This is a genomic window from Bacillus sp. ISL-7 (assembly GCF_018613065.1).
The window spans coordinates 1-57,671 of sequence record NZ_JAGGQW010000014.1; the positions used below are offsets into that span (position 1 = coordinate 1).

At 41.2% G+C, this 57,671-nt stretch carries 56 protein-coding genes, 1 rRNA gene, 1 pseudogene and 1 riboswitch; of the genes and pseudogenes, 50 read left to right on the forward strand and 8 right to left on the reverse strand.

Annotated features, from left to right (window positions below; genetic code table 11):
* Positions 1-32: 32 nt before the first annotated feature.
* The 15 genes from rrf to purD all read left to right on the forward strand — a co-directional run bounded on the left by rrf (position 33) and on the right by purD (position 14,549).
* Positions 33-149: ribosomal RNA gene (gene rrf, locus J7E66_RS03370) — 5S ribosomal RNA — on the forward strand.
* Between the two features lie 284 nt (positions 150-433).
* Positions 434-1,294: a mechanosensitive ion channel family protein gene (locus J7E66_RS03375; protein WP_214998033.1), complete on the forward strand. Its 861-nt coding sequence runs from the start codon at positions 434-436 to the stop codon at positions 1,292-1,294.
* A gap of 21 nt (positions 1,295-1,315) precedes the next feature.
* The gene (locus J7E66_RS03380; protein WP_374103824.1) at positions 1,316-1,519 is read left to right on the forward strand and encodes an NETI motif-containing protein; all 204 of its coding nucleotides are present in this window, start codon (positions 1,316-1,318) and stop codon (positions 1,517-1,519) included.
* Between the two features lie 88 nt (positions 1,520-1,607).
* Positions 1,608-1,709: riboswitch (purine riboswitch) on the forward strand.
* Between the two features lie 113 nt (positions 1,710-1,822).
* Positions 1,823-2,311: a 5-(carboxyamino)imidazole ribonucleotide mutase gene (purE, locus tag J7E66_RS03385; protein ID WP_088085138.1), complete on the forward strand. Its 489-nt coding sequence runs from the start codon at positions 1,823-1,825 to the stop codon at positions 2,309-2,311.
* Positions 2,304-3,452, forward strand: a complete 1,149-nt coding sequence (purK, locus tag J7E66_RS03390; protein WP_214998101.1) for a 5-(carboxyamino)imidazole ribonucleotide synthase — start codon at positions 2,304-2,306, stop codon at positions 3,450-3,452. The genes purE and purK overlap by 8 nt, the downstream gene beginning before the upstream one ends.
* A 3-nt stretch (positions 3,453-3,455) precedes the next feature.
* Complete coding sequence (gene purB / locus J7E66_RS03395) at positions 3,456-4,754, forward strand: adenylosuccinate lyase (protein WP_088085139.1); 1,299 nt, start codon at positions 3,456-3,458, stop codon at positions 4,752-4,754.
* Between the two features lie 102 nt (positions 4,755-4,856).
* Positions 4,857-5,570 (forward strand): phosphoribosylaminoimidazolesuccinocarboxamide synthase, encoded by a 714-nt coding sequence (gene purC / locus J7E66_RS03400; protein WP_098934681.1) that lies wholly within the window; start codon positions 4,857-4,859, stop codon positions 5,568-5,570.
* A complete protein-coding gene (purS, locus tag J7E66_RS03405; RefSeq protein ID WP_214998034.1) occupies positions 5,563-5,817 on the forward strand; it encodes a phosphoribosylformylglycinamidine synthase subunit PurS in 255 nt (84 codons plus the stop codon). The genes purC and purS overlap by 8 nt, the downstream gene beginning before the upstream one ends.
* Positions 5,814-6,497: a phosphoribosylformylglycinamidine synthase subunit PurQ gene (purQ, locus tag J7E66_RS03410; RefSeq protein WP_214998035.1), complete on the forward strand. Its 684-nt coding sequence runs from the start codon at positions 5,814-5,816 to the stop codon at positions 6,495-6,497. The genes purS and purQ overlap by 4 nt, the downstream gene beginning before the upstream one ends.
* Positions 6,481-8,706, forward strand: coding sequence for a phosphoribosylformylglycinamidine synthase subunit PurL (purL, locus tag J7E66_RS03415; RefSeq protein ID WP_214998036.1), 2,226 nt, complete (start codon positions 6,481-6,483; stop codon positions 8,704-8,706). Before purQ ends, purL begins: the two co-directional genes overlap by 17 nt.
* Complete coding sequence (gene purF, locus J7E66_RS03420; protein ID WP_168241646.1) at positions 8,682-10,094, forward strand: amidophosphoribosyltransferase; 1,413 nt, start codon at positions 8,682-8,684, stop codon at positions 10,092-10,094. The genes purL and purF overlap by 25 nt, the downstream gene beginning before the upstream one ends.
* 15 nt (positions 10,095-10,109) lie before the next feature.
* Entirely contained in the window at positions 10,110-11,144 is a 1,035-nt protein-coding gene (gene purM, locus J7E66_RS03425; protein WP_214998037.1) for a phosphoribosylformylglycinamidine cyclo-ligase, read from the forward strand.
* Entirely contained in the window at positions 11,141-11,743 is a 603-nt protein-coding gene (gene purN / locus J7E66_RS03430) for a phosphoribosylglycinamide formyltransferase (protein WP_214998038.1), read from the forward strand. The genes purM and purN overlap by 4 nt, the downstream gene beginning before the upstream one ends.
* The gene (purH, locus tag J7E66_RS03435; RefSeq protein WP_214998039.1) at positions 11,718-13,256 is read left to right on the forward strand and encodes a bifunctional phosphoribosylaminoimidazolecarboxamide formyltransferase/IMP cyclohydrolase; all 1,539 of its coding nucleotides are present in this window, start codon (positions 11,718-11,720) and stop codon (positions 13,254-13,256) included. The genes purN and purH overlap by 26 nt, the downstream gene beginning before the upstream one ends.
* 18 nt (positions 13,257-13,274) lie before the next feature.
* The gene (gene purD, locus J7E66_RS03440; protein ID WP_214998040.1) at positions 13,275-14,549 is read left to right on the forward strand and encodes a phosphoribosylamine--glycine ligase; all 1,275 of its coding nucleotides are present in this window, start codon (positions 13,275-13,277) and stop codon (positions 14,547-14,549) included.
* Here the strand turns inward: purD and J7E66_RS32750 are convergent.
* The gene (locus tag J7E66_RS32750; protein WP_348982634.1) at positions 14,546-14,659 is read right to left on the reverse strand and encodes an EYxxD motif small membrane protein; all 114 of its coding nucleotides are present in this window, start codon (positions 14,657-14,659) and stop codon (positions 14,546-14,548) included. The two genes, purD and J7E66_RS32750, sit on opposite strands and share 4 nt — an antisense overlap.
* A 238-nt stretch (positions 14,660-14,897) precedes the next feature.
* Positions 14,898-15,200, reverse strand: a complete 303-nt coding sequence (locus tag J7E66_RS03445; protein ID WP_214998041.1) for a YgaP family membrane protein — start codon at positions 15,198-15,200, stop codon at positions 14,898-14,900.
* A gap of 170 nt (positions 15,201-15,370) precedes the next feature.
* Between J7E66_RS03445 and J7E66_RS03450 the strand changes: the two genes are divergently transcribed.
* From J7E66_RS03450 to J7E66_RS03530, 17 genes and pseudogenes are all read left to right on the forward strand, one after another.
* A complete protein-coding gene (locus J7E66_RS03450) occupies positions 15,371-17,116 on the forward strand; it encodes an adenine deaminase C-terminal domain-containing protein (RefSeq protein ID WP_214998042.1) in 1,746 nt (581 codons plus the stop codon).
* A 75-nt stretch (positions 17,117-17,191) separates the two neighbouring features.
* Positions 17,192-18,241: a DUF3048 domain-containing protein gene (locus J7E66_RS03455; RefSeq protein WP_214998102.1), complete on the forward strand. Its 1,050-nt coding sequence runs from the start codon at positions 17,192-17,194 to the stop codon at positions 18,239-18,241.
* Between the two features lie 26 nt (positions 18,242-18,267).
* Positions 18,268-18,582, forward strand: coding sequence for a YerC/YecD family TrpR-related protein (locus J7E66_RS03460; RefSeq protein ID WP_214998043.1), 315 nt, complete (start codon positions 18,268-18,270; stop codon positions 18,580-18,582).
* A gap of 150 nt (positions 18,583-18,732) precedes the next feature.
* A complete protein-coding gene (pcrB, locus tag J7E66_RS03465) occupies positions 18,733-19,428 on the forward strand; it encodes a heptaprenylglyceryl phosphate synthase (RefSeq protein WP_214998044.1) in 696 nt (231 codons plus the stop codon).
* A 57-nt stretch (positions 19,429-19,485) separates the two neighbouring features.
* Complete coding sequence (pcrA, locus tag J7E66_RS03470) at positions 19,486-21,753, forward strand: DNA helicase PcrA (RefSeq protein ID WP_214998045.1); 2,268 nt, start codon at positions 19,486-19,488, stop codon at positions 21,751-21,753.
* A gap of 76 nt (positions 21,754-21,829) precedes the next feature.
* Positions 21,830-23,839 carry an NAD-dependent DNA ligase LigA gene (ligA, locus tag J7E66_RS03475; RefSeq protein ID WP_214998046.1) on the forward strand — a complete coding sequence of 670 codons (2,010 nt, stop codon included), beginning with the start codon at positions 21,830-21,832 and terminating at the stop codon, positions 23,837-23,839.
* A 13-nt stretch (positions 23,840-23,852) separates the two neighbouring features.
* Positions 23,853-25,025 (forward strand): CamS family sex pheromone protein, encoded by a 1,173-nt coding sequence (locus J7E66_RS03480; protein WP_214998047.1) that lies wholly within the window; start codon positions 23,853-23,855, stop codon positions 25,023-25,025.
* A gap of 120 nt (positions 25,026-25,145) precedes the next feature.
* Positions 25,146-26,693, forward strand: a complete 1,548-nt coding sequence (pruA, locus tag J7E66_RS03485; protein WP_214998048.1) for an L-glutamate gamma-semialdehyde dehydrogenase — start codon at positions 25,146-25,148, stop codon at positions 26,691-26,693.
* Positions 26,694-26,960: 267 nt separating this feature from the next.
* Positions 26,961-27,188 (forward strand): hypothetical protein, encoded by a 228-nt coding sequence (locus tag J7E66_RS03490; protein ID WP_214998049.1) that lies wholly within the window; start codon positions 26,961-26,963, stop codon positions 27,186-27,188.
* Between the two features lie 23 nt (positions 27,189-27,211).
* On the forward strand, positions 27,212-28,198 hold the full coding sequence (locus J7E66_RS03495; RefSeq protein ID WP_214998050.1) for a hypothetical protein: 987 nt from the start codon (positions 27,212-27,214) through the stop codon (positions 28,196-28,198).
* 298 nt (positions 28,199-28,496) lie between these two features.
* Positions 28,497-28,664: pseudogene (locus tag J7E66_RS03500) on the forward strand ((2Fe-2S)-binding protein); the annotation flags it as partial.
* Positions 28,665-28,723: 59 nt separating this feature from the next.
* Entirely contained in the window at positions 28,724-28,921 is a 198-nt protein-coding gene (locus J7E66_RS03505) for a nitrite reductase (NAD(P)H) small subunit (protein WP_308162453.1), read from the forward strand.
* Positions 28,922-28,948: 27 nt separating this feature from the next.
* The gene (gene cobA, locus J7E66_RS03510) at positions 28,949-30,397 is read left to right on the forward strand and encodes a uroporphyrinogen-III C-methyltransferase (RefSeq protein WP_214998051.1); all 1,449 of its coding nucleotides are present in this window, start codon (positions 28,949-28,951) and stop codon (positions 30,395-30,397) included.
* A 3-nt stretch (positions 30,398-30,400) separates the two neighbouring features.
* Entirely contained in the window at positions 30,401-31,033 is a 633-nt protein-coding gene (locus J7E66_RS03515) for an NAD(P)-binding protein (RefSeq protein ID WP_214998052.1), read from the forward strand.
* Positions 31,034-31,221: 188 nt separating this feature from the next.
* Positions 31,222-32,814, forward strand: coding sequence for a malate synthase A (gene aceB, locus J7E66_RS03520; protein WP_214998053.1), 1,593 nt, complete (start codon positions 31,222-31,224; stop codon positions 32,812-32,814).
* Between the two features lie 46 nt (positions 32,815-32,860).
* Positions 32,861-34,144, forward strand: coding sequence for an isocitrate lyase (aceA, locus tag J7E66_RS03525; RefSeq protein WP_214998054.1), 1,284 nt, complete (start codon positions 32,861-32,863; stop codon positions 34,142-34,144).
* A 309-nt stretch (positions 34,145-34,453) separates the two neighbouring features.
* Complete coding sequence (locus J7E66_RS03530) at positions 34,454-34,888, forward strand: YueI family protein (RefSeq protein WP_214998055.1); 435 nt, start codon at positions 34,454-34,456, stop codon at positions 34,886-34,888.
* 199 nt (positions 34,889-35,087) lie between these two features.
* Here the strand turns inward: J7E66_RS03530 and J7E66_RS03535 are convergent, their stop codons facing one another.
* Positions 35,088-35,540 carry an OsmC family protein gene (locus tag J7E66_RS03535; protein WP_214998056.1) on the reverse strand — a complete coding sequence of 151 codons (453 nt, stop codon included), beginning with the start codon at positions 35,538-35,540 and terminating at the stop codon, positions 35,088-35,090.
* 88 nt (positions 35,541-35,628) lie between these two features.
* On the opposite strand from J7E66_RS03535, the gene J7E66_RS03540 reads away from it, so the two are divergent.
* Positions 35,629-36,123: a VanZ family protein gene (locus J7E66_RS03540; protein WP_214998057.1), complete on the forward strand. Its 495-nt coding sequence runs from the start codon at positions 35,629-35,631 to the stop codon at positions 36,121-36,123.
* Positions 36,124-36,236: 113 nt separating this feature from the next.
* Here J7E66_RS03540 and J7E66_RS03545 read toward each other — a convergent pair whose 3' ends face one another.
* Positions 36,237-36,818 (reverse strand): lysozyme family protein, encoded by a 582-nt coding sequence (locus J7E66_RS03545; protein WP_251032738.1) that lies wholly within the window; start codon positions 36,816-36,818, stop codon positions 36,237-36,239.
* A gap of 237 nt (positions 36,819-37,055) precedes the next feature.
* Between J7E66_RS03545 and gatC the strand changes: the two genes are divergently transcribed.
* The 3 genes from gatC to gatB are packed head-to-tail and all read left to right on the forward strand — an operon-like array spanning position 37,056 to position 40,256.
* Positions 37,056-37,355 carry an Asp-tRNA(Asn)/Glu-tRNA(Gln) amidotransferase subunit GatC gene (gene gatC, locus J7E66_RS03550; RefSeq protein WP_088085175.1) on the forward strand — a complete coding sequence of 100 codons (300 nt, stop codon included), beginning with the start codon at positions 37,056-37,058 and terminating at the stop codon, positions 37,353-37,355.
* Positions 37,356-37,358: 3 nt separating this feature from the next.
* Positions 37,359-38,816 (forward strand): Asp-tRNA(Asn)/Glu-tRNA(Gln) amidotransferase subunit GatA, encoded by a 1,458-nt coding sequence (gene gatA / locus J7E66_RS03555; RefSeq protein ID WP_214998058.1) that lies wholly within the window; start codon positions 37,359-37,361, stop codon positions 38,814-38,816.
* Between the two features lie 12 nt (positions 38,817-38,828).
* Positions 38,829-40,256: an Asp-tRNA(Asn)/Glu-tRNA(Gln) amidotransferase subunit GatB gene (gene gatB / locus J7E66_RS03560; protein ID WP_214998059.1), complete on the forward strand. Its 1,428-nt coding sequence runs from the start codon at positions 38,829-38,831 to the stop codon at positions 40,254-40,256.
* Between the two features lie 691 nt (positions 40,257-40,947).
* On the opposite strand, the gene J7E66_RS03565 is transcribed toward gatB, so the two are convergent.
* Positions 40,948-41,379 (reverse strand): VOC family protein, encoded by a 432-nt coding sequence (locus tag J7E66_RS03565; RefSeq protein ID WP_214998060.1) that lies wholly within the window; start codon positions 41,377-41,379, stop codon positions 40,948-40,950.
* A gap of 166 nt (positions 41,380-41,545) precedes the next feature.
* Here J7E66_RS03565 and J7E66_RS03570 point away from each other — a divergent pair, with 166 nt between their 5' ends.
* Entirely contained in the window at positions 41,546-42,085 is a 540-nt protein-coding gene (locus J7E66_RS03570; RefSeq protein ID WP_214998061.1) for a DUF1697 domain-containing protein, read from the forward strand.
* A 39-nt stretch (positions 42,086-42,124) separates the two neighbouring features.
* On the opposite strand, the gene putP is transcribed toward J7E66_RS03570, so the two are convergent.
* Positions 42,125-43,603, reverse strand: coding sequence for a sodium/proline symporter PutP (gene putP / locus J7E66_RS03575; RefSeq protein ID WP_214998062.1), 1,479 nt, complete (start codon positions 43,601-43,603; stop codon positions 42,125-42,127).
* Between the two features lie 226 nt (positions 43,604-43,829).
* On the opposite strand from putP, the gene J7E66_RS03580 reads away from it, so the two are divergent.
* Positions 43,830-44,384: a thioredoxin family protein gene (locus J7E66_RS03580; protein WP_214998063.1), complete on the forward strand. Its 555-nt coding sequence runs from the start codon at positions 43,830-43,832 to the stop codon at positions 44,382-44,384.
* 43 nt (positions 44,385-44,427) lie between these two features.
* Here the strand turns inward: J7E66_RS03580 and plsY are convergent, their stop codons facing one another.
* Entirely contained in the window at positions 44,428-45,048 is a 621-nt protein-coding gene (gene plsY / locus J7E66_RS03585; protein ID WP_214998064.1) for a glycerol-3-phosphate 1-O-acyltransferase PlsY, read from the reverse strand.
* A 120-nt stretch (positions 45,049-45,168) separates the two neighbouring features.
* Between plsY and J7E66_RS03590 the strand changes: the two genes are divergently transcribed.
* The 9 genes from J7E66_RS03590 to J7E66_RS03630 all read left to right on the forward strand — a co-directional run bounded on the left by J7E66_RS03590 (position 45,169) and on the right by J7E66_RS03630 (position 53,376).
* Positions 45,169-45,951 carry a class I SAM-dependent methyltransferase gene (locus tag J7E66_RS03590; protein ID WP_214998065.1) on the forward strand — a complete coding sequence of 261 codons (783 nt, stop codon included), beginning with the start codon at positions 45,169-45,171 and terminating at the stop codon, positions 45,949-45,951.
* An 86-nt stretch (positions 45,952-46,037) separates the two neighbouring features.
* Entirely contained in the window at positions 46,038-46,676 is a 639-nt protein-coding gene (locus tag J7E66_RS03595; protein WP_483861496.1) for a pentapeptide repeat-containing protein, read from the forward strand.
* Between the two features lie 220 nt (positions 46,677-46,896).
* Positions 46,897-47,412 carry a sigma-70 family RNA polymerase sigma factor gene (locus J7E66_RS03600; protein WP_251032739.1) on the forward strand — a complete coding sequence of 172 codons (516 nt, stop codon included), beginning with the start codon at positions 46,897-46,899 and terminating at the stop codon, positions 47,410-47,412.
* On the forward strand, positions 47,409-47,954 hold the full coding sequence (locus tag J7E66_RS03605; RefSeq protein ID WP_214998066.1) for an anti-sigma factor family protein: 546 nt from the start codon (positions 47,409-47,411) through the stop codon (positions 47,952-47,954). The genes J7E66_RS03600 and J7E66_RS03605 overlap by 4 nt, the downstream gene beginning before the upstream one ends.
* Complete coding sequence (locus J7E66_RS03610) at positions 47,951-49,030, forward strand: DUF6677 family protein (protein WP_214998067.1); 1,080 nt, start codon at positions 47,951-47,953, stop codon at positions 49,028-49,030. Before J7E66_RS03605 ends, J7E66_RS03610 begins: the two co-directional genes overlap by 4 nt.
* A gap of 84 nt (positions 49,031-49,114) precedes the next feature.
* Entirely contained in the window at positions 49,115-50,035 is a 921-nt protein-coding gene (locus J7E66_RS03615) for a hypothetical protein (protein ID WP_214998068.1), read from the forward strand.
* A gap of 218 nt (positions 50,036-50,253) precedes the next feature.
* Entirely contained in the window at positions 50,254-51,195 is a 942-nt protein-coding gene (locus J7E66_RS03620; protein ID WP_214998069.1) for a diacylglycerol kinase, read from the forward strand.
* A 108-nt stretch (positions 51,196-51,303) separates the two neighbouring features.
* A complete protein-coding gene (locus J7E66_RS03625) occupies positions 51,304-51,849 on the forward strand; it encodes a cysteine hydrolase family protein (RefSeq protein ID WP_214998070.1) in 546 nt (181 codons plus the stop codon).
* Between the two features lie 63 nt (positions 51,850-51,912).
* Positions 51,913-53,376, forward strand: coding sequence for a nicotinate phosphoribosyltransferase (locus J7E66_RS03630; protein WP_214998071.1), 1,464 nt, complete (start codon positions 51,913-51,915; stop codon positions 53,374-53,376).
* A gap of 219 nt (positions 53,377-53,595) precedes the next feature.
* On the opposite strand, the gene J7E66_RS03635 is transcribed toward J7E66_RS03630, so the two are convergent.
* Positions 53,596-53,913: a hypothetical protein gene (locus J7E66_RS03635; RefSeq protein WP_214998072.1), complete on the reverse strand. Its 318-nt coding sequence runs from the start codon at positions 53,911-53,913 to the stop codon at positions 53,596-53,598.
* Positions 53,914-54,103: 190 nt separating this feature from the next.
* Between J7E66_RS03635 and rlmD the strand changes: the two genes are divergently transcribed.
* The 3 genes from rlmD (at position 54,104) to J7E66_RS03650 (ending at position 57,486) form a co-directional block, all read left to right on the forward strand.
* Complete coding sequence (gene rlmD, locus J7E66_RS03640; RefSeq protein WP_214998073.1) at positions 54,104-55,483, forward strand: 23S rRNA (uracil(1939)-C(5))-methyltransferase RlmD; 1,380 nt, start codon at positions 54,104-54,106, stop codon at positions 55,481-55,483.
* A gap of 233 nt (positions 55,484-55,716) precedes the next feature.
* Entirely contained in the window at positions 55,717-56,679 is a 963-nt protein-coding gene (locus tag J7E66_RS03645; RefSeq protein ID WP_214998074.1) for a tRNA dihydrouridine synthase, read from the forward strand.
* Positions 56,680-57,156: 477 nt separating this feature from the next.
* Positions 57,157-57,486, forward strand: coding sequence for a hypothetical protein (locus J7E66_RS03650; protein WP_214998075.1), 330 nt, complete (start codon positions 57,157-57,159; stop codon positions 57,484-57,486).
* The last annotated feature ends 185 nt before the right edge of the window (positions 57,487-57,671 follow it).

Consider the following 57,671-nt stretch of genomic DNA (forward strand, 5'->3'; position numbering starts at 1 on the left):
TTTTGAGGGAATGATACCTCAAAAGAAAATAGTCTGGCAGCAATGGCGAGAAGGTCACACCCGTTCCCATACCGAACACGGAAGTTAAGCTTCTCAGCGCCGATGGTAGTTGGGACACGCGTCCCTGTGAGAGTAGGACGTTGCCAGGCACTATTTAAAGGACAACCTGAAAAGGTTGTCCTTTTTGTTATGGAGAGAAACTTGTTTGGTGTTAGATGTTTATTTTACCATGCAGGTTAACATGTAAAATGCCTATTGTTAAGGATCCGAAGGACAAAATCCCACAAGTAAACAAGAGAAATGTCTATCGGAAAGGTTCCTAAAGACAAAACTCCATAAGTGAGCAGGAAAAAAGTAAAATTATTTTTCCATCAATTGTTATTATCATCAAACATTGTAAACACTAAGTATGATTGGAAGACAAGTGGGTGATATGATGGATTGGATGGAATTCCTGCATCACAATAAACTGATAAGTATTCTAATAGCTGCTGTTATTGCAAGGGTCATTGTTTTTATCATAAATAAAACAGTTCATAATTTCTTTCTAAAAACCCATTTCATTGAGGAACGAAAAGAGCAAACGATTGAAAGCATGATCCGCTCTTTAACAAAATACACAGTTACGATTAGTTTCATCTTTTTTGCGATATCCCAATACGTAAGTAATTTTGGAAGAATTCTTGCTGGAGCAGGGGTTGTCGGGGTAATCGTTGGGTTTGGGGCGCAAAGCTTAATCAAAGATATTCTCTCAGGTATTTTCTTAATTTATGAAAAGCAGCTGCATAAAGGCGATTTTATCACAATCAATAATACCTTTAATGGAACGGTTGTGGATATAGGATTAAGGTTCTTAAAGATTAGAGAATGGAGTGGAAAGGTTTTAACGATAAGCAATGGAGAAGTAAAACAGATTCACAACTTTAATATCGATCAAATGAGGGTGATTGAAAGAGTAGTGGTAAGCTATCGGGAAAATCCTGAAAGGGTGTTTGAAATTCTTGAAATTGCGTGTGAAAAAATAAATGAAGTACACAAACCATGTTTAAAGTTAGACCATTCCAATTGTGCGATAGAGCCGTTCAAAGTATATGGAATGACTACGATAAATTCGGGTTATCGAGGGATAGAATACACAGTAACGGGTCTTGTGGATGATGCCTATTACTGGGATGCGGCAAAAGAAGCAAGAAGGATTATTGCTCAAACCCTGTTTGATTACGAAATAAAGTTGGCAGAAGACACTATGTTATTAAGAGAGGTAGAAAATGCCTTACTTAGAGAGAGACATTAAAGGTGGAAAGAGAGGTAATTAGTGTCAATGGGTAAAAAGAAAATGCAATTTGAGGTACATGAAAACGAAAGTATTGAGGAATGCTTGAATAGAATGAAAACGTTGGGATATACGCCTGTACGCCGAACGGAGAAGCCAATTTTTCATGAAATAAAAAAAGGCAGCGAAACTATTTATGAACCTGTAGCACGCCAAATCATCTTTGAAGGCATATTAACAGAGTAAAACACGAACATTATAGTTCGATTTGAAAATAACGTTCGATTTATGTGTTGACACCTTCCTGAGTTGATTGTACTATATAGGAGTGAATTAAACAATTTATCTTTACCCTCGTATATCCATGGGGATATGGCCCATAAGTTTCTACCCAATAACCGTAAATTATTGGACTATGAGGGAAAGTCAATATGTTCGGTAGATTAAGGGCTGGCCCCTTTCTATTGTTATGCCCGAACAAATGGCTTTCTCTTTCTTGAGAAGCTATTTGTTCGGGCTTTTTATTTAGGTAAAAAAGGAGGATTAGCGATGTCCATTCTTGTTGGAGTTATCATGGGGAGTAAATCGGATTGGGAATCAATGAAATATACTTGTGAGGTTCTCGACCAGTTAGAAATTGCTTATGAAAAAAAAGTGGTATCAGCCCATCGGACACCTGATTTGATGTTTACATATGCAAAGGAAGCCAGAGATAGAGGTTTAAAGGTGATTATTGCCGGAGCCGGAGGTGCGGCCCACCTTCCCGGAATGGTAGCTTCACAAACCATCTTGCCGGTCATCGGTGTTCCCGTACAAACACAGGCATTAAAGGGATTGGATTCTTTGCTGTCTATCGTCCAAATGCCGGGTGGTGTACCTGTAGCAACAGTAGCGATTGGCAAAGCGGGTGCAGTGAATGCCGGTTTACTAGCTGCACAAATTTTAGCAACGGGAGACGCTGAATTAGCTGGAAAATTAGAAGCAAGAAGAGAAGCAACTAAACAAGAGGTACTGGAAAGTAGTGATCAACTTGTCTAACAAAACGATTTTACCAGGAGCAACGATAGGAATTATCGGCGGCGGCCAACTTGGTCGTATGATGGCTCTAGCGGCAAAGGCTCAAGGCTTTCGAATTGCGGTATTAGAACCGACGGCAGATTCTCCGTGCGGACAAGTCGCAGATATTGAAGTCATTGGGGCTTATGATGATCGCAAAGCCATCGGTAAATTAGCAGAAGTTAGTGATGTCATCACATATGAATTTGAAAACATTGATGCAGATACATTAGACTGGTTATGTGATCAAGCTTATGTGCCGCAAGGGCCGCGGCTGTTAACGGTCACGCAGGACAGGATTAAGGAGAAAGCAGCCATCCAACAAGCTGGGGTGGATGTTGCACCATATGAAGTAGTTAACAGCATAGAGGATTTATTTTTAAAAATTAACACCATCGGTTACCCGGCTGTCCTGAAAACGGCAAGAGGCGGTTATGACGGAAAAGGCCAGCTGGTGATTAGGGAACCTCAGGATTTATCAAAAGCGGAACCCCTTCTAAAACATGGTGCCTGTGTAGTAGAAAAATGGATTCCCTTTGAAAAAGAGATATCTGTGGTTGTGACACGAAAGCTTGATGGTGAAACGACATTTTTTCCAGTCGCTGAAAACATTCATGAAGAAAATATTTTAGATACGACGATTGTTCCTGCACGAATTTCACAAGTTTTACAAAGAGAAGCTATTCAACTGGCAAAGAAGCTGGCCGATTCGTTACAATTGGTCGGGACGCTTGCTGTCGAAATGTTTTTGACTAGTGATGGAACCATTTATATTAATGAATTGGCGCCAAGGCCGCATAATTCTGGCCATTTCACAATTGAAGCTTGTGAAACGTCACAGTTCGAGCAGCATATCCGTGCGATCTGTAATTGGCCGCTAGGGAGAACGGGGCTATTAAAACCGGCTGTTATGGTTAACCTATTAGGAGAGCATCTTGAAAACCTATATGAGGAAATTCCGACTTTGAATGACTGGAAGATTCATTTATATGGAAAAAAAGAACCAAAAATCAAACGGAAAATGGGCCATGTGACGATTTTGCGAGAGAGTGTCGAAGCGGCTCTTGCGGAAATTAATGAAAGCAGCATCTGGAAAAAAACAAAAGAAAAGATCGGGGGATAAAACATGATTGATCGTTATACTAGACCGGAAATGGGAGCTATTTGGACAGAGGAAAACCGCTTTAATGCTTGGCTTGAGGTGGAAATCCTTGCATGTGAAGCATGGGCGGAACTTGGGGATATTCCAAAGGAAGATGTTAAGAAACTTCGTGAAAATGCCTCTTTTAATATTGACCGCATTAAGGAGATCGAAGAGGAAACACGGCACGATGTGGTTGCCTTTACCCGAGCTGTCTCTGAAACATTAGGGGAAGAGCGGAAATGGGTCCATTACGGCCTAACTTCAACAGATGTGGTTGATACGGCCCTTTCTTATTTATTAAAGCAGGCCAATGCGATTTTACAAAAAGACTTAGAAAACTTTGTTGAGATATTAAAAAATAAAGCCAAGGAACATAAATTAACGGTAATGATGGGACGGACGCACGGAGTTCATGCGGAGCCGACCACATTTGGTTTAAAGCTTGCCCTTTGGTATGAAGAAATGAAACGGAACTTGGAGCGCTTTAGACAAGCGGCCGAGGGTATCGAGTTCGGAAAGATTTCAGGTGCGGTGGGGACATACGCGAATATTAATCCGTTTGTAGAACAGTATGTTTGTGAAAAATTAGGGTTGCAACGGGCGCCGATTTCGACGCAAACCTTGCAGCGCGACCGCCATGCCCACTACATGTCGACGCTTGCTTTGATTGCAACTTCTATTGAGAAATTCGCTGTTGAGGTTCGCGGACTGCAAAAGAGTGAAACTCGTGAGGTAGAAGAGTTTTTTGCAAAGGGACAAAAGGGATCTTCAGCAATGCCACATAAACGAAATCCAATAGGTTCGGAAAATATGACCGGTTTAGCCCGCGTGATTCGTGGCTATATGATGACGGCTTACGAAAATGTACCGCTTTGGCATGAACGTGATATCTCTCACTCATCTGCGGAACGGATCATTTTGCCAGATGCCACGATTGCTTTGAATTATATGTTGAACCGCTTTGGAAACATTGTGAAGAACCTAACTGTTTATCCGGAGAATATGAAGCGCAACATGGATCGTACCCTCGGGTTAATTTATTCCCAACGTGTGTTGCTTGCGCTGATTGATAAGGGGTTATCTCGCGAAGAAGCCTATGACACAGTACAGCCAAAGGCGATGGAAGCATGGGAGAAACAAGTTCCTTTCCGCAGCTTAATTGAAGCAGAGGATAAAATTACTTCGCTGCTATCCAGTGCTGAAATTGCCGATTGTTTTGATTATAGCTATCATCTGCAACATGTAGATACAATTTTTGACCGCTTAGGGTTGAATGAGTAAAAGGACATGTGACTAAAACATAAAAAGGCGAGAGCTGGGGCACCCATGCCTCTCGCCTAGTATGAAGATTCCCAATATTGCAATATAGGAGGCGTTTCTACAATGAAAAAACCTTTATACGAAGGAAAAGCGAAACGAATTTATGCAACAGACGACGAACAGATTGTTTTGGTTGAGTATAAGGATTCAGCAACTGCTTATAACGGACAAAAGAAGGCTGACATCACAGGAAAAGGCCGTTTAAATAACGAGATTACTAGTTTGTTATTTTTAAAACTTAAAGAACAGGGAATTGAATCCCACTTTATCGAGCGTATATCTGAAATAGAACAATTGGTGAAAAAAGTAACCATCATTCCGCTTGAAGTAGTTGTCCGAAATATTGCGGCAGGAAGCCTTGCCAATAGATTGGGAATCGAAGAGGGCCGCGAGTTATCGACGCCGATTGTTGAGTTTTACCTGAAAAACGATGAACTTGGAGATCCGCTTGTAACATTAGATCACATCCTTGAACTGCAAGTTGCAACTGAAGAGGATGCAGCAATTTTACGAGAAAAAGCACTCCAAATTAATACAGTTTTATCAAGCTTCTTCAATGAACTTGGCATACGTCTCATCGATTTTAAACTAGAGTTTGGAAAAGACAAGGACGGTCAAATATTACTTGCCGATGAAATTTCCCCCGACACCTGCAGGCTATGGGATAAAGAAACCAATGAAAAGCTCGATAAGGATGTATTCCGTCGTGATTTAGGAAGTTTAACAGATGCTTACGAAAATATTTTAGCGAGATTGGGAGGACGTCAGCATGTATAAAGTAAAGGTATTTGTCACGTTAAGAGAAAGTGTATTAGACCCACAGGGGAAAGCAGTAACCAACTCTTTACATTCTCTAAACTATAAGGAAGTAGCCGATGTCCGAATCGGTAAATTTATGGAGTTAACGATTGAAAAATCAGATCGGGATATTAATGAAGTGATCAATGAAATCTGTACCAATCTTTTAGCTAATCCGGTCATTGAAGATTACCGTTACGAAGTAGAGGAGTGTGTTACTCTGTGAAATTTGCAGTCATCGTCTTCCCAGGATCAAATTGTGACGTTGATATGTTCCATGCCATTCAAGATGAACTTGGAGAGCAAGTTGAATATGTTTGGCATGATTCTGAAAGCTTAGAAGAATTTGATGGAATTTTACTTCCAGGCGGCTTTTCTTATGGTGACTATTTGCGCACTGGAGCTATTGCTAGATTTAGTAATGTTATGAAAGAAGTCATCAAAGCGGCAGAAGCAGGAAAGCCGGTTCTTGGAGTATGTAACGGATTTCAAATTCTGCTCGAAGCAGGGTTACTTCCAGGGGCTATGAGACGAAACGAAAGCCTCTCATTTATTTGTAAGCCTGTTGAGTTAAAAGTAGAAAACAATCAGACGATGTTTACGTCTGAATACAGCAAAGGGGAATCAATTGTTGTCCCTGTTGCGCACGGTGAAGGAAATTACTATTGTGACGAGGAAACACTTGCGAAGCTGAAAGAAAATAATCAAATTGTTTTTACCTATAATCAGAATCCGAACGGTAGTCTTGCTGATATCGCTGGAATTACCAATGAAAAAGGAAATGTTCTTGGGATGATGCCACACCCGGAAAGAGCAGTAGATGAACTATTAGGCGGCGCCGATGGACTGAAAATGTTCCAATCGATTGTAAAAGCTTGGAGGGAAGCACATGTTGTCAACGCTTGAACCAAATCCTAACCAGATCATAGCAGAAAAAATATATCAGCAAATGGGTTTGTCCGACGAAGAATTTGCAATGGTTGAAAACATTCTTGGACGTACACCGAATTATACCGAAACAGGTTTATTTTCCGTCATGTGGTCGGAACATTGCAGCTACAAAAATTCGAAGCCGATTCTTAGAAAGTTCCCGATTACAGGGGAACGAGTTTTACAAGGACCTGGTGAAGGTGCGGGTATCGTCGATATCGGCGATGAACAGGCTGTTGTTTTTAAAATAGAAAGTCATAATCACCCATCAGCTATTGAACCATATCAAGGAGCAGCAACCGGCGTAGGCGGTATTATTCGCGATGTTTTTTCGATGGGAGCAAGACCAATCGCTATGTTAAACTCGCTTCGCTTTGGTGAACTGGACTCCGCCCGGGTACGCTATTTATTTAAAGAGGTCGTTGCAGGGATTGCCGGCTATGGCAACTGTATTGGAATTCCAACAGTTGGCGGCGAAATCCAATTCGACCCTTGCTATGAAGGAAATCCGTTAGTCAATGCCATGTGTGTTGGACTAATTGACCATAAGGACATTAAAAAAGGGCAAGCACATGGTGAAGGCAATACTGTTATGTATGTTGGGGCTAAAACTGGCCGAGACGGAATTCATGGTGCAACCTTTGCTTCCGAGGAATTAACGGAACAATCCAATGAGGATCGTCCTGCAGTTCAAGTAGGCGATCCATTTATGGAAAAATTACTGCTTGAAGCTTGCTTAGAATTAATTCATTTTGATGCACTTGTTGGCATTCAGGACATGGGTGCAGCGGGACTTGTCAGCTCATCTGCGGAAATGGCCAGTAAAGCAGGCATGGGAATTGAAATGAATTTAGACTTGGTTCCACAGCGGGAAACAGGGATGTCTGCTTACGAAATGATGTTATCTGAATCCCAAGAACGGATGCTCATCGTTGTGAAAAAAGGTAGAGAACAAGAAATCGTCGAGCTTTTTGAAAAATACGGACTTGAGGCAGTTGGTATCGGGACAGTAACTAGCGATAAACAGCTTCGTCTCATTCATAACGGGGAAATCGTTGCGGACGTTCCGGCTGATGCGTTAGCGGAAGATGCACCGGTTTACCAAAAACCGTCAAAAGAACCAAGCTATTTTAAAGAGTTCCAAGCGATGGAGAACGAAATTCCACAGGTAGATGATGTGAAAGAAACGCTTTTACAAATTTTACGTCAGCCAACTGTTGCAAGTAAGGAATGGGTGTATGAGCAGTACGATTACATGGTGCGTACCAATACAGTCGTTTCCCCAGGATCAGATGCTGCCGTTGTTAGAATTCGTGGAACAAGGAAAGCATTAGCGATGACAACGGATTGTAATTCCCGCTATGTCTATTTAGATCCAGAAATGGGTGGGAAGATCGCCGTGGCAGAAGCAGCCCGCAATATTATTTGTTCTGGTGCGGAACCATTAGCGATTACAGACAACCTAAATTTCGGAAACCCGGAAAAACCAGAAGTGTTCTGGCAGATTGAAAAAGCTGCTGATGGCATGAGCGAAGCCTGCCGTGTTCTTGAGACACCGGTAATTGGTGGAAACGTCTCTTTATATAACGAAACAAGTGGAACAGCGATCTATCCAACACCAGTCGTCGGGATGGTTGGTTTAGTAACCGATATTGATCATATTACGACACAGCACTTTAAAAATAGCGGCAACCTTATTTATTTAGTCGGGGAGACAAAGGATGAATTCGGCGGCAGTGAACTGCAAAAGCTTCTGAACGGAAAGGTGTTCGGTAAAGCCCCTGAATTAAATATAACGATTGAAAAAGAAAGACAGAATCAGGTCCTAGCTGCGATTCGTGCAGGATTGGTTCAATCAGCTCATGACCTATCAGAAGGCGGTTTAGCCGTCGGGTTAGCTGAATGTCTTTTTGCGAATGAAAAGCTTGGAGCGGAAGTAGAAATAGCGGGGAACCTAGTTTCTGCCTTATTCAGTGAAACACAATCTCGTTTCCTTTTGTCGGTAAAAGAAGAAGATAAGCTTGAATTTGAAAGCTTAGTAGACGCAGTACAAATCGGTTTAGTGAATGATACAGCTAAATTGCAAATCACAATGGGTGAGTCAACTGTACTTGAAGCTTCAATTGAAGAATTAAAAGATGCCTGGAAAGGGGCGATCCCATGTTACCTGAAATCAAGGGATTAAATGAAGAGTGTGGAATTTTTGGGGTTTGGGGACATGTAGACGCAGCACAACTTACCTATTACGGACTTCACAGCCTGCAGCATCGCGGCCAGGAAGGAACAGGCATTGTTGTATCTGATGGAAGTAAGTTAAAAGGCGTAAAGGGAGAAGGGCTCGTGTCCGAAATCTTTACGGCTAGTGCCATGAAGGAACTAACAGGTACTGCAGCGATTGGACACGTTCGGTATGCAACAGCAGGCGGCGGCGGGTACGAAAATGTTCAGCCGCTCTTGTTTCATTCACAAATGGGAAGTCTTGCCCTTGCACATAATGGCAACCTAGTTAATGTGAACTCATTAAAACATCAGCTTGAGGCTCAAGGGAGCATTTTTCAAACAAGCTCTGATACCGAGGTATTAGCTCACTTAATGAAGAGAAGCGGCTATACTGATTCAAGGGACCGTGCCAAAAACGCGCTCTCGATGTTAAAAGGGGCGTATGCCTACCTTATCATGACAGAAAACGAATTAATGGTGGCTCTTGATCCGCACGGCTTAAGACCTCTTTCGCTTGGATGCCTTGGTGATGCCTATATTGTTGCATCAGAAACCTGTGCTTTTGATGTAGTAGGTGCGGAATATATTCGCGATATTCGCCCCGGGGAACTATTAATTATCAATGATGAGGGGATAACTTCTGAACAATTCGCTGTAAGTACAACGAAAGCTATTTGTACGATGGAATATATTTATTTTTCAAGACCGGACAGTAACATTCAAGGAATCAACGTTCATACCGCCCGTAAAAACCTCGGGAAAAGAATGGCAGTAGAAGCCCCGTTTGAGGCGGATGTCGTCACAGGTGTACCGGATTCTAGTATTTCAGCTGCGATTGGGTATGCGGAAGCAACGGGAATTCCCTATGAAATGGGATTAGTCAAAAACCGCTATGTCGGAAGGACGTTCATCCAGCCTTCTCAATCGTTACGAGAGCAAGGGGTAAAAATGAAGCTTTCTCCTGTACGTGGCGTAGTAGAAGGAAAGAGAGTCGTGATGGTGGACGATTCGATTGTTCGAGGAACAACAAGCAGGCGGATTGTCACGATGCTAAAAGACGCAGGAGCAACAGAGGTTCACGTGGTCATTACCTCTCCTCCGATTAAAAATCCGTGCTTCTATGGAATTGATACCTCGACAAAAGAAGAATTGATTGCCTCTGATAAATCGATCGAAGAAATGAGAGAACTGATTGGTGCGGACACGCTAACGTTTATTAGCGTGGAGGGAATGATCGAAGCGATTGGTAGAAAAGATGGGGACGGCACAAGCGGTTATTGCCTTGGCTGTTTTACCGGAAATTACCCAACCGAAATTTACCCTGACACACTCCAATATTATTACCAAAAGTAGAATGGGGCGAGCAGCGTGGCAAATGCGTATAAGCAAGCAGGAGTTAATATTGAAGCAGGCTATGAAGCAGTAGAGAGAATGAAAAAGCATGTTCAAAAAACAGCCCGGGCTGGCGTCCTTGGCGGTTTGGGTGGATTTGGCGGCATGTTTGATTTATCAGCACTCCAATTAAAAGAACCAGTTTTGGTGTCAGGCACCGATGGGGTGGGCACGAAACTGATGATTGCCTTTTGGATGGATAAGCATGATACGATTGGAATCGATGCAGTCGCGATGTGTGTTAATGATATTGTTGTACAGGGTGCAGAGCCCTTGTTCTTTTTAGATTACATTGCGTGTGGTAAAGCAGAGCCTGAAAAAATTGAGGCAATTGTCAAAGGAATTGCCGACGGTTGTGAGCAGGCTGGCTGTGCGCTAGTTGGCGGTGAAACAGCTGAAATGCCAGGATTGTATAGTGAAACGGAGTATGATTTAGCCGGATTTACGGTTGGTGCCTGTGAAAAATCGCAGCTCATCACGGGCGAAACGATTCAAGCGGGTGATGTGCTGATTGGCTTAGCATCGAGCGGTATTCACAGCAATGGTTATTCACTTGTAAGAAAAGTATTTAATGACTGGTCGTTACTTGATTTTGTTGATGAACTCGGGTGTACATTAGGTGAAGAGTTGCTCAAGCCTACAAAAATTTATGTGAAACCGATTTTGTCCGCGTTGAAAAAGTTCCAATTAAAAGGGATGGCTCATATAACAGGCGGCGGATTTATTGAAAATATTCCGCGCATGCTGCCAGCGGGTCTAGGTGCAGAGTTGTATGAAAAAAGCTGGGATATCCCACCTGTTTTTAAACTACTATCTTCTCATGGACAAATTGATTACCAAGAGATGTATAATATTTTTAACATGGGGATCGGCATGGTGATTGCTGTGGATCCGGAAAATGCAGCTGACCTGTTAGAACATTTTAACCAATCTGGAGAGACCGCTTATGAAATTGGTGTGGTAATTGGAAATGAAGGAATTAACATCAAGGCTCAAGGTGGCCGACTATGAAAAAGATAGCTGTGTTTGCATCAGGGAGCGGAAGTAATTTCCAAGCCATTATTGATGTAGTTCAAGCAGGCCATCTTGATGCAAATATTTCTCTTTTAGTTTGCGACAAACCGGGTGCCTTTGCGATTGAAAGAGCAAGAGCAGCAAAGATCCCGAGTTTTGTTTTTACCGCAAAGGACTATACTAGTAAGGAACATTATGAGGAAGAAATTTTAGCTCAATTAAAGATCTCAGGTGTAGAATTCATTGTCCTTGCCGGATACATGCGCTTGATTGGTTCGAAATTGTTAGCTGAGTATAAAGGAAGGATCATCAATATCCATCCTTCACTGCTTCCAGCTTTCCCTGGTAAAGATGCGATTGGGCAGGCATTGGCTGCTCAAGTGAAGTGGAGCGGTGTCACTATCCATTTCGTTGATGAGGGAATGGATACGGGCCCAATCATTATTCAAGAGCGGGTTCGACTCGACGAAAATGAGACAAGAGAAAGCCTGCAGCAGAAAATCCAGAAAAGCGAACATAAACTTTATCCATCCGTACTGCAAATGCTATTGACACAAGGAGATGTAATCAATGACACAAAAGCGCGCGCTAATTAGTGTTTCTGACAAAAATGGAATAACTGAATTTGCAAGGGATTTGGTCAGCCTAGGATATGAACTTATTTCCACAGGAGGCACGAAAAAGGCTCTTCAAGAGCAGGGTATACCTGTTCTTAGCGTTAGTGATGTAACTAATTTTCCTGAAATTTTAGAAGGTCGTGTGAAAACATTAAATCCATTGATCCATGGCGGCTTGCTTGCAAAACAGGATGATGTAAAGCATCAACAACAGTTAGACGAGCATGGAATACAAGCAATTCAACTGGTTTGCGTCAATCTTTATCCTTTCCAGCAAACAATCGAAAAGCCAGATGTTACAGTTGCCGATGCGATTGAAAATATTGATATCGGCGGTCCAACGATGCTTCGTGCTTCTGCCAAAAACCATCAATATGTCACTGTTGTGGTCGATCCAACTGACTACGAGACTGTAATTGCTGAATTAAAAGCAGATGGTGAAACGAAGTTTGAAACAAGAAGAAAGCTTGCAGCAAAGGTGTTCCGCCACACGGCAGCCTATGATGCCTTAATTGCGGAGTATATGACCCAGTTGGCTGAAGAAAAAAATCCAGAGACATTAACCGTAACATATGAATTAAAACAGTCTCTTCGTTATGGGGAAAATCCACACCAACAAGCAGCTTTTTATAAAAAGCCACTTGGTTCGACATTCTCGATTGCGAATGCCGTCCAGCTTCATGGAAAAGAGCTATCTTATAACAATATCAACGATGCGGATGCAGCCTTGCAGATTGTTAAAGAGTTTGCAGAACCAGCGGCTGTAGCCGTAAAGCATATGAACCCATGCGGTGTTGGAACAGGTGAAACAGGGTATGATGCGTTCACAAAAGCATTTGCGGCCGATCCTGTGTCCATTTTTGGCGGAATCATTGCTTTTAACCGTGAAGTAGATGCCCAAACAGCAAGCAAACTTCATGAAATTTTCTTAGAGATTATCATTGCGCCTTCCTTCTCAGAGGAAGCATTAGCGATTTTAACGGGGAAAAAGAATCTTCGCCTGTTAACCATTCCGTTTAATGATGTTAAAAAACCAGAGTTAAAAATGACAACGATTGAAGGCGGATTGTTAGTTCAGGAGCAAGACCGTTATACATTAGAAGATGCGAACGTCACGGTTGCCACGAAAAGACAACCGACAGATGCAGAATGGGAAGCATTAAAGCTGGGCTGGAAAGTTGTCAAGCATGTGAAATCAAATGCGATTGTGGTTACTAATGAGGATATGACCATTGGTATTGGTGCTGGACAGATGAACCGAGTAGGTGCAGCTGAAATTGCGTTGAAGCAAGCTGGTACAAAGGCTGAGGGAGCGGCTCTTGCATCAGACGCCTTTTTCCCAATGGACGATACCGTTGAAGCAGCGGCGAAAGCTGGAATTACGGCAATTATTCAGCCAGGTGGATCCATCCGTGATGAGGATTCGATTAAAAAGGCTGATGAATATGGAATTGCAATGGTGTTTACAGGAGTTAGACATTTTAAACATTAAACCGATGGAGGGCATTCGATGAACGTACTGATTATCGGCCGTGGTGGTAGAGAACATGCAATTTGCCGAAAAGTAAGTGAAAGCGCAGGATTAGAAAAAGTATTTGTTGCTCCTGGTAATCCCGGAATGGCAGATGTAGCGGAACTTGTCTCGATTGCAGAGTCGGAACATGAACAGCTCCTTCAGTTCGCTAAGGACAATGGAGTGGGCTTAACGATTATTGGACCTGAGGTACCCTTGCTAGAGGGACTTGCTGACAAATTTGAAGCTGCTGGTTTGGCCGTATTCGGTCCGCGCCAAGCAGCAGCCGAGATCGAAGGAAGCAAGTCATTCGCAAAGGAATTAATGAAGAAATATCAAATTCCTACGGCTGATTATGCTGTTTTCACTAAATATGAGGATGCCCGTAACTATATTGAGGAAAAAGGTGCGCCGATTGTCATTAAAGCGGACGGATTAGCAGCAGGAAAAGGTGTCACCGTAGCGCTCACGAAAGAAGAGGCCCTTGCTAGCGTGGAAGAAATGCTTGTTGATGCAAAATTCGGTGCTGCGTCATCCCGTGTAGTCATTGAAGAGTTTTTAGCGGGTGAGGAATTTTCGTTAATGGCATTGGTGAATGGTGAGGTCGTCGTACCGTTAGAAATCGCTCAAGATCATAAACGTGCCTATGATGGTGACCTTGGTCCAAATACAGGCGGAATGGGTGCTTACTCACCTGTTCCTCAAATCGGTGCGGAGACCGTTCAAACGGCTGTTGATACTGTCCTTATTCCGGCGGCAAAAGCAATGGTACAGGAAGGCAGAAGTTTTTGCGGCGTGTTATATGCGGGTTTGATAAAAACACCTGATGGTCCAAAGGTGATTGAATTTAATGCCCGTTTTGGTGATCCCGAGACACAAGTAGTGCTGCCTAGATTGAAATCGGATTTAGTTCAAGTCGTGTTGGAGCTCTTAAATGGAGGATGTCCTACTCTTGAATGGGATGAACAGGCTATGATCGGTGCTGTAGTGGCTGCGAAAGGGTACCCTGAGGCATATGAAAAGGGTGCAGTGTTAACAGGGTTAGCAGAGTTAAATGATCAAGAGGTTTTCACTTTTCATGCAGGAACAGTGAAAAATGATGCAGGTGAGTTTGTTACTGCTGGAGGCAGGGTGCTTCTTGTAGGAGCCAAAGCCGAAAGTATTGTAGAAGCGCAAGAAAAAGTGTATCGTGAACTGGAAAAGTTAACATGTGATGGTGTGTTTTATCGAAAAGATATCGGTGCAAAAGCGATCCAACCCGTTACGCGCTAACGGGCTCGCCTCTTTCCAGTTCGACGGATAAACACATAAAGAAGTGCGACAATGCTGCCGATAATGGCAATTAGAACAAACGACATATCCGTTAGATACTCCCAAAACATGAACAATCAACTCCAATCAAGAGCTGACCTCTTTAGGGTCAGCTCTTTTTTAGCAAAATAAAGGTGAAATTTAATTCTTTTTATAAAAATTTGGGCTATTTCTACGAAAAATTGAATTTTATCCACCAAAATATAAATCATTTATACGAAATATTAAATTTATCCACCAAAACTTGAATTATTTTTACGAAAAATTGAAAATATTAACAAATACTAACAGGAGTCCCCAAATTCAAATTTAAGTTGGATTATATGGAACCAATTGATCTTCATCCCCATTAAGTCCTTCCATTCCATCCATTGAATCCATCGCCCGATCGTGATCCTCGATCATGCACTGACATTTTTCAAATAAAGCAGTAAGCGGACAATAGCGGACAATTCCCTCTGCTACCTTCATGGCCCCACACAATGCGACAAACAAATAAGAATCTCTCCAAGGGTGTTTGACCAGTTTAGAGGTAGTCCAGGAAAGAATCGTTAAGCCAATCGTAATCCGAATTAATGCATTTAAGATACTAATATTTGGTTTAACATTCATTTTGTTCACTCCTTCACAAATTGTTTACAAATATTATCAATTCTTTAATGCGTTAAACAGTAAAATATGATAATATTGTATCTAAAGAATTTTTTGTAAGGGCTTTCTTTACTGTTAAATCAACTTATTATTGTATAGATAGTTTTTTTAAAAAAGGGGAGGGAAGACGTATGCTAGAGCAACGCTACCGCTGGAAAAATAAACACTTACGCATGCATGTATCCGTTTTGGATGGAAAAACGTCTCCAACCATTTTATTGAAAAACGCCTGGTATTTAAATCAGACGTTTCAAAAGTGGTTAAGAGCAAATATTTGGATTTGTGAAGATCGGATTGTTTATGTGGGTGAGAACTTGCCAACACATCTTGATAACTGTGAAATCATTGATTGCACCAATGAGATTCTTGTTCCGGGATACATTGAACCCCATGCCCATCCGTTTCAATTATATAATCCCCAAACACTGGCTGCGTATGCATCCCAGTTCGGGACAACGACATTAATTAATGACAATATGGCCCTTGTTTTACATTTGGAAAAAGGGGAAGCGTTTACATTATTAAAGGATCTTCGTTCTATTCCAACAACGATGTTTTGGTGGAGCCGTTTTGATTCACAAACAGAAATTCTGCATGAAGAAGAAATTTTTTCACATAGTAATGTTAAATCATGGCTTGAGCACGATGCAGTTCTTCAGGGCGGGGAATTGACAGGATGGCCCAAACTGCTTGATGGCGATGATATGATGCTCCATTGGATTCAAGAAGCAAAACGGATGCGCAAGCAAATTGAAGGCCACTTTCCAGGAGCTTCGGAAAAAACATTGGCAAAAATGATGCTGCTTGGTGCGGACTCTGACCATGAAGCGATGACAGGTGAAGAAGTATATAACCGATTAATGCAAGGGTATATGGTGTCTTTAAGGTATTCATCGATTCGACCTGATCTTCCGAACATATTGGATGATATGAAGCGACTAGGCATAGAGGCATATGATAGATTAATATTTAATACTGATGGCTCATCCTCAACCTTTTACGAGCAAGGAGTCACTGATGCAATGATTCGCATTGCCATTGAAAAAGGTGTTCCGGTTATTGATGCCTATAACATGGCAACAGTAAACATTGCCCGCTATTACAATATTGACCATCTCCATGGTAATATTGCCACTGGCAGGGTAGCCAATATAAACTTCTTATCCAGTATTGAAAATCCAACACCTGTTTCCGTTTTAGCGAAAGGAAAATGGGTCAAACGGGATGGACAGCGAGTGGCCGATGCCTACCCGCCAATTACTTGGAACGAATATGGACTAAAGCCGATGGAGTTGGATTGGGATTTGTCAGTAGATGATATGCAGTTTTCCATGCCGTTTGGGATCAAGATGGAAAATGCCGTCATCACCAAGCCATATTCCATTTCTATTGATGCTTCAGGAGATGAACTGCCATCACATCATGATGAATGCTTTTTTACATTGATTGACCGCAATGGGAAATGGCGAATTAATACGTTATTAAAGGGATTTGCGACTACATTATCAGCGTTGGCCAGTTCGTATTCAAATACCGGAGATATTATTTTAATAGGAAAAAATAAACAAGATATGCTCCACGCTTTTACTAGAATGAAAGAATTAGGCGGCGGCATTGTGATGGTTGAGGACAATCAGGTCGTGTGCGAGTTACCATTAACTTTAGGTGGAATCATGTCAAACCTTCCAATCGAAGAATTAATCAGTCATGAAAAAAGGCTGCTTACCGAGTTAAGAGAACGAGGCTATTCATTTTCAGATCCTATATACAGTCTTGCCTTCTTTTCTGCAACACATTTGCCTTACATTCGGATTACCCCACAGGGAATGTACGATGTAATGAATAAAACAGTACTCTTTCCGTCAATAATGCGTTAAACTGTAAGTGAGTAAAGTTTTAAAGCGTGAAAGTGTTTTTTTTTATTGAAAGTAAATAGGGGTGTGTTCATGAAAATGAAAAAATGGGTTGTTTTCGTGATGGCTTTCCTGTTACTACTTTCTGGGTGTAGTGATAAGGAAAAGGTTATGGAAACAGTAAAGAAGGAAAAACCTGTAACTCAAACAGAGAATAAACCAGAAGAGAAACAAGTTGACCCGTATTCTTATCCATTAACAGGGATTGGCTCTGAAACTAGCACAGATGGAAGAGCGGTAGCTGTAATGATTAATAATCACCCAAAAGCAAGACCCCAATCGGGCCTGAACAAGGCAGATATCGTCTATGAAATTCTAGCAGAGGGTGATATCACTCGCTTCCTGGCAGTATTTCAAAGTGAAAAGCCGACAAATATTGGTCCGGTAAGGAGTGCAAGGGACTATTATATATACTTGGCAAAAGGACTTAATGCTCTTTATATTGCCCATGGCTATAGCCCGGAAGCAAAGAAACTCCTAAATGGTAACTATATTGATAATTTAAATGGGATGGTCTATGATGGTACACTATTTAAACGCTCTAAAACCCGAAAAGCACCCCATAACTCCTATATTACGTATGAAAACATTTTAAAAGGTGCTAAGCAGAAGAAATACTCAATGGAAAAAAGTCCAGCACCATTTAAATTTTTCACAAAAGAAGAAAGTAAAAATATTACGGGTAAGGATGCTAAATCTGTAAAGATTACTTATTCTAAGAGTGGAATTTCCAATTCAGTCTTTAAATTTGACGATACGATCGGTAAATATATTCGTTTTTCAGGCAACGAGCAAACCATTGATTTAGATACAAAAGAGCCTGTTTTGTTGGATAATATTTTTATTATCGAAGCTGAGCATCAGTTTATCGATTCCTATGGGCGCCGAGATATCGATTTTAAGTCTGGCGGAAAAGCCTATTTGCTTCAAAAGGGTAAGGTCAACCAAGTGGAGTGGATGAATAAGAACGGTGAAATTGTTCCAGTCAAAAATGGTGAAGAGGTTCCACTCGTCCAAGGAAAAACATGGGTCAATGTTGTACCTACCAAACCTGGTCTTCAGAATATTGCCACGTTTGATGTAAACTAAATAGACATTTTAAAGGGGTAAACAATATGCAAATTAATAAATTACGGGGTAAGGAGCTTGATCAATTGTTTCAAGCCGTTCTTTCCTTAAATGATCTTGAAGAGTGCTATCGCTTTTTTGACGATTTATGCACAATTAATGAAATTCAATCATTAGCACAGCGTCTGGATGTAGCAAGAATGCTACGCGAAGGGAATACGTATCACAAAATTGAAACGGAAACCGGAGCGAGCACAGCCACCATTTCACGGGTGAAACGCTGCTTGAACTATGGAAACGATACGTATGAAATGGTCCTTGAACGAGTTAAGGGCGAAAAGACTGCAACTGAACAAGAATAAACAAACCGGAGAAATTGCTCTTCGGTTTTTCTTTTTCACCTTTAAAATTGGTTATGATTTCTATATTTAGATTTAGTGTTTTCTTTTTTTATCGAATCGGCTAGTGCTATAATGGTGAAATGGAATTAATGATATGGGAGGATCTTTTTGATGTATGATTTTCGCGAGTGGCGGCATGTGTTTAAACTCGACCCAAATAAAGAAATAGCGGAAGACCGTTTAGAAAAAATCTGTGAATCAGGAACCGATGCCATTATCGTAGGTGGGTCAGATGGGATTACATTAGAAAAAGTCCTCGATTTGATGGCAAGAATTCGTAGGTTTTCGGTCCCATGTGTCCTTGAAGTATCAACGATTGAGACGGTTACACCAGGATTCGACCTTTATTTTATTCCAACCATTTTAAATAGCAGCGATACCAAATGGATTACGGGACTTCACCACCAAGCGGTTAAGGAATTTGGTGAAATCATGGATTGGGAAGAAATTATCATGGAAGGCTATTGCATTTTAAACGAGGACTGCAAAGCTGCGAAACTGACAAATGCGAAAACAAACATAACCAATGAAGAGGTAATTGCTTACGCGGTAATGGCTGAAAAAATGTTTCAGCTACCGATTTTTTATGTAGAATATAGCGGTAAATATGGTGATGTTGAACTGGTTGCGAACGTAAAAAAGTCGCTTGAAAATACAATTCTTTTTTATGGCGGAGGAATAACAACCATTGAACATGCCTCAGAAATGGCCAAGCATGCAGATGTCATTGTGGTCGGAAACGCCATTTATGAAAATTTTGACCTTGCCTTGGAAACAGTAAAGATTGACCGATCATTGCTAAAGTAGAAAAATAGAGTTAAGATAAAAATAAGAACAAATGTTTGTAATGGTGGTGGATATTAAATGCAATATTTAACTGATAAGCTATTAAACGGACTGAATCCAGAGCAGCAAAGTGCCGTTAAGGCAACCGATGGACCGCTGTTACTAATGGCTGGTGCCGGAAGTGGTAAGACAAGAGTTCTGACACATCGAATTGGCTATTTGATTGTAGAAAAAAGAGTAAATCCTTATAATATTTTAGCGATTACGTTTACAAATAAAGCCGCACGAGAGATGAGAGATCGGATCGGAAAAATGATGGGCGGGGCTGCCGAAGAAATTTGGATTTCCACCTTTCACTCGATGTGTGTAAGGATTTTACGCAGAGATATTGACCGAATCGGCTTTAATCGTAATTTTACGATTCTTGATTCAACTGATCAGCTATCCGTGGTCAAAGGAATTCTTAAGGAAAAAAATATTGATCCGAAGAAATTTGATCCACGTGCTATATTAGGAGCCATCAGCTCAGCGAAAAATGAGTTAATCGAACCTGACGAATATAAGAAAACAGGTGGAGGCTATTTTGAAGACGTCGTAGGTAATGTCTACGAAGAATACCAGAAGCGATTACGAAAGAATCAAGCACTGGACTTTGATGATCTCATTATGCTGACGATTCAATTATTTAGACGGGTTCCTGATGTCCTCGAATATTATCAGCGCAAATTTCAATATATTCATGTCGATGAGTATCAGGATACGAACAAAGCACAGTATCTGTTAGTAAAGTTACTTGCAAGTCGTTTCAAGAATTTATGCGTGGTAGGGGATTCTGACCAATCCATTTATCGATGGCGCGGAGCGGATATCGCAAATATCCTTTCGTTTGAAAAAGACTATCCGAACGCAACCGTTATTTTACTAGAGCAAAACTATCGTTCAACAAAAAGGATTCTTCTAGCTGCCAATAAGGTCATCCAAAACAATCTAAACCGTAAAGCGAAGAACCTATGGACCGAAAACCCTGAAGGCAACAAACTTGTTTATTACCGTGCGGATAGTGAGCAGGGGGAAGCACAATTCGTTGCTGGAAAAATTAAAGAATTAACCCGTAATCATCAGAACAAATTAACCGACATTGCCATCCTTTATCGCACGAACGCTCAGTCCCGTGTCATGGAGGAAGTACTTCTAAAATCGAATATCGAATACTCAATCGTCGGCGGAACAAAGTTCTATGACAGGAAAGAAATTAAGGATATGTTAGCTTATTTACGCCTAATCTCCAATCCTGATGATGATATTAGCTTACGCCGTGTCATCAATGTTCCAAAGCGAGGAATTGGGTCAAGCTCCGTCGATAAAATCGCCGATTTTGCCGACATGCATGATTTATCCCTTTTCCAAGCTCTTGAGTCAGTGGAACTATTGGGCTTGAGTCCGAAAATCACCAAAGCAGCTAGAGAATTCCGCGATTTAATCGGAAATTATACCAATATGCAAGAGTTTCTGTCTGTTACAGAACTAGTTGAAGAAGTACTGGAAAAATCCGGGTACCGTGAAATGCTCAAAGCGGAAAAATCGCTGGAAGCCCAAAGCCGTCTTGAGAACCTTGAAGAATTATTATCTGTGACGAAAAGCTTTGAAGATTCAAGTGAAGATAGGAGTCTTGTTGCCTTTTTAACTGATTTGGCCCTGGTAGCTGATATTGATTCGCTTGATGACGATGGTGAAAAGGCAGATTCAATTACGCTCATGACCTTGCACTCAGCTAAAGGGCTGGAATTCCCGGTTGTCTTCTTGATTGGTATGGAAGAAGGTGTATTCCCTCATAGCCGATCTTTGATGGAAGAAGTAGAAATGGAAGAAGAGCGCCGTTTAGCCTATGTAGGAATTACTAGAGCGGAGCAAACACTGTTCCTGTCAAACGCCCAAATGAGAACATTGTTTGGGAGAACCAATATGAATCCACCTTCTCGCTTTATAAAAGAAATCCCTGAAGACCTGATCGAAGGGGTCGAACGAGCGGAGAAAAAAGTGAATTCACCATTTGGATCGACTGGAAAATCATTTGGCTCAGGACGCAGCACATCGTTCGGAACGCCGAAAACGTCATTTGGTACACCGGCTGCAGCCAGAAAACCAGTCATGCGCCCAGTTTCAGCTCCTTCTGGGGATGAGGCTGGCTGGAAGGTTGGCGATAAAGCCCAACATGGTAAATGGGGGATCGGAACCGTTGTAAGTGTAAAAGGCCAAGGGGAAGGAACGGAGTTAGATATTGCCTTTCCAAGTCCGGTTGGAATCAAACGCCTGTTAGCCAAATTTGCTCCGATTAATAAAGCGTAAATGATAGATTAACGAAAATTTTCATGAGTAGCTGGCCAGTTACTCATGAAAGTTTTCGGGTGAAAGGACTGGATTTATGGACCTTCAAAATGCAGAAAAGAGAATCACTGAAATAAGCAGCCTATTAAATCACTATGGCTATGAATACTATGTTTTAGACAAACCATCTGTACCAGATGCTGAATATGACAAATTAATGCATGAACTGTTGGAACTTGAGGAGAAATTTCCGCAATTAAAAACAGCAGATTCGCCGTCATTGAGGGTTGGCGGCACCGTGCTCGATCTGTTTGAAAAGGTAGTGCATCGTACACCGATGCTTAGTCTTGGCAATGCTTTTAACGAGCAAGATTTAAGGGATTTTGACCGTCGCATCCGTCAAGCTGTCGGGGACGATATTTCTTATGTATGCGAGTTGAAAATTGACGGCCTGGCTGTATCGTTACGATATGAGGATGGTCTATTTGCACAAGGCGCTACCCGTGGAGATGGGACCATTGGTGAAGATATTACCGCTAATATAAAAACCATCAAATCCGTCCCGCTCCGTCTCCGCGAAAATGTGTCCTTGGAGGTTCGCGGCGAAGCTTATATGCCCAAGCGCTCGTTTGAGGCCTTGAATCAAACAAGGGAAGAACGTGGCGAGGAGCTTTTTGCCAACCCTAGAAATGCAGCAGCAGGATCGCTAAGACAGCTTGATCCGAAAATTGCTGCTTCTAGAAGGCTGGATGTCTTTTTATATGGAATTGGAAATATCAGTGAAAGCAGTGGGATAGAGTCACATAGTGAAGGCCTTGATTACTTGGATCGACTCGGCTTTAAAACAAATCATGAGCGGAACAAGTGTGCATCGGTTGACGAAGTGATCGAATATGTCAATAGCTGGGTCGAAAAGCGCCCGCACCTTCCCTATGAGATTGATGGAATTGTCATTAAAGTAGATTCCTATGCCCACCAGGCAGCACTCGGAACGACAGCAAAAAGTCCGCGCTGGGCCATTGCTTACAAGTTCCCTGCAGAAGAAGTGGTCACAACTCTTTTAGATATTGAGTTAAGTGTTGGTAGAACAGGTGTGATTACCCCCACGGCCATTCTTGAGCCAGTCAAAGTAGCAGGAACAACTGTACAGCGTGCATCCTTGCATAATGAGGATTTAATCCGGGAAAAGGATATCAAGCTTGGTGACAAAGTCGTTATCAAAAAGGCAGGGGATATTATTCCAGAGGTGGTCAATGTTTTGGCTGACCAGCGGACAGGGGAAGAAGTGGAATTCCACATGCCGACTCATTGTCCCGAGTGTGAAAGTGAGCTCGTGCGTTTTGAAGGTGAAGTGGCTTTACGTTGTATTAACCCTAAATGTCCTGCACAGCTACGGGAAGGCTTAATTCATTTTGTTTCAAGGGTCGCGATGAACATCGAGGGTCTTGGGGAAAAGGTGATCAGCCAGCTTTTTGCTGAAAAATTAATTGCCGATGTTGCCGATATTTATAAGCTTACTCGTGAACAGCTTCTAGCCCTTGAAAGAATGGGTGAGAAATCAGCTACTAATCTTATTAAAGCCATTGAGATATCGAAAGATAATTCACTTGAAAAGCTTTTATTTGGACTAGGGATCCGTCATGTTGGTGCCAAAGCAGCAAAGACGTTAGCCCAACAATTTGGTACGATGGACAAACTCGCAGCGGCCACCAAGGAAGATTTAATCGCGGTTAATGAAATTGGTGATAAAATGGCGGATTCTATCGTCGCCTATTTTGAAAAAGAAGAGGCTGTGGAGTTAATCAACGAATTAGTTATTGCTGGTGTTAATATGGAATATAAGGGTTCCAGACCAGTTTCTGCAGAAAATTCCGATTCCATTTTTGCAGGAAAGACCGTTGTTCTTACAGGGAAGTTGGAACGTTTATCCAGGAATGAAGCAAAGGATAAAATCGAAGCGCTGGGCGGGAATGTGGCTGGAAGTGTCAGCAAAAAAACACACCTTGTCATTGCAGGTGTTGAGGCGGGTTCAAAACTAACCAAGGCACAAGAACTAGGAATTGAAGTGTGGGACGAGGAGAAACTCCTAGTTGAATTAAATAAATAAGAGGTGTATCGACGTGAGAAAGTTCTCATTGCTCGCTCTCTCCCTTGTCTTTTTGCTGAGTGCCTGTGCACCAAACTTTGAGAAGCAAAATGAGGTTGTGCAAACGAAGGAGAAAGTGAAAGGGAAGGCAATTATTCCAAAGTATAATATTTCGGACAGCTATTACCGGACAATTTTGCCATTTGAACCAGGGGAAGCACGCGGATTGGTTGTCAATAATATCAATACAAGATATGACTTAAACGAATTTGAAATGGGCTTAATGAGAATTGCCCAAAATTCTTTTGATACAGAAAAATATTTATTTCGTGAAGGACAGGAAATCAAAGAAGAGACAATAAGACTTTGGTTAAACCGTAAATACACGAAAGAGCAGTTCAAGGAAAAGAAAAAAGTAGATCCAACACTAAAAGATGCTGATAATATAGGGCTAAATCCTGTGGATACTGGAAGCAAGGGTGAACCGAGTTCGCCAATCTATTTAGCTCATATTTTAGAACACGACTACTTAATAAAAAATGAAAAAGGGAATGTAACACTCGGAGGTGTTACGATTGGCCTTGCCTTAAATTCAGTTTACTACTATAAACAGACATCAGACGGCGATACCCTTGAGGAAAAAGTCCCACATTCAGAAGTGATCAGTGAAGGGAAGAAAATAGCTGCAGAAGTGATAAAGCGTATGAGGAGCATAAAGTCTTTAAAGGACGTTCCAATTACGATTGCCTTGTTTGAGCAAGCAAGCAAGTCTTCCGTCGTTCCTGGTAACTTCATTACCTATTCCACTGTCGACAATGGCAGTACTACTTTAAATAGCTGGGAAAATGTAAATGAAAAGTACTTTCTTTTCCCTTCCGCAGATGCACAGGAAGAACATCGTGATGATGTCACTGCGTTTTTAAATTTTAAGCAGGATGTGGAGGAGTATTTTCCTAACTATAATGGTGTGATTGGCAGAGCCTTTTACATTGGAGACCAACTGCAGGATTTAAATATTAACATTCCAATTCAATTCTATGGAAAAACAGAAGGAATAGGTTTTACGCAGTATGTAACCGGCCTTGTCATGGAACATTTTCCTAAGTATTTGTCTGTCTCGGTAAGTGTTACATCTGTGGATGGTCCTGAAGCACTGATTGTCCGAAAGGCTAATGAAGAAGAACCTTTTGTCTATATTTATCAATAAGATCTGGCTAATGCTGGGTCTTTTTTTGTGGGACCCGACAATTATTGCGGCCTTTAAATGAAACATGTTAGAATGAACAGTGGAGTGTAAACGTTTTTAATACATAGGAGGGTTTAACAAATGGTACAACCTTACAAGCACGAACCATTTACAGATTTTACGATTGAAGAGAACCGTCAGGCCTATCTAAAGGCGTTAAAAACAGTTGAAGGTTACTTAGGTCAGGATTACGACTTAGTTATTGATGGAGAAAGAATTGCAACAGAAGATAAAATTGTTTCTTATAATCCTTCCAATAAGGAAGAAGTAATTGGCCGTGTTTCAAAAGCTAGCCAAGACCTAGCTGAAAAAGCAATGCAAGCAGCAGTCGAAGCATTTAAAACTTGGAAAAAGGTCAAACCTGAAGTCCGCGCGGATGTTTTATTTAAAGCTGCAGCCATTATTCGCCGCCGCAAGCATGAGTTTTCTGCTCTAATGACGAAAGAAGCAGGTAAGCCATGGAGAGAAGCGGATGCAGATACCGCTGAAGGAATTGATTTCCTTGAATACTATGCACGCCAAATGCTAGCACTTAAAGATGGTGTACCCGTTCAAAGCCGTCCAAATGAATTTAATCGTTATTCCTATATTCCCCTTGGTGTTGGTGTTATTATCTCGCCATGGAATTTCCCATTTGCGATCATGGCAGGAACTACAGTAGCAGCTATTGTTTCTGGTAACCCGGTTCTATTAAAACCCGCTTCAACTACTCCTGTGATTTCAGCGAAGTTTGTTGAAGTCATGGAAGAAGCAGGCCTGCCTAAAGGTGTTCTTAACTTCGTACCAGGAAGCGGTGCTGAAGTGGGCGACTATTTAGTGGACCATAAAGATACTCGCTTTATCAGCTTTACTGGTTCCCGTGATGTTGGACTTCGAATTTTCGAGCGTTCTTCGAAAGTGAACCCAGGACAAGTATGGATGAAACGTTTGATTGCTGAAATGGGCGGTAAAGATACCATTGTGGTTGATAGTGAAGCAGATCTAGAGCTTGCTGCTCAATCAATTGTTGCAGGTGCATTTGGCTTCTCAGGTCAAAAATGTTCTGCGTGTTCACGTGCAGTAATCGTAGAAAGTGTTTACGATCAAGTATTGAATCGTGTCGTTGAATTAACTAATGAGTTAACGGTTGGAGATCCAACTGAACAAGCTACGTTCATGGGTCCTGTTAACGACAATAATGCGTTCAAAAAAATCATGGAATACATTGAAATCGGCAAGCAAGAAGGCAAGTTAATGGCTGGCGGCGAAGGAGATAATTCTAAAGGTTATTTCATTAAACCAACGGTTATTGGGGATCTTGCTCCAAAAGCACGTATTATGCAGGAAGAAATTTTCGGCCCTGTTGTTGGTTTCACAAAGGCAAAGAACTTCGATGAGGCGCTTGAAATTGCGAACAACACAGAATACGGCTTAACTGGTGCAGTTATTACTACAAACCGTGCCCACATGGAACAAGCTCGTGAAGACTTCCATGTTGGAAACCTGTACTTTAACCGTTCATGTACTGGAGCCATCGTTGGTTATCAGCCATTTGGCGGCTTCAATATGTCCGGAACCGACTCCAAAGCAGGCGGTCCTGACTACTTGCTGCTTCATATGCAGGCAAAAACAACTTCAGAAATGTATTAATATAAAAGAAAAACCTCTTTCCACACGTGGAAAGAGGTTTTTTTGTAAAGAATAATAATGTAAGTCACTTTATTCGGGGGCGTAGACAAAAAAAGTTTTTTCAGGTTGAATTTTCCCCCTTACATAGAAAACTTACTTTCGATAAAATACATTACCTAATTCAACCAATGCAAGGATTTTATGTAATTTAAAAAGTTACCTATAGTAAAAATAATGATAATATAGAGAAAAGGCAGTAAGGAACTAAAAGTGTGGGGGATTGTAAAATTGATTCCATTATATCTATTTCACGTCACATCAGTCCAACATAGTGAAAATTTACTTTGGACATTTTTAATCTGTAATATTTTTGTTGTCACAGCAGGACTTACGTTTATGTATAAATTATTTCGACAGAAAAATGTTCGAGGGGCTGGAATTACGTTTGCGATTGCGTTAGCTGTGAATTATATTCTTATTGCCATCTTTGGGGATATATTTGATTTACTTGGATAAGCGCTAGAGAGGAGATGATATCGTTGAAATATTATCGTTTATGGGTACTTGCCTTTCTATTAAAATTTATTGGTTCTGCATGGGATGCTTCTTATCATTTTAAATATTTATTTGAGGAATACTCCATTCCCCATATTGTTAATACCATCGGTTTTGCTTTAGGCGCATATTTGTTAATTCAAGAGTGGCGACGTTTACATTATCTGGACCGATTTTCTAGAAACCTGATTACAATAGGCTACGTTATATTCCTAATTGGGATCCCACTAGATTTCACCTATCATATTGCGTATGGAATTGATTTAACCACATGGAGTCCAACCCATTTTATTTATTATATTGGTACAGCAATTATGATTTTTGGGGTCTGGCGCGGTTACCTTCAATATACGAGAGATATTCAACCGTCATGGTGGTCAATTCATACTTGGTTTGCCATGTATCTCCTTGAATGCTTGATGTTTCCGAATATGCAACAGGAAAATGGTGCCATTTCATATGATCAATACATTCATGGAAAATCGATTGCCTCAAAGCAAATCCTTGATCTAATCTCAGATCCTGCCTCACAGATTTTTGGCGGCATTCCGGAATGGGTCTATCCTATCTATTCAATCCTAATGGTCGCTCTCCTAACAATTCTAATCATCCGATATTGCCGCAGTTATTCCATACCTGTGATGGCGACGGCACTTTATATCCTGTTAAGGTTTGTAGGGAAAGCTATTTTTGCTGCAGTTGGTTATCCAACCTCTTATGTACCGATAACGCTTTTATTCATTCCTTTATGCTATTTATTGTTTAGAAAAAACTCCCGGTTAGCTGGTCTGGCAGGCAGTCTAGCATATTTTCTTGCCTTGTTTGCAATCCATAAAACAGGTATTCTCATCACTCCACCCTTGGTATTATGGGAACTTGCCCCTGTTGTAGTAATTGGTGTGCTTGTTCCGATGATTCATTCAATGGTAAAACTCTTTCAAATAAGGAAAACTGAAAAAAAGGTAGTTTAGAGTTAGGTAGCATGCATTTTTTGTGTGCTATTTTTTGTTGCCCAAATATACTATGACAATTATGTGAAAATGTTCACATATAGTGTTTGGATAGTGACGTACTTCACAAATTTTATCGACGCTAGCATTTACAATTTTATTATAAAGAAAACCTTACTTATCTTAATAATAACGATTTAACATATAAGGAGTGATTGATAAATGAAAAAACTAGTAATGATCGGAAATGGTATGGCAGGCCTCAGAACGGTAGAGGAAATCCTCAAAGTATCCACTGAACCATTTGAAATTACTATTTTTGGTGGCGGAAATTAAAGAAAAAGGCTTAACAAGTGTAAAAGAAGTTATGAATGTCCTGGAGTGGAATAATGAGGAAGGCTGTACCAAATGCCGTCGGGCCAACAACTACTATCTAGGTATGATTCATATGGATGAATACAAAGACTTTAAGAGTTCGATCTGGGTATACGATTAAAATCGATAATACAGAAATTGCCCTATTTAAATTAACAAGCGGAAAGGTTTATGCGACCTGAAAACCGCAGTCCCCATCCAAAAGGAGGCGTCCTTTCAGAAGGCCTTGTCAGTGGCGAGTATGTATATTGCCCCGTTTATGATTGGAAAATATCCTTAAAAGATGGTAAAGTACAGTCACCGGATGTAGGTCAAGTACGGACATTTAAGGTTGAATTAAAGGAAGATATCGTTTTTATTGTCAGATAAGAGCGAAATGGGAAGGATGGCTGCAGAATGAAAAATGGGAAAGTATTTTTAGTAGGAGCAGGACCCGGAGATGTTCGTTTAATCACCGTAAAAGGACTGGAGGCTATAAAGAAAGCCGAAGTGATTTTATATGACCGGCTTGCCAATCCCAAACTTTTAGAGTTTGCTCCAGCGGATTGTGAACTGATTTATTGCGGGAAATTACCGAACCGCCATATTTTACGCCAAGGGAATATCAACGAGCTTTTGGTTGAGAAGGCTCTTGAAGGCAAGCGGGTTGTCCGTTTAAAAGGCGGAGACCCAGGCGTGTTTGGCAGAGTTGGCGAAGAAGCGGCATCCCTGGCCGAATATCAAATTCCATTTGAAATCGTTCCTGGCATTTCATCGGGGATTGCAGCCCCCCTTTATGCAGGAATTCCTGTTACCCACCGAGAGTATGCAGAGTCATTTGCAGTCGTTACTGCCCATGACAAATCGCAAGAGGGCAAACCAGTACTTGATTGGGAAGGACTGGCTCGTGGTGTTGATACCATTGCCTTTTACATGGGAGTCGGCAATTTACCGTTTATTTGCGAAAATCTCCTTAACTATGGCAAACCAGCGTCGACCCCGGTTATTTTGATTCAATGGGGTACATTTGGCCGCCAAAAAACATTGCAAGGGACACTTGCTGATATTTCCGAGAAGGTCCTGGAGGCAAAGTTTAGCAACCCATCGATTATTTTAGTAGGGGATGTCATTTCTCTGCGTGAAAAAATCAGCTGGTTCGAGAAAATGCCGCTGTATGGACGGCAAATACTGCTTGCCCGGACGAGTGAGGGTCAAAGTGAATTAACAAAGGAATTAATGGATCAAGGAGCCGATGTGATTGAATTTCCAAAGTGGAAAAAGACGGCACTGCCTGTTGATCTGACAAAAGTAACTTCCTATGAAAAAATATTTTTTACCTCACCTGAAAGTGTAGATGAATTTTTCACAGCGGTGATGGAAAGTGGAATGGATATTCGAAAAATCCGTGCCGATTTCTTTGGCGCTTCAATGAAATCAATCAAAGTATTAAATAATCGTGGATTTATTGCTGCACATGCTGATGAATTGCATAAGACCGGAGCCTTGCTCATTGTTGGGGACGATAGCATCTTGAAAAAAGAGTATGATCAGGCAGACATCATGGTGACTAGCAGAAAAGAAATAGATCACCAGTTCATGCCTCTTTTTAAAAGAATGTTAGATGAGGCTGAAGTGAATACCATGGTATTCCCAAGCAGTGCGTCCGTTGAACCGTTTGTACAAGCGTTACGTGAATGTGACTTGAATACGGTTGAACTGTTGCAAGGGTTGCATGTGGTCAGCATGGGAAAACAAACAGCAGCTGCCGTTGGAAAAGCCGGCTTTACGTCGCATGGAATGCCTGCCAGCGCAACGAAAGAAGCCTTGGTTGAATATTTAGCGATCCGTCCTCTCGAGGAAGTGTAGAGGATGAATTCAGGCTATCCTGTAAACCTAAGGTTAGATGGTAAAACAGTTGTCATTGTTGGGGGCGGGAAAGTTGCCGAACGAAAGGTGACGGGACTGCTTGGTACGGGTGCAGAAATCGTAATCGTCAGCCCGGATGTAACGGATGAAATCCAAAGGCTTCATCGTGAGGGGAAAATTGTGTGGAAGCAAAAGTCTTTTTTTGCGAGCGACATAAAGGATGCATTCATGATTTTTGCTGCGACGAATATTCGAGAAATAAATCAGTTGATTAGAAGTTCAGCAGCACCCCATCAGCTTGTAACGATTGCAGACGATCCAGATCGCTCCAATTTCCACGTCCCAGCCCATTTTCAACGTGGCCTGTTGAGCATTGCCGTTTCAACAGGAGGTGCGAGTCCAACCCTCGCAAGCAAAATTCGGGAGCAGCTCGAGGAGCAGTTTGATGATTCTTACGAGGGCTACCTCGACTTTCTATCTTCAAAACGAAAGTGGATTCTGAAGGAAGTGGAAAATGCTTCTTTGAAGAGGAAACTATTAAAAACCATTGTAAGTTCGGAGTTCTTAACTAGTGATAATCGGGAAGATGATTTTATTAGATTATATGAAACGCTTCTTAACGAAACGGGCCAATAATGACTGCAAAAAAGGATGTCGATGACGTCCTTTTTTTTATGGACTTTTCCTTTTGAAAAATCAGAGGACAGGGAGTTTTTACCTATTTTTATAAAATTTTCTGAAAAGTAGTTCCATTTTTAAAATCAGTGTTATATAATACAAAGCGTAGATAGTTACTGTATTATAACAAAGAGGTGATGTAGTTCATGTCGACGCAAACGACAGGTATTGAAGTGGTTGGGGCAATAAAAGCCCAGTACGATGAGATTTTAACACCAGGGGCATTAAATTTTATTGAAGAGCTAGAACGAAAATTTGGCGAAAGAAGAATGGAACTGTTACAGTACAGGCAAAAACGGCAAGCTGAAATTAATGATGGGAAATTGCTAGACTTCCTTCCTGAGACAAAACATATTCGGAATGATAACTGGACCATTGCTCCGCTGCCGGATGACCTGCAAGATCGCAGGGTAGAAATTACAGGCCCGACCGATCGAAAAATGGTCATCAACGCTTTAAACTCTGGTGCAAAGGTTTTTATGGCTGATTGTGAAGACGCCACTTCACCGACATGGGAAAACATCATCGAAGGACAAATCAACTTAAGAGATGCAGTAAATCGGACGATTTCCTTTGAAAATCCTAACGGTAAAAAATATGAACTACATGAAAAAACAGCTGTTCTGTTTGTTAGACCACGCGGCCTGCATTTAGAAGAAAAACATATTTTACTAGATGGCAAGTCTATTTCAGGAAGTTTCTTCGACTTTGGGATGTACTTTTTCCATAATGTGAACCAGTTACTTGAGAGGGGAACAGGTCCATATTTTTACCTGCCGAAGCTGGAAAGTCACCTGGAGGCAAGGCTTTGGAATGATGTATTTGTATTTGCGCAAGAGAAGCTTGGGATTCCGAATGGAACCATTAAAGCGACTGTCTTACTAGAAACCATCATGGGCGCATTTGAAATGAATGAGATTTTATTTGAGCTAAAGGAACACTCTGCAGGATTGAATTGTGGAAGATGGGATTATATCTTCAGTTACTTAAAAAAGCTGCGTAACCACAAGGATGTCATTTTACCGGATCGATCACAGGTAACGATGACAGTACCATTCATGCGTTCGTATTCGTTACTAACGATTCAAACCTGTCACCGCCGGAAGGCACCGGCAATCGGAGGAATGGCAGCCCAAATTCCGATTCGTAATAATCCGGCTGCTAATGAGGAGGCTTTTGCAAAGGTCCGCGCTGATAAGGAGCGTGAAGCCCGTGATGGTCATGATGGAACATGGGTGGCACACCCAGGTCTTGTTCCGGTAGCCCTGGAAGTTTTCAACCGTGAAATGCCGATTGCAAACCAAATTCATACACTTAAGCAACAGAAAATCAGTGTGACTGCCCAAGATTTGCTTGAATCACCAGGTGGAACGATTACTGAAGAAGGCGTTCGTTTGAACATAAATGTTGGGATTCAATATGTGGCTTCCTGGCTAAGTGGAAGTGGCGCAGCCCCTATTCACAACTTAATGGAGGACGCTGCAACTGCAGAAATTTCACGCGCCCAGCTGTGGCAGTGGATTCGCCACCCTAAAGGGATGCTGAACGACGGACGGAAAGTCACTGTGGAGATGTATGAGCAATACAAGGTGGAGGAATTAGGAAAAATAAAACAGGAAATTGGGGCGCAGGCATTTGAAGGCGGCCGATTTGATGAAGCAGTTGAACTGTTTGACCGTTTGATTTTAAATGATGATTTTGCTGAATTTTTAACCCTGCCGGGATATGAGCTTATCTAGATTTTTTTATAAAAAATACTTAATAGATTAATAGGAGGAATATAAAATGACAAATTCAAGAGTAGCACAATTACAAGAAAGCTGGGAAATGGATAGCCGTTGGAAAGGGATTACAAGACCATACACTGCCGAGGATGTTATCAAGCTACGCGGATCCATTGATATTGAGCATACGTTGGCTCGAAAAGGGTCTGAAAAGCTTTGGAAGCTATTAAATGAGGAAGACTATGTAAATGCCCTTGGTGCATTAACAGGAAATCAAGCAGTCCAACAAGTAAAAGCAGGGTTAAAAGCGATCTACTTAAGCGGCTGGCAGGTAGCAGCTGATGCGAATCTGTCCGGACATATGTACCCTGACCAAAGCTTATACCCAGCAAATAGTGTACCAAGTGTTGTCAAAAGGATTAATCAAGCGCTTCAACGTGCAGACCAGATTACCCATTCAGAGGGCGACAACTCAATTGATTGGTTTACTCCAATTATCGCTGATGCCGAAGCCGGTTTTGGCGGCCAATTAAACTGTTTCGAACTAATGAAAGGCATGATTGAAGCTGGTGCTTCAGGTGTCCACTTTGAAGATCAGCTTTCTTCCGAGAAAAAGTGTGGCCATTTAGGGGGTAAAGTATTGCTGCCAACCCAAACGGCGGTTCGCAACTTGATTGCCGCTCGTTTAGCTGCTGACGTTATGGGTGTTCCTACGTTACTAGTTGCTCGTACCGATGCAAACGCGGCTGATTTAATTACAAGTGATATCGATATGAATGATGCACCTTTTATTACTGGTGAACGTACTGGAGAAGGATTCTATCGTGTTAAGGCGGGGATTGACCAGGCGATTGCTCGCGGTCTAGCATATGCACCCTATGCAGATCTTGTTTGGTGTGAAACCTCTGAACCGAATCTCGAGGAAGCAAGACAATTTGCAGAAGCGATCCATGAGCAATTCCCAGGCAAGTTGCTCGCATACAACTGTTCGCCATCTTTCAACTGGAAAAAGAAATTGGATCAAGAAACAATTGCGAAATTCCAAGTCGAACTTGGAAAAATGGGCTACAAGTTCCAATTCGTTACTCTTGCTGGCTTCCACGCCCTAAACCATGGCATGTTCGAACTTGCTCGCGGCTATAAAGTGCGCGGCATGGCAGCTTACTCCGAATTGCAGCAAGCGGAATTCGACAGCGAGCAATACGGCTACACAGCCACACGTCACCAGCGTGAGGTTGGTACAGGTTACTTTGACCAAGTATCTATGGTCATTACCGGTGGAACATCATCAACAACCGCATTAAAAGGTTCGACTGAGGCAGAACAATTTACAGGGAAAAACTAGGTATCAGCAGGGCGCGAATCCTTCTCTCCTATTGGAGGGAGGGATTTTTTGATGGTGGGTATATAACTGGCGGATAAGGTGGGATTACTGTCGGATAAGGTGGGATTACTGTCCTATGGGATGGGTTTACTGGCGGATAAGGTGAGTTTACTGTCGTTTGGAATGAGTTTACCCTCAGATAAGGCAAGATTACTCTCGAATAACTAATTCCTTCAGCCCACAAACTTACTTCTCCAGCACTTTTTGGAACGGAACGTTTTTTAGGGTATTATCATAGATAATAATAGCCTTTATATGGAGTTGATTGAGTTGAAAAAGACAACCGTTGACGAGGTCTTACAGCAAGGTATCTATGGACCACTTGAAACAAAACCAGATGAGCGGCGGAAATTCTTAGGAACTTTGAGAGAGCGGATTGTGTTGGCTCTTACGAAAAGCCAAGTAGGAGAATCAACAGTATATCCCCAAGTGGAGCAGCATATGAAGAAAAAGCCCCAGTCCCATCTTTTCTTAAATGGAAACATGAACTACGAGGTCCTTTCCAAATATGTAAAGCTGGCCACAAAATATAAGATTGAACATACTATTGTGACCAATAAAGAGCACGACACGGAAATCGGCTTGGTGTTAGCCATGGATCATGCAATTGATAAGGAAGATATCTATATAACCAAGAAGGTACCTGCCAAGCTGCAGGAAGTTAAAAAGAGCAAGGGCTTTTTTTCAAAAATCTTTAAAAAATAAGCAGATGTGATTTCAGAGAACATACGCCTTTAACACCGGAAATCATCAAGCCAGAGACCAAACCTGTCCATATGGGAGGTTCATAAGGACAAAAATCATCAAGCCAGAGCCCAAACTGTCCTTATGAGAAGATCATAAGGACAAATACCTCATGCAAAACCTTCAACTGTCTTTAAGACACTCTAAACTCCTCTGATTTTCACCCAACTGCCAATTCCACTATAGCTTGCAGTTCGATTTCAACATTTCCCTGAATGGCGCGACTGATCATGCAAGAAGTCTCCGCTTTTTTTGCGAGTCTCTTAGCCATCGCCACTTCTTTTTCGGTTGCACCTGGTTTCAAGACTATATGTGGTCGATGAATAATCTTTTTGTATGTAAAAACCCCTTTGGTGACATCCACAATTCCTTCAGACTCCATCATTAGAGTCTCCTTCTGCAAATGGCTACGTTCCATCATCGCTGCAAGTGTGATAATATAGCACGTCGCGGCAGCCCCAAGCAGCATCTCATCTGGATTAGTGCCGACACCCGGCCCATCCATTCCTGGTGGGATGGAGACCTTTGTTATTAAATTCCCTGTCTCAATCTCTCCAACATCATTCCGTAATCCCGGCCAGTTCGCCTTTAAATGAAAAATATGTTCAGTCATTCTAAATTCCTCCAATTTGAGTTTTGCTCCCACGTAATTTTGAAAATATGGTATTGTTATTTAGATATGTAAAAATGGAGCAGTGATAATGAAAATTATTTTTAAAATTACCCTTTGCCTAATTCTTTGTTTATATTTAGCGATTCTTTCAAAATTAATTTTGTTTAAATATATCCCGTTAACCGAGATTATTAATCATTTTAACTTTACCTATGATGAATACCACTGGCGGTCGAATAATTTCGTCCCCTTTAAAACCATTAAATTTTATCTGTTTTTAGCAGATATCAATCTAAGTATTCGAATTGAGAACTTAGCAGGGAATGTCATCGGTTTTATGCCGTTCGGATTTATCTTACCATTGCTGGCAAAAAAGTTTCAAAAAATCAGCGCTGTCACCTTTTCTACCTTTAGCTTAAGTCTAACGTTCGAACTGTTGCAGCTCGTATTTGAATTTGGCAGTTTTGATGTGGACGACTTAATTTTAAATACGGCTGGTGGAATTCTTGGTTATCTGCCTATTAAGTTCGTTTTTCTGATCACCCATTTGAAAAAGAAAAACATAAAAACAACGCAATTTTAGGGGGCAGTTTCAAAGTAAATAAAAACCACCGATGAATCTTCAAAAAGATCCACTGGTGGTTTTTTCAGTGCCGTTTACAGGAACGGTATCTGCTAACAATTGGATATTATTCGTTACCTTTGTGCTATAGGTAAAATCACCATAACAGTATGGATAGCGGAAATTATCTTTATTGCGCCACATGTATAAATGGTTGGCTTTTCTTTTACCCGCTGCAATGAGAATTCCTTCGCCAATGCTTCACTATGTTTTCCGCCGTGTTGCGCCACAAAGTCAATGTAACCAATTCCCATGTTGTAGGACTGGATAATAGTCTGAAAATCGACCTTTTTCTGATTCCCATAAGTAAGAACGCGCTGAAAATGTTTAACCCCAACCTGAATACTTTTTTTCGGATCTGTAATTGTATTTCTTGCCAAACCAGCCGATTCCGACGATTGCATAGGATCCCCGCCTTTGCCGCGGCTTTCCTGCTGCATTAAGGCTACTAGTACTGTCGTATGAGTTTCGAGATTATATTTTGCTAATTCATCATGTATTAAGGGACGATATTTTATTACATCAGCAAATGGATCAGATTTTTCAAGTTGAAGGGAACCTGGTTGTTGAAAATAATTTTGAAACATGGCCAATCCACAAAAAAGCATAAAAAGCATCAAAAAGAGTTTATATTTCTTCCGTCTTCGTTTTTTCATTCAGAAGCCCTCCCATCCATGACCATTATAAGGGAAGATGCCAAGAATGTCTGTGATGAACTTATCTGAAAAAATATTTGCATTATTAAGAGAAAAATAGAATTAAATTTCTAAAAGTTTGAACAAAAATTGATTTGCTTGCCAATACTGATAGTTGAATCATTGCGGTAATGCGGAAAAGTTTGGTATCATCATTAGTATTGATATGACAAGACAAATGGGATTGGGGGTTATGATATGTCACGAATTTCAAATGAGCAGGTTAAGCATGTAGCCAACTTGGCACGCTTGGCGATAACAGAGGAAGAAACAGAAAAGTTTACAAAGCAGCTGGATGCGATTATTACCTTTGCTGAGCAGTTAAATGAATTGGACACGGAAAATGTAGAACCTACATACCATGTGCTGGATATGAAAAATGTTTTACGTGAAGATAAATCCAAACAAGGATTAGCGCTTGAAGAGGTACTAAAAAATGCGCCGGAACATCAGGATGGACAGATTAAAGTACCATCGATTATGGGGAAGGAGGATTAAATCGTGAGTTTATTTGACTATAAAGTTGCAGATCTACATGAACTGCTACATAAAAAGGAACTAAATGTATCCGATCTTGTTGAAGAATCATACAAGAGAATCGGACAAGTCGAGGACAAAGTTCAGGCATTTTTAACATTAGATGAAGAGCGCGCCCGTCAATCAGCGAAAGCATTAGATGAGAAACTTAACACGAATGCGGCAAAAGGTTTGCTATTCGGGATGCCGATTGGCTTAAAAGATAACATGGTTACAAAAGGACTGCGGACAACCTGTGCGAGTAAAATTCTCGAAAACTTTGATCCAATTTATGATGCCACCGTCGTTCAGAAACTGCAGCAGGCAGAAACGGTAACGATTGGGAAGTTAAATATGGATGAATTTGCAATGGGGTCTTCAAACGAAAATTCCCATTATCAAACGACACGGAATCCATGGAATCTTGAGACGGTTCCAGGTGGTTCATCAGGCGGTTCAGCAGCATCTGTTGCAGCAGGTGAAGTCCTATTTTCCCTAGGTTCTGATACGGGTGGTTCAATCCGTCAGCCAGCTTCTTTTTGTGGTGTCGTCGGATTAAAGCCAACCTATGGTCGTGTTTCCCGCTTTGGCCTTGTAGCCTTTGCGTCATCACTTGATCAAATTGGACCGATTACAAGAACCGTTGAGGATAATGCCTACCTGCTTCAAGCGATATCCGGCCTGGATCCAATGGATTCAACCTCAGCAAATGTGGACGTACCCGACTTTGCTAGTGCCTTAACTGGTGATGTAAAGGGTCTTAGAATCGCAGTACCAAAAGAGTATCTTGGTGAAGGTGTCAGCGAATCCGTCCGACAATCTGTCTTAAATGCATTAAAGGTGCTCGAGGGTCTTGGTGCCGTTTGGGAAGAAGTTTCCCTGCCGCATTCGAAGTATGCACTTGCCGCTTACTATTTGCTTTCGTCATCAGAAGCCTCAGCGAACCTCGCCCGTTTCGACGGAGTCCGTTACGGCTATCGTACAAAGGATGCGGAAACGTTAATTGATTTATACAAAAAAACACGAGCAGAAGGTTTCGGTGATGAAGTAAAGCGACGGATCATGCTTGGAACGTTTGCACTAAGCTCAGGTTACTATGATGCTTATTACAAAAAGGCACAGCAGGTTCGGACATTAATCAAGCAAGACTATGAGAATGTTTTTGCCAAGTATGATGTGATTATCGGCCCGACCACACCAACGCCGGCTTTTAAAATTGGTGAAAAAATCGAGGACCCGTTAACGATGTATGCTAATGATATTTTAACGATTCCTTTGAACCTTGCCGGTTTACCAGGAATTTCGGTTCCGTGTGGCTTTGATGGCGGGCTGCCGCTAGGCTTACAAATCATCGGCAAGTATTTTGATGAAGCAACAATTTATCGGACAGCACATGCATTTGAACAGGCAACAGACTATCATAAACAGAAACCTGGATTATAGGGGGTGAAGACCGTGGAATTTGAAACAGTGATTGGACTTGAGGTCCATGTTGAGTTAAAAACAGATTCAAAAATTTTCTCGGCGAGCCCCAATCATTTTGGAGCTGAACCGAATACAAATACAAGTGTGATTGACCTGGGCTACCCAGGAGTTTTACCTGTCCTTAATAAAAAAGCGGTAGAATTTGGGATAAAAGCTGCCATGGCCATTAATTGCGAGGTTGCTACCCATACAAAGTTTGACCGCAAAAACTACTTTTACCCGGATAATCCCAAGGCCTATCAGATTTCCCAGTTTGACAAGCCAATTGGGGAACATGGCTGGATTGATATCGAGGTAAATGGCTATACGAAGCGGATTGGGATTACGAGAATTCATTTGGAAGAAGATGCAGGAAAGCTGAACCATGGCAAAGGGTATTCTTTATGCGATTATAATCGTCAGGGCACTCCGCTTGTTGAAATCGTTTCTGAACCGGATATTCGCACTCCTGATGAGGCATATGCCTATCTTGAAAAATTAAAATCAATTATCCAATATACAGGCGTTTCCGATTGTAAAATGGAAGAGGGCTCACTTCGTTGTGACGCAAATATTTCGATTCGTCCCGTTGGACAAGAAGAATTCGGAACGAAAACAGAATTGAAAAACCTGAACTCATTCAATTTTGTCCGCAAAGGGCTTGAATACGAAGAGAAGCGTCAACGCGAAGTGGTGTCTGCTGGTGGAACGATTGATCAAGAAACACGCCGCTTTGATGAAGCCACTGGGGCAACCTTGCTGATGAGGGTCAAAGAAGGCTCCGATGATTATCGTTACTTCCCAGAGCCGGATTTAATGGACTTGTACATTGATGAGGACTGGAAAGCAAGAGTTCGTGCCGAAATCCCTGAACTGCCAGACCAGCGTCAAAAGCGTTATGTAGAAGAGCTTGGCTTACCCGTTTACGACGCGAAGGTGTTAACTGTAACCAAAGAAATGGCTGATTTCTTCGAGGAGACAGTTAATGGCGGTGCGGATGCGAAGCTTGCCTCGAACTGGATCATGGGGGATGTCTCCGCCTACTTGAATGCTGAGCAAAAAGAGCTTCATCAAGTACCCTTAACACCGGAAGGTCTAGCAAGCATGATTAAGCTAATCGAAAACGGAACAATTTCTTCGAAAATCGCGAAAACCGTTTTTAAAGAGTTAATTGAAAATGGCGGCGATGCCGAGAAAATTGTGAAGGACAAGGGGCTTGTCCAAATTTCCGATGAGGGAACACTTCTTAAAATTATTTCTGAGGTGTTAGATGCGAATCCGCAATCGATTGAAGATTTTAAGAATGGGAAAAATAAAGCGGTGGGCTTCTTAGTTGGGCAGTTAATGAAAGCAACTAAGGGTCAGGCCAATCCGCAGATGGTCAATCAGTTATTGCAGCAAGAATTACAAAAACGTTAAACGATGCTGGCAGAGTCTATTCTGCCAGTTTTTTTATGGTTTGCGTGTTTCGACATTCTTTTCGCCATTTCCCGGGAAAAAGTCCTTTTCTTAAAAGGGTTTATCCCGCAACTAATCAAACGTTTGGTTAGTAAGGAATGATCAGGTATCGTGTCGAAGCATAAGAGTTTCCCTAAGGAAATCCAAATATCGACTTGTTTTTTATCTTATTAGAGGTAAATTATCGCTCGGGTCGACAAAGGATTTTCACAATAAGTGGCTGAAACCCTTTATTTATATGGCTTCCTATCTAACTAATCAAACGATTGGTTAGTTTTTTTGAAGTGTGTAAATTCAACAACCTTTTTTCAGGATTTAGGAGTAAAAGGTTGAAAGGGAGGGCTATGCAACCTATTTAATTAAACGTTTGATTAGTTTACTGTTGGTCGAAGGGTGTAAATTTATAGGGAAATAAGGTGAATGGAAGGCTTAGCTGTCCCAGTTATCGACAAACTACTTATATGATTCCCGAGAGAAACTTTGATTTACCGGGGCTGATACCCGTTTTAATCAAACGTTTGGTTAGTTCTATATTTGTGGGAAAATAGTCGAGGTATGGAAATGAACACAGGCTAGTATCCTTTTTTGAAAAATAGGTAAATTCAAAAAACAAAGAGAGTATCTAAAGCTTTCTTAGATACCCCCTTTGTATTTAAAAGTCTATCATCGCACCTCGGTCATCAAAAATGGCTGAGGGATTCCAAGCGACTTCCCAAAGGTTATTTTCGGGATCGGCAAAATAGGCTGTCCGTCCGCCCCAGAAGGCATCACTTGGTTCTCTCAGTATGTTTGCCCCTGCACTGCGAATGCTTTCAATCGTTGTGTCAACTTCTTCTGGCTGATCCACGTTAATAGCAAAGGTCACACCATGAAAGCCCCCAGGAGATTGTGTAAATTCAATGCCGGCATCCTTTGCTAACTCAGCAATCGGAAATAACGAAAGCAGGACCCCAGCCGTTTTAAAGACAGCGTATTGATCTGAGCTTAATTCTGTCTCCTCCCATCCCAGAGCTTGATAAAATTTCCTAAGGACCGGTAAATCGTAGGCACCGATCGTAAGCAAACTAACTCTTTGTGGAACCATAAATAAATCCCTCCATAAAAATTATTATGTGTACTCTTCTCCAAAAAATTAGTATTCTCCTCCTTAACTTGCGGATAGTAGATTTTAGGACTATTCGTAGTTTAATTCGGCAAATAAATGGTAAGATTTAAACAAAGTGATGTTAAAAATAAAGCGAGGTGCACGGATGACCATTTATATTGCGCTGTTACGAGGAATTAATGTTGGCAAGCATCACCGGATCAAAATGGCAGATTTAAAAAGTCTATTAGAAACAATGGGCCTAACCAAGGTGAAAACATATATTCAAAGTGGAAATGTTTTATTCGAAGCAAAAGACGAGGCGGAGCAACTTAGTCAACGATTAGAGGATGAAATAAGTAAGACATTTGGTTTTCCTGTCCCTGTTATTTTAAGAACAGCTGAGGAATACGAACAGATTATCCGTGATTGCCCCTATTCTATCGATTCGCTTAAGGAAGGCGAGAGTATCCAACTAGCCTTTTTGGCGGAGGAACCCTCCCAAGCGAAAACGGAAATTTTACGCAGCTTCGAAAGCGAGCCGGACGAATGTTTTATAAAAGGGAAAGAAGTCTACCTTTTTCTACGGCAGAGCATCCTAGATTCAAAACTAGCATCACAGCTCACGAAACTAGGTGTTCCAGCGACAGTACGTAACTGGAAGACTGTCATCAAACTATCGACGATTGTAGAAGCTTTGAAATAAAAAAGCGCTCGGATTGATTGGATCCGAGCGATAATCATGTTATTCGTTTTTTAATAAACGAACGCTTTCATTAAATTCCTTTTCAATCGCATCATTTTTCTTATAAGTGATCAAGCTGACAACCACCGCTACAATTAGATTGAAGACAAAGCCTGGAACAATTTCATAAAGCGTGTCACCAAGTCCAACATTCTTCCAAACGATAACGGTAACAGCGCCGACGATCATCCCGAAAAGGGCTCCCCAATTCGTAATCTTTTTCCAGAATAAACTTAGCAGGATAACAGGACCGAAAGAAGCGCCGAAGCCTGCCCATGCATAGGCAACAAGGTCTAAAATGGTGCTATTTTGCTTGAAAGCAAGTGCAGAAGCAATCACAGCAACAAGAAGAACCGCCATTCTTCCTAAGAAGACAAGTTGTTTATCTTTAGCGTTCTTGTTCATCACCATTTTGTATAAATCTTCAACAAGCGCACTAGAAGTTACAATTAATTGGGAAGAAATCGTACTCATAATCGCCGCAAGAATGGCAGCTAAAGCAAATCCTGCGAATAGAGGGTGGAATAAAATCTGGCTTAATTCAATAAATACCGCTTCCGGATTCTTTAATACATGCTCAGGATGATCATGAAAAAATGCAATCCCAATAAATCCTGTAAAAATTGTACCGATCAGTGAGATAATCATCCAGCCCATACCAATTCGACGAGCGCTTTTTGTTTCTTTGATCGTTTTAATTGCCATAAATCTTACAATAATATGCGGCTGTCCAAAGTAACCCAAGCCCCATGCCATTGCTGAAACAATTCCTAAAAAGGTTGTCCCTTTTAATAAGTCAAGTCTAGTAGGATCAATCGCTCGAATGGTTTCAAACGTTTCAGCGGGGCCACCCGTGTGAAAGATTCCGATTGCAGGAATAAGTGCTAGGGCAATCAGCATCATTAATCCTTGAATAAAGTCTGTATAACTTACAGCCAAGAACCCACCAAATAAGGTGTAGGCAACCACAACGCCGCCAACAATCAAGAGCCCAGTATGGTAACTCGTGCCAAACGAGCTCTCAAAAAAGACAGCCCCAGAAACCATTCCGGAAGAAACATAGAAAGTAAAGAATATAAGAATAACAATACCTGAAACAATACGGAGTAGTTTGGTGTTGTCTTTAAAACGGTTTTCAAGATAGCTAGGAATCGTGATGGAGTCATTAGCAACTTGAGTATAAGAACGCAAGCGAGGTGCAACTAGCAACCAGTTAAGATAGGCTCCAATCGTTAAACCGACCGCGATCCACGCATCTGCCAAACCGGTTACATAAATTCCCCCAGGTAAGCCCATTAAGAGCCAGCCGCTCATATCAGCAGCCCCTGCACTTAAAGCGGTTACAGCAGGTCCTAAAGATCTTCCCCCAAGCATGTAATCCGTAAGATTGCTAGTCTTTCGATAAGAATACCAACCGATAAAGAGCATAGCGGCAATATAGATTCCAATCGAGAGTAGTTGTAGTGATTCGTTAGACATATATTTCCTCCCCTGTTTTGTTATCGTAGAAAATACTTTTAATAATATTTCCTATATAAAAAATATTCTATCAACTTTAAAACTCTATTACTAGTGTAAAAATATGTTTTTATAAAGTAGGGAAAAATACTTGTAGTATAACATTGGTTAATCTGCTTAAGCAGTTCGATTGTAACGTGTACTTGAAACGACTATTATAGAAGCAAATGGAAAGGGTGCTGTGTAAATGGATTTAAATCAATGGTTTCAAAAAGGATTAACTGTCGATGGGTACATAAACGCGATGACCACCAATAAAGATGAAATGCTTACAATCTATAAGCAATTTACCTTAACGGACGAAGACAGAAATAAACTTGAGGCATTAAGACCGCAAAAATTACGAGCGATTGTCCTCTCAGAGGATTGGTGTGGAGATGCGATGCTGAATAACCCAATTTTGCTGCGAATAGCTGAGGCCGCCGGGATGGAAGTCCGTTTCGTGCTCCGCGATTCAAATCTGGAGTTAATGGACCAATATTTAACCAATGGTACGTCGAGAGCCATTCCAATTTTTATTTTTATCAATGAAGAAGGCAATGAAGTAGGCGTATGGGGACCAAGAGCACCTGAAATACAGGCATTTGTAATGGAAAAGCGTGCTGCCTTGCCAGATAAAGACGCTGAGGATTTCCAAGAGAAACAAATGGTAATGTTTAAGAGCTTTAAAGAAACCTATCAAACAGATGCGGCCATTTGGCAAACCGTAGCCAATAGTATCCTATTGACACTGTTAAAATAACAAAGAGGATCCCCTTGGCAAGGGGATCCTTTTCTCGTCCATATTAAATGCTGCTGTTCTTTGGAGGGATGCGGTCGTTCTGCAAACTTTTATCACTGATTTTTGGCTCAATTCCAAGAATGAAATTACGGATGTTCGACCGGTGCAAATAAATTAAGAAAAAGGTAAATAAAAAAGAGATAAGTTCTAACTCAAAATTAGGAGAAACAAAGGCATATACGAGCATACTTAGACCAACGGTGATGGAGCCGAAGAATACATACTTTGTTAAAAAAATAACCAAAAAGAAGGTAATATAGGCAATCACTAATAAAGGAAAATTGGCAATCAACAGTGCTCCTGCAGTTGTAGCAATCGCCTTTCCCCCTCTAAAGCCTGCAAAAATTGGAAAGCAATGCCCAACAACAGCAGCGAATCCAAAGTAAAGGGGTTCCGCCTCAAGATTGAAGTAAATTGGCATGTAGGCTGCCAAAGCGCCCTTCGCAAGATCAATAAGCAGGACGAAAATAGCTGACTTTTTACCAAGAACCCTCAATGTGTTGGTTGCACCAGGATTTTTGCTGCCATGATCCCGGATGTCTACACCAAAGACCAACCTGCCTACAATTAAGGCAGTGGGAACGCTTCCGATTAAGTAGGAAGCTAGAAGCAACAGCCAGAACATAAGTATCAATCCCTCATATATTATTTAAATAAATTCTCACATTATTTATAGATTCTATCACACTTCAGTGGTATTATTTTGTTGAATTCTCACTATTAGTAAGAAAAGGGAGCGCTCAACATGAGACAAATTGATTTTGGTCAAGTTGCTAATAGCTATGCAAGCGCAAGAGAAGATATTCCCGTAACCTTAATGGATAGCCTCTATCTCCGCAATATTTTTTTTGAAGGAAAAAAAGTCGCTGATATCGGCTCGGGAACTGGTGTGTTAACAAGAAAAGTGGCCTTACGAAAAGCGGATGTTATTGGCATTGAGCCATCAAAGGAAATGCTAGAACAGGCAAAGGCTTTCAATCTTACGAAGAATTTTACCATTCCGTATCAACTGGGCAGTGCAGAAGATACAGGTCTAAAAGATTCACAGTTTGATATTGTCACAGTAATAAGGGCATGGCATTGGTTTGATCGTCCTAAGGCAATCCAAGAAATGAAAAGAATATTAAAAGCAAAAGGGACGTTAATTGTTATTGATTCTGGTTTTCTATCAGGCACGCCTGCCGTTGAAAAAACCTTTGCAGTGCTAGCTAAATACGTTGAAGGCGGCTTATTGCCAGCAGGTTCGAAAGCAGAGTCCCAGATGCGGATGAACGGATTTCCCGTCGAGTGGTTTGCTGAATGGCAGACAAATGATTTCGAACTAAGAGATTTTTATAAGTTAAATTACAGGGTCAACTTTACAAAGCAGGAATGGATCGAGCGAATGGAGTCGATTTCATGGCTGGCAGGAATAGATGTAACAGTTCGAAAAGCGGCATTGGAGGAGTTAGCCAGTTCAATGCCAGATCAAGAATCCTTTGTCATTCCACATGAATGTAATGTTTGTATTTTAAGAATTGGAGAGTAGACCCTCTACTATTTACGTTATAATAACTTAAAAGATAAACTCATCACATGATGAAACAACATCGCCTTATGAAAAGGATGATCAATTTGAGTCAGAAGCTTAAAATTCAACAGCCAAAAATTCCATCAAGTTTAACACCATTAGACTTTAACGATAGAGAAGATTCTTACATTAACATGGCAATCATCAGCGACTGTTCGATATCACAAGAGGAAATTGAAAAGCTAAGTTTTGAAGAGGTTGTTTTTAGAAATGTAACCTTTCTCGATGGATCGTTTCGCTATATACAATTAACAGATGTTTTATTTGATCGGTGCGATCTATCCAATGTGGATTTTACCGATGGAATTATCCACCGTGTCGAGTTTCGCGATTCAAAACTTTTAGGGTTAAATCTTGCTGATGCTGCACTTCGTAATGTCTTGTTTGAGAGCTGTAATCTGAATATGGGCTCGTTTGGATATGCTGATTTGAAGGAAATGAGATTTGAAAATTGTTCCCTTCGCAATGCTGATTACTATGATGCCAAGTTTAAAAAAATTGAATTTAAAAATTGTGATCTTGATGATGCGAATTTTACGGGAACCACTCTTAAAGGAGTGGACCTCAGCACCTGTAAATTTAACCGCTTAAATCTCTCGCTTGATAGTGTTGCAGGGTGCACGGTTTCTGCAGACCAGGCGTTAGGATTTGCGAGGCTATTAGGATTGGAAATTAAAGAATAATCTACGATACATCTGCTAAAACCGTGCGGCCGCCTTCGCACGGTTTTTTCTTGTGAAATTTTTCTGCCATGAAAATTAGCATGGTATGATAAAAAAGATTCGAAAAAATATTTTTTAAATTAGTGTAGGGTTTTTTCAATAACCTGTCGTCTATTAAAGTGAGTAACAACAAAGAAAGGGGGAGAGTACAATTACCGATACAGCCTTAATAGAAAATGTGTTGGAAGGTAATGATCATGCCTTTCGCCTTTTGGTTGAGAAGTACCGCAATGATGTGTTCCGGACCATCTTTGCTGTTCTTCGCGACCAAAAGGAAGCAGAAGACGCAGCACAGGAAGTATTTATGAAAATCTATACTTCTCTCCCCCAATACCAAAATCAAGGTTTCAAAACGTGGATGACGCGAATAGCTGTTAATCATGCGATAGATATCAAAAGAAAACAAGTGAGACGAAGAGAGGAATTGGCGGAGGAACTCGAGCTGCAGTTAGTAGGGACACCGAAGGATAGTGTTGAAAAAGAGATAATGGAAATTGACCGAAGAAGGCTCGTCAGGAAGAAGCTTGATGAACTGCCCGAAAATTACCGTGATGTGATTTATGGATTTTACATAGCGGAAAAAAGCTATAAGCAAATGGCAGAAGAACAAAATGTACAGGTGAAAACGATTGAAACAAAGCTGTACCGGGCTCGCCATTGGATGAAAAAGAATTGGAAGGAGGACGATTTTTCATGAAGCATTACACTTATGATGAGTGGTTGCAATACGTTAATGACGAAATCAATGAGAATTCAAGGCAGGAATTAGAAGACCATTTATACTCGTGCGACCAATGTCTCAACCATTACTTAATGGCAATGGAAGCAAATGAATCATCGCTTCCAATTCTATCCGACATGAGCGAGTTTACCGATTTGGTCATGGCAGAGGTTTCGAAACAAAAAATCGTGGTGCCTGACACCGTTAGAAACCTTAACCCTATGTTAATGGTTCTTTCGGTGCCTGACACCAAAAATGACACCAAAAATGACGCCAAAACCAAAATGGAGAAAAAACCTTTTTATCAGCAAGCGGCATTCCATTATCTTCTGGCTGCAGCTGCGACGATTCTGTTGACCTTCACGGGTGCTTTTCAGTCGCTCGCTACGTATGCGAATTCGTTAGAAAGCCCGCAACCACAAGTTCAGAAAAAGAAGCATTCGGTCACAGAGGGTGTTATTAATAAAACTTTTGCATGGATGGATTCACTAGAAAAAAAGGAGGCAGTTAAGAAATGAAAAATCCGACAAAAGCATTGACCTTATCCTTATTTCCAGGCCTTGGTCATATATATTTCGGCAACATGTTTCGCGGAGTACTATATCTACTGACCGTAATGGGGTTGGCGTTCGTCACTGTTATTGGGTTAGTAACGAATAATGAGGAAGTTGGCATTGTTACTTTTATGTTAGGACTATTCATTTACCTAATCAGTTTTATCGACATGGGTGTGCAGGTTTCTAAACATAAAAAAGCGCAGAAGACAGCGAACCTAGATGAACCGCAGCCACAGGCTTCCCAAGATTCAGAACGCTTCTATACTATCGTTTTGTCATTTATTCCGGGCCTTGGGCACTTCCAAATTGGATTGATGAACAGGGGTTTAACACTTTTGGCAACGTTTTTGGGGCTTGGGGTCATGGTTACATTTGTAACTGCACTTTCCAACCGCGGCGAATTTATGGTCTTTATGGCAGCCCTGCCCATTATCTGGGTCTACGGATTCTTTGATGCGGTTCAACAGGTAAATAAAAAGCAGCGCGGTGAGGAGCTTGTCGACAGAACGATTTTTGAAGACTTTGAAATGCGCCGCGAGGACGGCAAAAAGAGTAAGTCGATTGCTACCTTTCTTTCGATCTTCCCAGGGGCTGGCCACCTCTACTTAGGCTTACAGCGCCGGGGCATCCAGTTAATGGCAGCGTTTCTTTTTTCTATCTATATTTTAGATATCTTACGGCTTGGAATCTTCTTGTTCTTAATCCCAATCATTTGGTTTTACAGCTTTTTCGATGCCATGCAAAAGGTTTCAAAGTACGGGGAAGAAACGGTGGAGGATGTTCCGATTATTGCTTATTTCCTTAATCATCAGAAATGGGTCGGCATTGGACTTGTTTTCATGGGACTCTACTATCTAATGATGAACGTCCTGCTTCCAGCTTTTTCACCGATGTTAAGCAGGCTAATTGATATCGATGTGATGTATTGGGTTCAAGGTTATTTTCAAACGGGACTTGTTTGTCTGCTGTTGATTGGCGGGGGAATTAAACTTCTATCTGGAAGTAAACAAAAGCAGGGGGCTGAGAAGCATGAGTAAGTGGGGAAAAACAATTGCAGGGGCAGCTATAATCGGATTCGGGATTGGGTTCCTTTTTAGAAAAAGAAAGGGAGGAGAAGAAGCATGAGAACTTGGCGTGTTGGGACGTTTTCGATGGGGGCCTCACTCGTTTTCCTTGGCCTCTTCCTCTTTTTTTCAAAGTTTTTGGGGTTAGACCTTGTACAAGTTATGACGGCTTGGTGGCCGCTTCTATTGGTTGTTCTTGGAATTGAAATTCTCCTTTATTTGTTTTTGTCACGGCAGGAAAAGCCGGTCTTGAAATATGATTTTCTTAGTATTTTCTTTGTAGGATTAATTGGAACTGCGGGAATTGCGTTTGCAGTTTTAAGCACAACGGGGATTATGGGGAAGGTGGAAGAAGTGATGGCGAGGGAAGAGCGCTCGTTTGAACTGCCTGCTTTTTCCTACCAAATGGATGACAGCATCAAACGGGTAGTGGTCAGGACGGTGGGCCATCAGATGACGGTGGAGTCAACGGAGGAAAAGGAGGTATCATTGTTCGGTACATACCGGGTGCAAACAGCCAAAAAGGAGAAGTTACTCCAAAGTGCGGATGATGTGATTTCAGCAAACCAAAAGGGTGATACGCTCTATTTAAACATGAAGTCACTGCCAAACGAAATGAGTCCGTTTAATGCAGCTGGGGAAGTAGCGGCGACACTTTTGGTTCCGAATCATGTGAAGCTTGAGGTGATTGGCAGTGATAATGCGTTAACCTTAAAGCCGCGCTCGCTTGTGAACGACTGGAGTATTGAAAGTGTCGCATCGGTCATTGTCGATGTGGCCGCAGCTAGCAATTTGAAGGTTGCTGCAGTAGGTGCCCAAGAGGTAAGAGGGAAAGATGGCGACTGGAAGGTGTCAACGGAAAAGGATTTAAATGGCATCGACAATGGCAGGAAAAATGCAGTTTTTCAATCTGGTGAAGGAAAATACCATATCAATATTGCCAATGCCTATGATGTTAGTCTTACTACGAATAAATAAATATATAGACAAGTGATTAGGCATACATGGCTAAATCCACTTGTCTAGTTTTTTGCAAAAAAATAAAAAAACGTTATGATAGGAGTTGGATGTTTGAAGAAAAAATAGTTTATCGGCTTAGTTATAAGTTTGTAAGCTAGGATAATAATTGGTAGAATATTGAATTGAGCAGATAACAAATGCCGATTGTTGATTTCAAAAATAGGATGATGAAAACGATGAAAAGAGCAAGACTGATTTACAATCCTACCTCAGGACGTGAAATTCTAAAGCGGAATCTTCCAGAAATTCTTCAAAAGCTTGAGATTGCTGGGTATGAAGCTTCATGCCACGCAACCACTGGTGCAGGCGATGCGACCGAAGCAGCACGCCTAGCTGTAGAGCGTCAGTATGATATCGTCATTGCAGCGGGTGGAGATGGTACGATTCATGAAGTGGTCAATGGACTTGCGGAACAAGATTACCGTCCTAAATTAGGGATTATTCCAGCAGGAACCACGAATGACTTTGCCCGAGCCCTCCACATCCCCAGAGATATTGGACCAGCTGTAGATATTATCACGAAAGGTGAATTGATTCCCGTCGATATTGGACGTATCAATGATCGATATTTTATTAATATTGCGGGCGGCGGTAGACTAACCGAGCTTACATATGAAGTACCAAGCAAATTGAAAACGATGCTCGGCCAACTAGCCTACTACTTAAAAGGGATGGAAATGCTGCCTTCTATTAAACCTTCAGAAGTTTCGATTGAGTATGATGGGAAACTATTTGAGGGTGAAGCGATGCTCTTTCTTGTCGGGCTTACAAATTCGATTGGCGGCTTTGAAAAGCTGGCACCGGATTCTTCTATTAACGATGGACTATTTTCATTATTAATATTGAAAAAGACGAATCTTGCTGAATTTATCCGGATTGCGACGTTGGCTCTTCGCGGTGAGCATGTAAATGATCCAAATGTCATATACACTCAGGCCAACCGGATTAAAGTCCAGGCAGTAGATAAAGTCCAGTTGAATTTGGATGGGGAGTTTGGCGGCTTGCTTCCAGCCGAGTTTGAAAACTTGTACCGTCATTTAGAGGTGTTTGTTCCTCTTGACGATATTCGCCCGAATGATCGCCCCACTGACTGGGAATCGGGGAAAAGATATAGCTAAGAGAAAAGTTCGTTCCAATCGGAGCGGGCTTTTTTTGCAGGTGAAAAAGGGAATTGTGTAATAGTCCTAGAATAATGTCTGTAATGAAATGAGAAGGGGCGTTGTGAATTGAAGGCGTTAATAAATATCGATTATACCTATGATTTTGTGGCGGTTGATGGGGCGTTAACATGCGGTGAGCCTGGACAAAAAATCGAAGGAAGGATGGTTGAACTTACAAATGAGTTTGTTACGAAGGGTGATTATGTTGTATTTGCCATTGATGTCCATGATCAGGGTGACGAATACCATCCAGAAACGAAATTGTTTCCGCCGCATAACCTTCGCGGGACGTCAGGAAGAGACTTGTTTGGCGCGCTGAAGGAAGTGTTTGAAATGAATGAACAACGTGAGAATGTTACCTTTATGGATAAAACAAGATACTCTGCTTTCGCGGGAACAGACCTTGAAATAAAATTACGAGAGCGCGGAATTACTGAAGTTCATTTGGTTGGCGTCTGCACCGATATTTGTGTTCTTCATACAGCAGTAGATGCTTATAATAAAGGATTTAAGATTGTGGTATATAAGGATGCCGTGGCTTCTTTTAATCAGGCGGGTCATGAATGGGCCCTCGGACATTTTGAACAATCCCTTGGAGCAATAGTTAAATAGACTTTCGAGGGTAATATTGGTTATAATGAAGAAAAGCTGAAATAGTATTTCGGAGGTCTGATTATGAAACACTTTTATCACGATGATAGTTTAACTCTGCATACCGATCTATATCAGATCAATATGGTAGAAACGTATTGGAGAGATGGGATACATAATAAAAGCGCGGTCTTCGAACTATTTTTCCGCAAGCTTCCGTTCGGGAACGGCTATGCAGTATTCGCTGGATTGGAGAAGGTAATCCAGTTTATTCAAGGCTTCCGCTTTAGTGAGGAAGACCTCGAGTATTTGCAAAATGAAGTAGGTTACAAGGAAGATTTTATCCAATATCTTAGAGACATTCGTTTCACCGGAACAATCTGTGCGATGAAAGAAGGCGAGCTTGTTTTTGGCAATGAACCGATCTTACGTGTGGAGGCTCCGCTTTGTGAAGCCCAATTGATTGAAACGGCGCTGCTTAACATTGTGAACTATCAAACATTAATTGCTACGAAGGCATCCCGCATTAAGCAAGTCGTGGGTGATGAAGTGGCGATGGAATTTGGGACAAGACGGGCCCAGGAAATGGATGCTGCGATTTGGGGAACAAGAGCAGCCTATCTTGCCGGTTTTGAATCAACAAGCAATGTAAGAGCGGGTAAGCTGTTTGGTATTCCAGTATCTGGAACACATGCCCATTCGATGGTCCAAGCTTATAAGGATGAATATACGGCTTTCATCAAATATGCCGAAACACACAAAGATTGTGTCTTTTTGGTTGATACATATGATACACTCCGCCTCGGTGTTCCTAATGCGATCAAAGTAGCGAAAGAGCTAGGCGATAAGATTAATTTTATCGGAATTCGTCTTGATAGCGGCGACCTTGCTTACCTTTCAAAGGAAGCGCGCAAAATGCTCGATGAGGCCGGATTCACCAATGCAAAGATAGTTGCCTCAAGTGATTTAGATGAATATACAATAATGAGCTTGAAATCACAAGGCGCCAAAATCGACAGCTGGGGAGTTGGCACAAAGCTGATTACAGCTTACGACCAAGCTGCACTGGGTGCGGTTTATAAAATTGTGTCTATTGAGGATGAAACCGGAAGAATGGAAGATACGATCAAGATCTCATCCAATCCGGAAAAGGTTACAACCCCAGGATTGAAAAGGGTTTATCGAATCATCAATAATACAAACCACCATGCTGAAGGTGATTATATTGCGTTAGCCGACGAAAAGCTGCCTGAAAAACGGCTGCGGATGTTCCATCCAACCCACACGTATTTGAATAAGGTGGTTACCAACTTTACAGCAAAAGAATTACATGAAGAAATCTTTTCTAAAGGCGAGCTTGTTTATGAAATGCCTTGCTTGGAAGAATCCCGTGATTATTTGAAGCAAAACCTTGATGCACTTTGGGGCGAGTATCAGCGGATTACGAATCCAGAAGGTTATCCAGTTGACTTGAGTCAAAAATGCTGGGATAACAAGATGAGGAATATTGAAGAGGTTAAGGACAAGGTAGAGGCAATGAAAAGGTAACGATCATGCGTTCTTTTGATAAAAAAGGGCAGACTTAAGGGGTTTTATTTCCCTTTTGAGTCTGCCCTTCGTTTATTTTTGTTTAAAGAAATCGACAAAGGCATGGAAAATTTCGATACCCTGGTAGGTAAGCATACTTGCGGCTGATACTGAAAAGAAGCCAATGATTACAAAGCGGATCCACATATTAATTTCCTCCCTTATTATGGTGTTAGCTTATTATTCGGGAGGGTGGATCACATAGTTTGATTGATGAAAGATGGGAATGAGAAAAATAAAGCTTTTGTGAAAACTTATGAACAAATAAATGAGTGGAGTTAGTGCTGCTGAAAGGATGGTCGTAAGGATAAAGTGAGTTTGTATCACAACGGGCAGCTTTTTTTCATCACCCCATTGATCTTTCACTTTGCCATCATCTACGTTGATGATTGCTTTGAAATCAGGATGAGAGTGTGAAAGTGTATATGAAAAGTGGCTAAAGGTGAAAGTAAGGAAGGCAAGGAGTAACGGAATGGAAAGGTTTTTTAGCGTCTTCATCAATATCCTCTCCTTCCTTATAATGAGATTGTTTTAATCATATACACTTTTATTATATTTGGAAACAAAAATATTCTGACAATTTTCGTGGTATTATTGAAAAAAAGGCTTTTGTCCATTAACAGGTTTCGCAATCAGTCATGCTTTGTGTTACAATCTTAGCAGTCAAAACGAGCAAAGGAAGAAACGTATGAGCAGAATAGTACCAGTTAATAAAAATGATTACATAGATGTAGTTTTTGAAGATTTAACCCATGACGGAGCGGGTGTGGCCAAGGTTGATGGGTACCCGTTATTTGTCCCGAACGGACTGCCGGGCGAAAAGGCAAAAGTGAAGGTGATTAAGACAGGCAAAGGGTACGGCTTTGGGCGATTGGTCGAGCTTTATGAAAAAAGTCCGTTCCGAGTCGATATTGAGAGCGGTGATATCCAAAAATATGGTGGCTGCCAGCTCGAGCACATCAGCTATGAAGGTCAGCTGAAATATAAAGAAAACCAGGTCCGTCAGGTGCTCACACGAATCGGTAAACTGGAGGATGTTGTTGTACATCCGATTCTGGGGATGGACCATCCCTTACATTACCGCAACAAAGCCCAGGTACCTGTTGGAGAGAAGGACGGCAAATTAATTGCAGGCTTTTTTAAACCTCGGAGCCATGAAATTGTTGATATGAATGAGAGTGTCATTCAATTGCCTGAAATTAATGAAGCGGTCCAGACGGTAAAGGAAATATGCAGCGAGCTAGGGATTCGTGCGTATCACGAGGAATCTCATAAAGGTGTACTCAGACACATTATGGCCCGTTATGGTCAGCAGACGGGAGAGCTCATGGTAGTACTTATCACGAGGACGGCGGATCTTCCTCAGCAAAATATGCTGGTAGAGCAAATTGTTGCGAGGCTGCCAAAGGTAAAGTCAATCGTCCATAATGTCAATTCCAAGCGCACAAACGTCATCATGGGGGAAAAAACGAGCGTTTTGTGGGGGAATGAAGTCATCTATGACTATATTGGGGATGTGAAGTTTGCCATTTCCGCACTGTCCTTTTACCAGGTAAACCCCGTTCAAACAAAGGTGTTATATGAGAAGGCGCTTGAATATGCGGACCTTAGCGGTGAAGAAAGCGTCATTGATGCTTACTGTGGAATCGGAACAATTTCTCTATTTTTAGCACAAAAAGCAAGGAAGGTATTCGGCGTAGAAGTTGTTCCAGAGGCAATAGAGGATGCTAAGCGGAATGCAGCGTTAAATGAGATGACGAATACAGAGTTTGCTGCAGGGGAAGCGGAGGTTGTTATACCGAAGTGGTATAAGGAAGGTAATGTCGCTGATGTCTTGGTTGTTGACCCGCCGCGAAAAGGCTGTGACGAGGCCTTGCTGCAGACCATTATTGAGATGAAACCGAAAAAGGTCGTTTATGTATCCTGTAATCCTGCTACCCTAGCGAGGGATTTACGGATATTGGAAGACGGAGGATACAAAACGGTCGAAGTGCAGCCGGTTGATATGTTTCCGATGACGACGCATGTGGAGTGTGTGTCGCAACTCATTTTAAAAGAAGGCAACTAACCCATTTGGGTGTTGCCTTTTTACGTTTCTTGTAACGGATTAACAAAACTGTATTGAATATGAACAATGCCATCGTGATTACAAGTGGTTTTCTCAACCAGAGAATGGAGTAATTGTGTTTGATAAGAAGTTATTAAGCATGATATAAGTATAAAAGAAGTGGAACATTTGGCTTTATATTTTTTGACCGAGAGTTTGAAGTTGTATCCATAGTGAGAGGATTTGAGTTTGAAATGATAGATAATTTTTGGCGTGATTTACCACGACCATTTTTTGTACTTGCACCAATGGAAGATGTGACAGATGTTGTTTTTCGTCACGTAGTAAGTGAAGCCGGTCGACCGGATGTATTTTTCACAGAGTTTACAAACTCGGATAGCTATTGTCATCCAGAGGGCATGAAAAGTGTGCGTGGCCGTTTGATTTTTACAGAAGATGAACAGCCAATGGTGGCACATATTTGGGGGGATAATCCCGAATATTTCCGTCAAATGAGTATTGGCATGGCAGAGCTAGGATTTAAAGGCATCGATATTAATATGGGCTGCCCTGTACCGAATGTGGCATCGAGAGGGAAGGGTAGTGGCCTTATTCTGCGTCCAGACGTTGCGGCAGAACTTATTCAAGCAGCAAAAGCGGGCGGACTGCCTGTCAGCGTGAAAACACGACTTGGCAATAATGATGTAAATGAGTGGGAGGAGTGGCTAACGCATATTTTAAAACAGGATATTGCGAACCTTTCTATTCATTTACGTACAAGAAAGGAAATGAGCCAAGTAGATGCGCATTGGGAGCTAATTCCGGAAATCAAAAAATTACGTGACCGTATCGCACCAAATACGCTACTAACAATCAATGGAGACATTCCTGACCGTCAAACTGGGCTGCTGCTTGCTGAACAATATGGTATCGATGGCGTTATGATCGGGCGAGGTATTTTTAAAAATCCTTTTGCTTTTGAAAAAGAGCCAAAAGAGCATAGCAGTAAAGAATACCTTGATCTTTTAAGACTGCAGCTTGATCTTCAAGATCAATATGCGGAAGTACTGCCACGTTCAATCACAGGGCTTCATCGCTTTTTCAAAATTTATGTCAAAGGATTCCGTGGAGCCGGTGAATTAAGAAATCAATTGATGAACACGAAATCAACAGATGAAGTGCGTGCATTGCTTGATAACTTTGGAAAAGAATGTTGATGGGACGCGGACAGTGAAATGATGTAACTCTCAAAAAGTTAGAGAAAAAATGAATCACATCAACTCATGTGTACTTATTTTATTCTGTTTCAAGTTCCGTTACAGCCGGCAACTTTTGTTTTGATAAAGTCTGTTTTCTGAGAGAAAGGTCTTAAAAATGTAATAAACCCACCAGCACCTTGTGTTGCCACATACACTCAATACATGTGGAGTATGTGGCGCACCTCATATTAATAGAAGGCAACTAACCCTTTGGGTGTTGCCTTTTAAAGGTACTTTAATGATTTACTATTATGTTCACATAATTGTAGAAAAGCTTTTGAAAAGACTAAATTTATATGAATTCTAATGTGATATTATTTTATCTGAAGGAGGTATCAAAATGGATAGGTAAACCATGTAGGCATATTATCAATATAAGTTTCCTAAGACTCATTATTTCTGGTAAGTAAATTTATATCTGAAGGAGGATAATTAATGGGTCACGATATATCAGGATACAATAAAGCAGGAAAAGAAATTGCTTACGCTCGTTTTAGCATGGGGAATTATAATGCTACCATAATGTATAATTTACTTGATGCAAATAATTACTTTGCAGGAGTTAGTGGATCAGGCGACAGTTCTATTTTCTCGATACAACAAATTGAAAAGGCTATGAATGTCTACAAGCAATTTTACAAAAATGGTAATTCTCTGTCAGAAAGTGATTTCTTAACTTGGGATCAAAAACAAATCCTGAATTTTATACAGAATTGTTTAGCAACAGCAAAAATAGAAGGGAGTGTAAGAGTGTATTTTGGCTAATGTTTAAAGATTATTTGCTAAATTCTTCAATTTCGCTCCGTATCCAAATAACTCTATAGTAGCAATTACCTTCATATGTAACAATTTGCATTCCATCTCCAGATAATCTTATGAATTTCTTTTATCCCCTAAAAAACACATTTATTATCTTATCGACAAAACCAATCCATGTATCCTATTTAATA

Coding starts and splice junctions, on each gene's coding strand:
- J7E66_RS03620 (WP_214998069.1), top strand. CDS start 50,254: ATGAAAAGAGCAAGACTGATTTACAATCCTACCTCAGGACGTGAAATT.
- purS (WP_214998034.1), top strand. CDS start 5,563: ATGTATAAAGTAAAGGTATTTGTCACGTTAAGAGAAAGTGTATTAGAC.
- purL (WP_214998036.1), top strand. CDS start 6,481: ATGTTGTCAACGCTTGAACCAAATCCTAACCAGATCATAGCAGAAAAA.
- ligA (WP_214998046.1), top strand. CDS start 21,830: ATGGACCTTCAAAATGCAGAAAAGAGAATCACTGAAATAAGCAGCCTA.
- J7E66_RS03455 (WP_214998102.1), top strand. CDS start 17,192: ATGAAAAAATGGGTTGTTTTCGTGATGGCTTTCCTGTTACTACTTTCT.
- J7E66_RS03630 (WP_214998071.1), top strand. CDS start 51,913: ATGAAACACTTTTATCACGATGATAGTTTAACTCTGCATACCGATCTA.
- J7E66_RS03580 (WP_214998063.1), top strand. CDS start 43,830: ATGGATTTAAATCAATGGTTTCAAAAAGGATTAACTGTCGATGGGTAC.
- J7E66_RS32750 (WP_348982634.1), bottom strand. CDS start 14,659: ATGTTTTGGGAGTATCTAACGGATATGTCGTTTGTTCTAATTGCCATT.
- J7E66_RS03605 (WP_214998066.1), top strand. CDS start 47,409: ATGAAGCATTACACTTATGATGAGTGGTTGCAATACGTTAATGACGAA.
- J7E66_RS03565 (WP_214998060.1), bottom strand. CDS start 41,379: ATGGTTCCACAAAGAGTTAGTTTGCTTACGATCGGTGCCTACGATTTA.
- aceB (WP_214998053.1), top strand. CDS start 31,222: ATGTCGACGCAAACGACAGGTATTGAAGTGGTTGGGGCAATAAAAGCC.
- plsY (WP_214998064.1), bottom strand. CDS start 45,048: ATGTTCTGGCTGTTGCTTCTAGCTTCCTACTTAATCGGAAGCGTTCCC.
- J7E66_RS03505 (WP_308162453.1), top strand. CDS start 28,724: ATGCGACCTGAAAACCGCAGTCCCCATCCAAAAGGAGGCGTCCTTTCA.
- J7E66_RS03535 (WP_214998056.1), bottom strand. CDS start 35,540: ATGACTGAACATATTTTTCATTTAAAGGCGAACTGGCCGGGATTACGG.
- J7E66_RS03650 (WP_214998075.1), top strand. CDS start 57,157: ATGGGTCACGATATATCAGGATACAATAAAGCAGGAAAAGAAATTGCT.
- purN (WP_214998038.1), top strand. CDS start 11,141: ATGAAAAAGATAGCTGTGTTTGCATCAGGGAGCGGAAGTAATTTCCAA.
- purC (WP_098934681.1), top strand. CDS start 4,857: ATGAAAAAACCTTTATACGAAGGAAAAGCGAAACGAATTTATGCAACA.
- J7E66_RS03445 (WP_214998041.1), bottom strand. CDS start 15,200: ATGAATGTTAAACCAAATATTAGTATCTTAAATGCATTAATTCGGATT.
- J7E66_RS03590 (WP_214998065.1), top strand. CDS start 45,169: ATGAGACAAATTGATTTTGGTCAAGTTGCTAATAGCTATGCAAGCGCA.
- J7E66_RS03610 (WP_214998067.1), top strand. CDS start 47,951: ATGAAAAATCCGACAAAAGCATTGACCTTATCCTTATTTCCAGGCCTT.
- purH (WP_214998039.1), top strand. CDS start 11,718: ATGACACAAAAGCGCGCGCTAATTAGTGTTTCTGACAAAAATGGAATA.
- J7E66_RS03460 (WP_214998043.1), top strand. CDS start 18,268: ATGCAAATTAATAAATTACGGGGTAAGGAGCTTGATCAATTGTTTCAA.
- J7E66_RS03645 (WP_214998074.1), top strand. CDS start 55,717: ATGATAGATAATTTTTGGCGTGATTTACCACGACCATTTTTTGTACTT.
- purD (WP_214998040.1), top strand. CDS start 13,275: ATGAACGTACTGATTATCGGCCGTGGTGGTAGAGAACATGCAATTTGC.
- J7E66_RS03375 (WP_214998033.1), top strand. CDS start 434: ATGATGGATTGGATGGAATTCCTGCATCACAATAAACTGATAAGTATT.
- cobA (WP_214998051.1), top strand. CDS start 28,949: ATGAAAAATGGGAAAGTATTTTTAGTAGGAGCAGGACCCGGAGATGTT.
- J7E66_RS03570 (WP_214998061.1), top strand. CDS start 41,546: ATGACCATTTATATTGCGCTGTTACGAGGAATTAATGTTGGCAAGCAT.
- rlmD (WP_214998073.1), top strand. CDS start 54,104: ATGAGCAGAATAGTACCAGTTAATAAAAATGATTACATAGATGTAGTT.
- pcrB (WP_214998044.1), top strand. CDS start 18,733: ATGTATGATTTTCGCGAGTGGCGGCATGTGTTTAAACTCGACCCAAAT.
- pcrA (WP_214998045.1), top strand. CDS start 19,486: ATGCAATATTTAACTGATAAGCTATTAAACGGACTGAATCCAGAGCAG.
- J7E66_RS03615 (WP_214998068.1), top strand. CDS start 49,115: ATGAGAACTTGGCGTGTTGGGACGTTTTCGATGGGGGCCTCACTCGTT.
- J7E66_RS03540 (WP_214998057.1), top strand. CDS start 35,629: ATGAAAATTATTTTTAAAATTACCCTTTGCCTAATTCTTTGTTTATAT.
- J7E66_RS03545 (WP_251032738.1), bottom strand. CDS start 36,818: ATGAAAAAACGAAGACGGAAGAAATATAAACTCTTTTTGATGCTTTTT.
- purB (WP_088085139.1), top strand. CDS start 3,456: ATGATTGATCGTTATACTAGACCGGAAATGGGAGCTATTTGGACAGAG.
- purE (WP_088085138.1), top strand. CDS start 1,823: ATGTCCATTCTTGTTGGAGTTATCATGGGGAGTAAATCGGATTGGGAA.
- J7E66_RS03450 (WP_214998042.1), top strand. CDS start 15,371: ATGCTAGAGCAACGCTACCGCTGGAAAAATAAACACTTACGCATGCAT.
- putP (WP_214998062.1), bottom strand. CDS start 43,603: ATGTCTAACGAATCACTACAACTACTCTCGATTGGAATCTATATTGCC.
- purF (WP_168241646.1), top strand. CDS start 8,682: ATGTTACCTGAAATCAAGGGATTAAATGAAGAGTGTGGAATTTTTGGG.
- gatC (WP_088085175.1), top strand. CDS start 37,056: ATGTCACGAATTTCAAATGAGCAGGTTAAGCATGTAGCCAACTTGGCA.
- aceA (WP_214998054.1), top strand. CDS start 32,861: ATGACAAATTCAAGAGTAGCACAATTACAAGAAAGCTGGGAAATGGAT.
- J7E66_RS03515 (WP_214998052.1), top strand. CDS start 30,401: ATGAATTCAGGCTATCCTGTAAACCTAAGGTTAGATGGTAAAACAGTT.
- pruA (WP_214998048.1), top strand. CDS start 25,146: ATGGTACAACCTTACAAGCACGAACCATTTACAGATTTTACGATTGAA.
- J7E66_RS03635 (WP_214998072.1), bottom strand. CDS start 53,913: ATGAAGACGCTAAAAAACCTTTCCATTCCGTTACTCCTTGCCTTCCTT.